Genomic DNA, 56,480 nt, shown 5'->3' on the forward strand with positions numbered 1-56,480 from the left:
CCCGAACGCTCGAGGCGCTGTGGCGCGCCATCGGTGACATCTGCAACTTGTTCGAGCCCGAGGCATGCCGCAACTACTTCACCGCTGCCGGATATGGATTCGTCTGAATGCCCGAGGCTCTAGCTAGGCCGGCGAGGCACCGAGCCACGCCGACAGCCGCTCGACGATCTTTCTCATCGCTATGAGCGATGCTGGTATGTCTCCAGGCTTCTCAAGTCCATGATCGAGGCCAGGCAGCAGCACGACCTCGGATCCCCTTGCACGGGCCGCCGCGATCTGATGTTCGTCATAGTGGGGATCGGCGGTTCCGATGACGATTATCGACCGTTGCGGGCAACGCCCCATGCCATCGGCCACACCGTAGGTTTTGAAGCCTGGCGTCAGCCAAACGAGATCGGCGGAGGAGAGCTTCGGCTCGTCGGGGGCAACAGCCGTCATCGCGGCGGTTCCCAGCGACTTACCGACGAGGGTGAAATGCTCGTAACGTCCGAGCGCGAACGCGGCATTTATCGCGGCACGGGCATCGGCTCCAATCCAGGCGATCTTGTCCTCCTCGGACAAGGCTGTGAAATCCGCAATCTGATCGTAGGTGTAGTCTATCGACAGCACGTCGTAACCGCGTGCCATAAGAAGCTGGCGCGGGTAATAGAGCGCCGGCATTGAGCTGCGGTAAGTGAACCCGGGAAAGAGCACGGCCAGACGCCGGCTCGTTTGATCCTGCGTGATCAAGGCGCTTGGAATTGCGAGGCCGTCCTGCCCCACAAATGTGAGCTTTTCCTGCTTCATGGTGCGAACCGGTGAATGGACTCCAGATCATGGTAACTGGATCACGTTCACCGGTCAGCAAGCCTAATCGATATCCTCGACCTCTGCACCACCGCCATAGACGCGCTGGGCGAGCGAGGCTTCCATGAAGGGGTCGAGGTCTCCGTCGAGCACGTCCTGCGGGCTGGTCGATTGGGTGCCTGTGCGCAGGTCCTTCACCATCTGATAGGGCTGCAGCACGTAGGAGCGGATCTGATGGCCCCAGCCGATATCCGTCTTGGCGGCGGCTTCGGCATTGGCCTTCTCTTCGCGCTTCTTCAGCTCCGCCTCATAGAGACGGGCACGCAGCATGTTCCAGGCGGTGGCCCGGTTCTTGTGCTGCGAACGCTCCTGCTGGCAGGCCACGACGATGCCGCTCGGAATATGCGTGATGCGCACCGCCGAGTCGGTGGTGTTCACGTGCTGACCACCCGCGCCCGAGGAGCGGAACGTGTCGATGCGGCAGTCGGATTCCTTGATCTCGATGTTGATGCGGTCGTCCACCACCGGATAGACCCAAACCGAGGCGAAGCTCGTATGGCGACGCGCATTCGAGTCGTAGGGCGAGATGCGCACGAGACGATGCACGCCCGACTCGGTCTTGAGCCAACCATAGGCGTTGAGGCCCTTGATCAGGAGCGTGGCGCTCTTGATGCCGGCTTCTTCACCGTCGGTGATTTCGAGAAGCTCGACCTTGTACTTCCGACGCTCGGCCCAGCGGGCATACATGCGCTGGAGCATGTTGGCCCAGTCCTGGCTTTCCGTGCCGCCAGCACCCGAATGCACTTCCACATAGGTGTCGTTGCCATCGGCCTCGCCCGAGAGCAGGGTCTCGACCTGACGGCGGGCAGCCTCGGCCTGAAGGTCGCGGATGGCCTCCTCGCCTTCCTTAATCGTCCCCTCGTCCTCCTCGGCCTCGCCGAGTTCGATCAGGGTGATGGCGTCTTCGAGCTCCTGCTCGAGCCGCTTCACGGCCGAGATCTGGTCCTCGAGTGAGGTGCGCTCGCGCATGACTTTCTGCGCGGCGTCCGCATCGTTCCAGAGGTTGGGATCCTCGGCTTGGGCGTTCAGTTCTGCGAGGCGTCGCTGGGCAGTATCCCAGTCAAAGATGCCTCCTCAGCAGCCCGACTGACTGCTTGGTCTCTTCTACGAGATGTTGGATTTCGGCGCGCATCGTTTCTTTGCTGTCCGTGCCTGTGATGACGGGGTCTTAAGGGGAGCCCTGCATCCTGTAAAGGAGCCCGCACATCAAAACTGACGGATTGCTCCCGACTGAAAATGCAGCCGAGGAACAATCCGTTTTCGTTGTGTGGTGAGCGTTTTCTATAGGGAGCGGGACCGCTCAATACAATCCGCCGGTGCCCACGCCTACGGCCTGGCGGGGCGAACCCGGCCCACCCTGATACTCGACCTGAGGCATTTCCTCAGGCTCCGGCGGCACGTATTGCGGAGGCGACTGGCCGGGCTTGAAGGCTTCGAGAATCGTGCCTCCGCCCTCACCGCCTACGCGGGTGCCGCTGGCGGCATTGACGCGGATCAGCTTGATGCCTGCCGGCACGCGGAACGGCGTCGCCGGCTTGTCCTTGAGCGCCAGTTGCATGAAGTCGCGGAAGACCGGCGCGGCATACTGGCCGGCCGTGGCCGCGCTGCCCAGCGACTTCGGCTGGTCATAGCCGAGGAATACGCCGACGGCGAGGTCAGGCGAGAAGCCGACGAACCACACGTCCTTGGCGTCGTTGGTGGTGCCGGTTTTGCCCGCGAGCGGCTTGCCGACGGCCTTGACGGACTGAGCCGTGCCACGCTGGACCACGCCTTCGAGGATCGAGGTCATCTGGTAGGCGGTCAGCGGGTCGAGCACCTGCTCCCGGGTCTCGGTCAGCTTGGGGGCAGCGCCGCCATCCCACTTTTCCGCATCGCAGGCGGTGCACTTGCGGTCGTCGTGGCGGTAGAGCGTCCGGCCGTTGCGGTCCTGGATCTGGTCGATCAAGGTCGGCTTGATGCGCCGACCACCATTGACGAACATCGAATAGGCGGCCGTCATGCGCATGACCGTGGTCTCGCCGGCGCCGAGCGACATGGAAAGCAGCGGCAGCAGGTCGTCATAGACGCCGAAGCGGCGGGCATATTCCGAGATGGCCGGCATGCCGACCTCGTTGGCGAGGCGCACCGTCATGAGGTTCTTGGAATGCTCGACGCCGTAGCGCAGCGTCCGCAGGCCGCCGGACTTGCCGTCGTAGTTCGACGGCGCCCAGGCTGCCTGACCGGGACCCATGTCGAGCACGAAGGGCGAATCCATGATCTGGTTCGAGGGCGTATAGCCGTTGTCGAGCGCGGTCGCATAGACAATGGGCTTGAACGAGGAGCCCGGCTGGCGCATGGCCTGGATCGCGCGGTTGAACTCGCTCTGGTCGTAGGAGAAGCCGCCCACCATGGCATGAACGCGGCCCGTGTTCGGATCCATGGCGACGATGGCGCCCGAGATCTCGGGGATCTGGCGCAGGCGGAACTGGCCCTGCTTGTCGGCCAGCGGCTCTACATAGACCACATCACCGACGGAGAGCGCGCGCTCGACCGGACGGCGGGTCCATTTCACACCGTCCGCGGTCACGGCACCCGTCTCGCGGTCCTTGACGATCTGACCGGAGGCCTCGCGCTTCGGCTGTAAACCCACCTTGGCCTGTCCGCGAGCGACTTCCAGCACGACCGCCAGACGCCAGGGCTGCACGTCGCCCATCGCCGGCACTTCTGCCAGGGCCAAGCCCCATTCACGGCCGGCGAGATCGATCTTCTGCTGGGCCCCGCGCCAGCCGCGCGCCTCGTCGAAGCGCACGAGACCGTCGACCAGGGACTTGCGGGCCATGGCCTGCATCTTCGGATCGAGGGTCGAGCGGATGAGCAGGCCACCCTCGTAGAGCGTTTCCTCGCCGTAGCGCTCGGCGATGTCGCGCCGCACGCCCTCGGCGAAATAGCCTGAAGCGATGCTGTTCGGGGAGACCACGCGCGGCTTGACGTTAAGCGGCTCCTTCTTCGCCGCTTCGGCCTCCTCATTCGAGATGTAGCCGTTGGCGGCCATGCGCTCGATCACCCAGTTCCGACGCTCGACGGCGGCCTTGCGCTGGCGGAACGGGTGGTAGTTATTCGGCCCCTTGGGCAGGGCGGCGATGTAGGCGGCCTCGGCAATGGTCAGTTCGTGGATGGACTTGCCGAAGTAGTCGAGCGCCGCGGAGGCGATGCCGTGCAGGTTGCGGCCCGGCGTCAGGGTGCCGAGAAAGATCTCGTTGAGATAGAGCTCGAGGATCTTGTCCTTAGAGAAGGTCGTTTCCATCCGCAGCGCGATCAGCGCCTCGCGGATCTTGCGCTCATAGCTGCGCTCGTTGCCGACGAGGAAGTTCTTGGCGACCTGCTGGGTGATGGTCGAGGCGCCCTGCTCCCGCGCCCCGCCGGAGCGGAGATTGACCACGATCGCGCGCATCAGACCCTCGGGATCGATGCCCGGATGCTTGTAGAAATTCTTGTCCTCGGCGGAGAGGAAGGCCTCGATCACGAGCTTGGGCACGGCCTGGATCGGCACGTAGAGCCGGCGCTCACGGGCATATTCGGCGATCAGACTGCCGTCCGAGGCATGGATGCGGGTCATCACCGGCGGCTCGTAATTGGCGAGCTGGGCGTGATCCGGCAGATCCTTCGAATAGAACCAGAATCCATAGGCCAGCCCGACAGCGCCGATCAGGAAGAAGATCGCCCCAATGCTGAAGAGGAAGCCGAAAAATCGTAGGACGAAGCGCATCCGAAGGAGTTCCATGACGGCGCCCATGGCGCCCGTTTATGCAGATCTTGAAACGCGGACCCTCGTTACCCGATGAATCGCGCCCCCGCTACGGGTATCCACACTCTATCTATGGTAAAACTGCGGCAGTGCCCCTGCGGGCTAACCGCGCGGCAAAGAATCGGTCCACGGCCACCGACATAGCCGAGACCATTTTGGCCCGCCATTCCTCGGACATCAACAGGTCCAGATCCTTCTGGCTCGACAGATAGCCGAGCTCGACCAGAACGGAAGGCACGTCATGCGCCCGCAGCACCTGGAAACGCGCCTGCCGGTGGGGATTCTTGTTGAGGCGGGCGACGGAATCGAACTCGCCCACGAGACGGCTTGCAAAATTGTGGGAAAAGCCCCGCGTTTCCCTGAGCGTCAGCTCCATCAGGATGTCGGACACATCGTCTGGCATGTCGCCCGATTCGACGCCTGCCACCGCGTCCGCCTTGTTTTCACGGTCGGCGAGGCGGGCGGAATCAGCGTCGGAGGCCCGCTCGGACCCGGTATAGACCGTCAGCCCCCTCACCTCCTGCCCGCCGGAAATCGAATCCGCATGGACGGAGATGAAGAGATCGGCCTGCGCCACACGCGCGGCGCGCACCCGGTCGCCGAGAGAGACGAATACGTCCTGGTCGCGTGTCATGACGATCTTGTAGCGACCACCTTCCTCGAGCTTCTTCTTCAGCCGCTGGGCGAAGGAGAGGACGAGCTCCTTCTCCATCACGTTACCTGAACCGGCTGCGGCACCCGGATCGATGCCGCCATGGCCGGGATCGATCATGATGACCGGCCGCGCATCCTTGGTTTCCGGGGTGATCGGCGCCGCCGACGCTTCTTTCATCGAAGCTGAATTTTCGAGAGCCGCCTTGCGGAATTCGTCGCGCTCGGCACGGGAGAGCTCGATGGTCAGGATCGTCGCCGCGCCTGTGGCGTCGGGCGTCGTGGTCATGCCTGAGACCAAAGCGGGCTGCGTCAGCTCCATGACCACCCGGGAGCGGCCCGGTGCGAAAAGACCGTAGCGGTAGGAGGCGATGAGGCCTTCCTTGCTGCGCCCTGCGTCGCCTGGAAGATGGAAGGCGACCTCCGGCAGGTCGATGATGACCCGGTCCGGGCGCTCCATCAGCGAGACCTGCGCCGTCACAGCCTTCGACAGGGTAACCTTAAAACGGGTTTTCGCCCCTTCCGACTCGACCGACACGGCCGCGGCAATGGCAGGCGTTCCGGCCTTCGCATTGTCTCCGGCCGCGAAAGCGCGACCGATCCCCATGGCAATGATGATCGCCACGAGGCACGCGCTGACAAGGCGGATGAAGGGGAAAAGGTGCATGATGATCGCTGAGAGGTCTCGCGTCCTTCCTATACTGATAAACGGCCTGTGGTTAACGGAACCTCACGTCGCACCGTGGTTTACCTGAACTCTGTTGCATTCATGGCACAGTGACACGGGATCTTGCCAAATGCCCCAATCGCTCTGTAATGATCTTGATCCCGTCCGGCATGGCCGAATCTGACGGCGGATCCGAAGGAGACGGTTGTGTTGACCGATCCTTCAGGAGACCCGTCACCCTCGACAGGCTCACGGACAGGACCATATGGCGACGCTTGTCGCCACTCGCCGATGGCCGGCTTCCGGCCCATCGATATCTACGAAAGGGCCGTGTCGGATGGTTGCGCACGCAAAGTCAGTTCTGACCTTCGTTTCTGCACCGTTCGAATCGCGCGTTTCATCCCGCGCACGCCCTGGCTTCAACCTTTCCGGCCGAGTGCCGGCCCAATTCAACCCAGAATGCGCCCGCATGCGGCGCATGATGGCGATCGACAGCACTCCGAACGCAAGTTCAAGCCGCCGCCCCTACCAGCGGCGCGCCCATCCGCCCACAATGCGGCCCCTGCCTCAGGTCCTGCCCTCGGTCGCCATGTCGAGAGTTCAACATGGCAAACAAGATGCTCATCGATGCCTCACACCCGGAAGAAACCCGGGTCGTGGTGGTACGTGGTCAGAAGGTCGAAGAATTCGACTTCGAATCCGCTAACAGAAAGCAGCTGCGCGGGAATATCTATCTCGCCAAGGTCACCCGGGTCGAACCGTCCCTCCAGGCGGCCTTTGTGGAATACGGCGGAAACCGCCACGGGTTCCTCGCGTTCAGCGAAATCCATCCCGATTATTATCAGATCCCCGTCGCCGATCGTCAGGCCCTGCTCGAGGCCGAGGCCGAAGCCCAGCGCGAGGAGGAACAGGAAGAAGAGCGCCGCAGCCGCGGCCGCCGTCGCCGTTCCTCTCAGCGCCGCACAGAGAACGACGAGACCGTTGTTTCTACCGAAGCTGAGGCAGGCTCTGACGAGAGCGTAGAAGCTGCTCCCGAGGCTGAAGCTTCCGATGACGCTGAGACTGTCAGCGAAGATCGCGATACGTCGGCTACGGAAGCGGCGGAAGCTGTCGCCCTGGTAATGGCCGAGCATGTGGCTCCAAGCGAGAACGCCGAAGAGGCTGCCGTCGAGGCGGTCGAGGCCTCGGCCCATGTCGAAGCGCCCGATGTCGAGGCTGCGCCGAGCGAAGAGACGGCACGGAGCGACGAGGCGGCGGAAGCCATCGAAGCCCGTGCGCCCGAGGGCGATACGGAAGCCGACGAGGAAGAAGACGAAGAGGACGAAGACGATCAGGACGTGGAAGAGCACGAGATCGTCGAGCAGCTCGGTGGCGACGACGCCATCGAGGATCTTCCCCAGCGCCGGCGCACCCCGCGCAAGCAGTACAAGATCCAGGAAGTCATCAAGCGCCGCCAGATCCTGCTGGTCCAGGTCGTTAAGGAAGAGCGCGGCAACAAGGGCGCGGCGCTCACCACCTATCTGTCGCTCGCCGGACGCTATTCGGTGCTCATGCCCAACACGGGCCGGGGCGGCGGCATCTCCCGCAAGATCACCAATGCGGCCGACCGCAAGCGCCTGAAGGAAATCGCCCAGGAGCTGGAGGTACCCGAGGGAATGGGCATCATCCTGCGCACGGCCGGCGCCTCGCGCACCAAGCCCGAGATCAAGCGCGACTACGAATACCTCATGCGCCTCTGGGAGAGCGTGCGCGAGCTGACCCTCAAGTCGGCAGCCCCGTCCCTGGTCTATGAGGAAGGCTCCCTCATCAAGCGCGCCATCCGCGACCTCTACAACAAGGACATCGACGACGTGATGGTCGCCGGTGAGGAGGGCTATCGCGAGGCCAAGGACTTCATGCGCATGCTCATGCCGAGCCATGCGAAGCTGGTTCAGCCCTACCGCGACCCGCAACCGCTCTTCGCGAAATTCGGCGTCGAAGCCCAGCTCGATGCCATGTTCTCGAACGTGGTCACCCTGAAATCGGGCGGCTACCTCGTGATCAACCCGACGGAAGCCCTCGTTTCCATCGACGTGAACTCCGGCCGTTCGACGCGCGAGCACAATATCGAGGACACGGCGCTCCGCACCAACCTCGAAGCGGCGGAAGAGATCGCCCGTCAGCTCCGCCTGCGCGACCTCGCCGGCCTCGTCGTGATCGACTTCATCGACATGGAGGAGAAGCGCAACAACCGCGCCGTCGAGAAGAAGCTCAACGAGTGCCTGAAGAACGACCGCGCCCGCATCCAGGTCGGCCGCATCTCGCCCTTCGGCCTTCTCGAAATGTCGCGCCAGCGCATCCGCACGGGCGTGCTGGAATCCTCCTCGATCCCCTGCCCGCACTGCGCCGGCACCGGCTTCGTGCGCTCGACGCCGTCGGTTGCCCTGCAGGTGCTGCGCTCGATCGAGGAAACCCTCATCAAGAATGCCAGCTACAACCTCATCGTCCGGACGCGGATGGAGGCGGCGTTCTACATCCTGAACCAGAAGCGCGTTCACCTGCGCGAGCTGGAGCACCGCTTCGGGGTCGCGATCTCCATTATCGCCGACGACAGCCTCCACGGCACCACGACCTATGCCATCGACCGGGGCGAACCCGCCCTGAAGCTCGAGCACAAGTCGGCTGCGACCGGCATCCAAATCGACGCCATCATCCCGGTCGACGAGCCGGAGGAGGAGGTCGAAGTCGAGGCCGAAGAGGAGACCGCCGAGGAAGCTCAGGCCGGCGAGGAGCGCGGCGAGGAAGGTGAAGGCGGTGGACGCCGCCGCCGCCGCCGTCGCCGCCGCCGTGGTCGCGACCGGGAGGCCTTCGCGGGCGAAGAGCGCAGCGAGGAAGGCGCCGAAGCCGGCGAGGCTGAGGGCGAAGCCGACGAGGAAGAGGCCGAGGTCGAGACGTCTGGAGATGAGGCTGCGCCCGTCGAGGCAGCTGAGTCGGACGACGAATCCCGCGGTGGACGCCGCCGCCGTCGCGGTCGTCGCGGCGGCCGTGGACGCGGCCGTGACGAGACGGCCGAGGAATTCGCCATCGAGGAAGGCTTCGTGGCTCCGGACGAGGTTCAGGCAGCACCGGCTCCGGTCGCGGCTGTTCAAGCCGAGACGGAGGAGTCCAGACCCGCAGCTGAGAGCGAGCCGATCGTCGCCGCTCCTCATCCCATCGCTGAAGCCCCTGTCCCGCCGCCGGCTCCCGTCGTTCCAGAGCCGGAACCGGTCGCCGTCGTCCTGACCCCGCCCGATCCGGAGCGCCCGAAGCGGGCTGGCTGGTGGTCCAAGGCCAAGTCGGTCCTGAGCGGATCGTAAAGTTCACAAAGAAATGCCCGGCTTCGAGCCGGGCATTTTCGTTTGAACACGCACTGTCATTCCGGGGCGCACCTTGGTGCGAACCCGGAATCCATAAGCACGACATATCAAGAAGGGGTGAGCAGGGTCGCGCCTCTTTCTGCACCGTTAGCGGTTATGGATCCCGGGCTCCGCTTCGCGGCCCCGGAATGACAGTGTGAGCGATTACCTCAACCACCCCTTCAACCGCGCCACCGTTTCGCGGCAATCGTTCTCCGAGCCGGCGAAAGAAAAGCGCAGGTAATGCGAGCCTTCGACAGGATCGAAGTCGAGGCCTGGCGTGGCGGCGACGCCCGCCTCCTCCAGCATGCGCTTGGAGAAGCCGATGGAATCGTTCGTGAAGCGGGCGATGTCGGCGTAGATGTAGAAGGCCCCATCCACCGGGTGCATCTCGGTGATGCCGACCTTGGGCAGCTCCTCCAGCAAATAGGCGCGATTGCGCGCATAGCCGGCCTTCACGGCCTCGAGCTCCTCCGCCGCATCGAAGGCGGCGAGCGCCGCTACCTGCGAGAGATAGGGCGGCGAGATGTAGAGGTTCTGCGCCAGCCGCTCGATGGGCCGCACGAGGCGGTCCGGCACCACGATCCAGCCGATGCGCCAGCCGGTCATGCAATAGTACTTCGAGAACGAGTTGATCACGACCGCATCGTCATCCGACGCCAAGGCAGTGGACGCAGCCTCGCCATAGGTCAGGCCGTGATAGATCTCGTCGGACACGAACCACAGCCCCAGGCGGCGGCATGTCTCGCCGAGTTCCGCCAATGCCTTGCGGCCGATCATGGTGCCGGAGGGATTAGCCGGACTCATGGCGAGGATGCCGTGCAGGGGCTTCTCCGCATGGGCCTTCTCGATGGCCTGAGCGGTCATGATCCATCCGTCGGCCTTGGCGAGCGGGATCGTCACAGGCTCGATGCCCAGCGCCTCCAGGATATTGCGATAGGCGGGATAGCCCGGTGCCGTGATCGCCACCCGCTGGCCCGGGTCGAAGAGGCTCAAGAAAGCCAGCACGAATCCGGCCGAGGAGCCGGTCGTCACCACCACCCGCTCCGGCGCAATGCTTACGCCGTAAGTATCGCGGTAGTGCCGTGCGATCCGCTCGCGCAGGGCGGAGATGCCGAGCGCCTCGGTGTAGCCGATGCGGCCGAGATCAAGGGCCGCTTTGGCCGCCTCCCGGGCAGCCCGTGGTGCCGGTGCGGAGGGCTGGCCCACCTCCATATGGATGACGCTGTCGCCCCGCCGTTCCTTAGCCGCAGCCGCGCTCAGCACGTCCATGGCGAGGAAGGACGCGACGCGGTCCATGCGGCGCGCGATGAGGGGCGATTGAAGATCGGCGGATGATTTGGTCATGAGAGGCTCGTATCCCGTCGCGGGGGCGGTCTCAAGTCGGTTCACAATGCACCACTGTCATTCCGGGGCCGCGCAGCGGAGCCCGGAATCCATAAACACAACGCCTCCAGAAAGGGCGAATAGCCTTTCACCTCGTTCTGCATCATCGCGGTTATGGATTCCGGGCTCGGCCTTTGGCCGCCCCGGAATGACAGTAAGAGCTCAAAACGAACCCGTGATTTGACGCCGCACTCCCTTAACCGCTAACTCGCAATAGAACAGACGAGTCTCAAGTCCGCCTTGAACCGCGTTTACAGGCCAGACTTGTCTCAAGGAATTCCCGTAAAAGGACCGGATATGCGCTCTTCGCTTCTCAAACTCGGCCAGGCCATCGCCCTCATCGGCACGCTGGCCATCGCTCCCGCCGCGATGGCGCAGAGTGCGGTCTTCAACGAACAGCAGAAGCAGGCCATCGGAGAGATTGTGAAGGATTATCTCCTGAAGAACCCGGAGGTCCTGACCGAGGTCATCGCCGAGCTTGAGAAGCGCCAGTCGGAAGCGCAGCAGGTCGCCCAGGCCAGCGCCGTGAAGGAAACGAAACAGTCGCTCCTGAACGCCTCCCATTCCTACGTGGTCGGCAACCCTTCGGGCGACGTCACCCTGGTGGAATTCTTCGATTACAATTGCGGCTACTGCAAGAAAGCGTTGGCCGACGTCCAGACGCTGATGAAGAGCGATCCGAAGCTGCGTGTCGTGCTGAAAGATTTCCCGGTTCTCGGACCCGATTCCGTCGAGGCGAGCCGCGTGGCCCTGGCGGTCAAGAACCAGCTCCAGGGTCAAAAACTCTTCGACTACCACGTGAAGGTCATGGACAGCCGCGGTCGGGTGAACGGCGAGCGCGCCATGGCGGTCGCCAAGGACATGGGCCTCGACATGGCTCGCCTGCAGAAGGACATGGAGGGCGCCGAGGTCCGGAACGCTCTCCAGGAGAACATGGCACTCGGCGACAAGCTGAGCCTGACCGGCACGCCCGCCTTCATCGTCGGTGAGACCGTGATCCCCGGCGCCGTCGGCCTCGACCCGTTGAAGCAGCTCGTGGACAACGTCCGCCAATGCGGCAAGGCGAGCTGCGGTTAAGGTTTCGCGCCCTGATCTGCTCCACTTCATCACCGGCCTTGTGCCGATGATCCCGATTGGATGAAGCGGAGTGCTTTTAAGAAGCGAGATGGCAGGGACAAGCCCGGCCATAACGTGAAAACGGTCCAATTACCCTTCGGAAACCACGCCTAGCTTGGGAAAGCCTTGGTTTTCCCCTTCCCCCCTGCCCGCCTTTTGGCTAAGAGGGCGTTTCAGCTCCGCCTTGCGGAGCACAGGAACGCTCCTTCTCACGATGACCACTGTCTTCGTCCTCAACGGACCCAACCTCAACCTGCTCGGCCGCAGAGAGCCCCAAGTCTATGGCAGCACGACGCTGCAGGACATCGAGAAGCTCGTGCGCGAAAAGGCGGAAGCCTTGGGGACAGCTGTCACGTTCCGCCAGTCGAACCACGAGGGACATCTGGTCGACTGGATCCAGGAAGCGGGCGCTCAGGGAGCCGGCATCGTCATCAATGCCGGCGCCTATACCCACACCTCGATCGCGCTGCGCGACGCCATTTCCGGCAGCGGCGCTCCGACGGTCGAGATCCATATTTCGAATGTTCATGCTCGCGAGGGCTTTCGCCATCGTTCGCTCATAGCGCCCGTCTCCGTCGGCGTGATCTGTGGTTTCGGGCCCATGAGCTACGTGCTCGGCCTGGAAGCGGTTCACCGGGTGATGGCCGAGCGGGTCCGCCAGGCAAAGTCGTCCCAGCACTAGTTCCTCAGGAAGTAGAGGTAAGCCCCATGGCCAAGGAAAACCCTTTCGATCCCGATCTCGTCCGTGAGCTGGCGAACCTGATCGCCGACACGGATCTCAGCGAGATCGAAGTGGAGAAGGGCGACCTTCGCATCCGCGTGGCGCGCACGATCACCGCCGCCGTCACGGTTCCGATGGCGGCCCCTGCCGCGCTTGCTCCCGCCCCGGTCATCGCGCCGCCTCCGGCTGCTGCCGAGGTGCCTGCAGGGGCAAAGCCCGGCGCACCGCACCCCGGCGCCGTGCTCTCCCCCATGGTCGGCACTGCCTACCGCAAGCCCTCGCCAGAGGCGAAGGCCTTCGTCGAGATCGGCTCCAAGGTCCAGGCCGGCGACAAGGTCCTGCTCGTCGAGGCCATGAAGACCTTCAACGAGATCGTGGCGCCCCGCGCCGGCACCGTGACCGCCATCTATGTCGAAGACGGAACTCCTGTTGAATACGGCGAACCCCTCCTCGTCATCGAGTAAGGCGCGACATGTTCGATAAGATCCTCATTGCCAATCGCGGCGAGATCGCCCTGCGGATTCTTCGCGCCGCGAAGGAGCTCGGCATCGCCACCGTTGCGGTGCATTCCACCGCCGACGCCGACGCCATGCATGTGCGGCTTGCCGACGAGAGCGTCTGCATCGGCCCGCCGGCCGCGCGCGACAGCTATCTCAACATCCCGGCGCTCATCGCCGCCTGCGAGATCACCGGCGCGGATGCGATCCATCCCGGCTACGGCTTCCTCTCTGAGAATGCGCGTTTCGCGGAGGTGCTGGAGCATCACCGCATCGCCTTCATCGGCCCCAAGGCGGAGCATATCCGCATCATGGGCGACAAGATCGAGGCCAAGCGCACCGCCAAACGCCTCGGCATCCCCTGCGTGCCCGGCTCCGAAGGCGGCATCAACGACGAGGCCGAAGCCAAGAAGGTTGCCAAGGACATCGGCTACCCGGTCATCATCAAAGCGGCCGCCGGCGGCGGCGGACGCGGCATGAAGGTGGCACGCAACGAGGACGACCTCGTCCATGCCTTTCAGACGGCCCGCACCGAGGCCAAGGCCGCTTTCGGCGACGATGCGGTCTATATCGAGAAATATCTCGAGAAGCCGCGCCACATCGAGATCCAGGTTCTCGGCGACGGCAAGGGCAACGCCATCCATCTCGGCGAGCGCGACTGCTCCCTGCAGCGCCGCCACCAGAAGGTGTGGGAAGAAGGCCCCTCGCCGGCTCTCAATGTCGAGATGCGCGAGCGCATCGGCGGCATCGTGGCGAAAGCCATGCAGGACCTGAAATATGCCGGCGCCGGAACCATCGAGTTCCTCTACGAGGACGGCGAGTTCTACTTCATCGAGATGAACACCCGCATCCAGGTGGAGCACCCCGTCACGGAGATGATCACCGGCATCGATCTGGTGAACGAGCAGATCCGCGTCGCGGCCGGCCATCCACTCTCGGTCACACAGGAAGACGTCAAGATCGAGGGCCATGCCATCGAGTGCCGCGTGAATGCCGAGCATCCCTCGACCTTCCGCCCCTCGCCCGGCACGATCAGCTATTTCCACCCACCGGGTGGCCTCGGCGTGCGCGTCGATTCGGCGGCCTATCAGGGCTACCGCATCCCGCCGCATTACGATTCCCTCGTGGGCAAGCTCATCGTTCATGGCCGCACTCGCAACGAGTGTCTCATGCGCCTGCGCCGGGCCCTCGACGAGTTCGTGGTCGACGGCATCGACACCACGCTGCCCCTCTTCCGCACCCTTGTGCGCAACCCGGAGATTCAGAACGGCCAGTACGACATCCACTGGCTCGAGAACTTCCTGAAGACCGGCGGCCTGGGCGACGAGCAGGCCTGAGTCCAGCTCAGCAGGGCAGTGCTTCGACGCAAGTGAGCACTGCCCGATGGGCAGTAGGCGCGTCCGGAAAGGATGCTCGATTTGCTGACCCAGGAAGGCGGGGACGTTCCCCGCATCGGCTCCGAGCGGAAAAGTTATTCGCGACGGAGGAACGAGATTGTCATCCGGAGCCTTGCGACGCCCGGGACCTGAACTCGTCCGGTCGCTTTGTCGCATCAGAAAGTGGACTGTCGTTGGACGGCTTCTTCGTTCCTTGGTACAAAATCAAGCATGAGCCATGCGTCTGACCACGCAATCGACATCACTCCTGACATTCTTCTGAAAGCCTATGCGGCTGGCATCTTTCCTATGGCGGAGGATGCGGACGATCCTTCGCTGTTCTGGGTCGAGCCGCGCGAGCGAGGGATCATACCTCTCGACGATTTTCACATCTCCAAGCGGCTGGCGCGCACCGTCCGCTCGGATCAGTTCCAGGTCTGGGTCGACCGGGATTTCGACGGGGTCGTGGCCGGCTGCGCCGCGCCTGGCGTCGATCGTGAAAAGACCTGGATCAGCCGGCGCATCCGCGAGCTCTATGGCGAGCTCTTTGATGCCGGCTATTGCCATACGGTAGAAGTCTATCGGGACGACCGCCTTGTCGGCGGCCTCTATGGCGTGCGCCTCAACGGCGCCTTCTTCGGCGAGAGCATGTTCCATACGGAACGGGACGCCTCCAAGGTCGCCCTCGTGCATCTGGTGGCGCGCCTGCGCCGGGGCGGGTTCTCGCTCCTCGACACCCAGTTCGTAACCTCGCACCTGGCGCAGTTCGGCGCGGTCGAAGTGCCCAGGCGCACCTACAAGCAGATGCTGCGCAATGCCATGGAGCATGGTGCCAATTGGGATTCCTGGCCCCGAGGCAAGATTGTCAGCGGCGAGGACGCCCTCACCGCCATCACGGCTTGAATTCAGCGATCCGTATTGATGAGCGGCGCGGGAGCCGGGCGCCGAACCGGCTGCCGCTGCTGAGGCGCGGGCTGACGCAGTGGCTCTGTCTCGACGGCAGGCGGGCGCGGTGCCGTGGTATCGGTCGGCGCCATGATATCGCCCGGCCGTCCTGTCTCGCTCGGAGCCCGTGCCGTATCCTGAATCGGCGGCAATTCCTCGGGCAGCTCCTTCGGCTCAGTGATGATCTCCGTGCCGCCTTTGCAGTCGACGAGCCAGATATCGTAAACCGGGTGCTCCAGGCCGTGCAGGCCGGGGCTCGCGGCAAACAGCCAGCCGGAGAAGACACGCTTGGTCTTTCCGTCGGTGCCGGGCTCGTCCACCTCGATAAAGGAGGTGGTGTTCGGCGTTTCCGTCGGCGGCTTGGTGAAGCAGACCCGCGGCGTCATCTGCAACGCGCCGAACTGGACGGTCTCGTCAATTCCGACCTCGAACGACACGATGCGCCCGGTGATCTTGTCGAGGCCCGAGAAGACGGCAGTCGGATTCTTGATCCGGTCCGCCTGAGCCGTACCAAGGCTGCCGATTACCGATGCGAGCACGAAAGCCGCCCGCGTCCATCCGAGTTTCATCATCTTACCTAAGCCAAGTTCGATTGGCGGTTCTTGTCCGGCCTGTCTGGCCGCAACCCCTTGTCCCGGCAACGCGATAACACGCGAACCATGATGGAAAAAGGGCAAGCCGGAAAGATGATACTTTGAGGTCAAGTTGCTAAGCTTGGCTTCATGATGCTCCGGCAGAGAAAGCAAGCAGCGACATGGACGACGCTCGCAACCATCTCGGGTTCCTCTCACGCGATGAAACGATTGCCCTCGCCCGACGTGGAATTCTGGTGCCGGATCCAGGCTCGGTGCTGGTCTCAGGCGATGTGCGGCTCGCGGAGGACGTCGTCCTCTGGCCCAATGTGATTCTCCAGATCTCGGCAGGCGGGAGCATCGCCATCGGTCGGGGAACGCATCTCTTTCCCGGAACCCGCATCGTCGCGGCAGGTGGATCGGTCGCGATCGGAGCCGAAGCAGAAGTTGGCGAGGAAGGCGGCTTCACCTTCAAGGCCAGTGCCGGCGAGACCATCGACATCGGCGATGGCGTCCGTCTCCTCGGGGGAGGCTCGCTCACCCTGTCGAACCGAATCGGCCGTGGCGCTCAGATCCTCGGTCCCATCCGCTGTCAGAACTGCACCTTGGCCGATGGCGAAACCTATCGCGATCCCGAGCCGGATGCGCGTGGCGGCGTTCTAAAGGGATCAGGCGTCGCACGCGGGATCGAGGTGCCGCAGGGCCATGTCATCCAGGCCTTCGGCCCGTTTGCCGACGCCGTCATGCAACGGCAGTCCTATTTCCACCTGAAGGGCTAAGCCTGTTCAGGACCAATCCTGCTCTAAGGGATTCGGGGCTGGTTCCTTCATCGGATCGCCCTCCCTCTCGCGTCGCTCGAAATGGGCCACGGAGCAGGCATGGGAGCACAGGATCCCACGATCCGACCAATAGGCGGGACCGTTCTCGATTCGGCCGTAATGGTAGCCGAAATCGGGATGGCCATAAGCGAGGCCGCATTCGATGCAGGTGCGGGGCTGGGTACGTTTCAGCATGGGCTCGCAGAAGAAAGGCCTTTAGAGGCCTTACTCCCCCGGCGTCCAAGGCACGTAATCGCCGGTAGCGGGCGGGCGCTTTCCGGTCGAGAGGCTGGAGCCCTGCGGACGATAGGCCTGGGCGGTGCCGGTCATGTTGGGCACAAAGGGCTTTTCCCAGGCATACGCCCTGTAGGTCTCCTCGCTCGGAGCGACATCGCCGTTATGGCACAGCCAGGCCCGCCAGCCGGGTGGGACCTTCGAGGCATCGGCGTAGCCGTTATAGATAACCCAGCGGCGCTCGGCGCCCACATTCGAATCGATCGGAATGGGCTGCGTATAGCGGTAGTATTTGTTGCCGAACTCGTCCTCACCCACGAACTGCCCCTTGCGCCAAGTGAAGAATCGCGTGCCGAGGGTCTGTCCATTCCACCAGGTAAAAAACTGGGCCAAAAACTCTTTCATCACTACCGCCGAAGGGGTTCCTGAAGTTGCGCGGAATATGGCCGGAGCAGGAGGCGAAGTCCAGCCTTCTGAGTCGCGAAAACCCGCAACTGATTCTCGGATTCGGTACCTCGCAATCGCCGCAAGGCAAAACTCCCGCATTCAGGCCGTTTTGGGGCTCGGGACGGACCTTTCAGAGGCCAGGTCACGGACGCCACCGATTGATGCGCCGGCACAACATCTATCGCCATTTCGAGGCGACCTTGAGCCGGCGAAGCGTGGCCGCAGAGAAACCTCTGAAAGGATTCTCAAAGGAGTCTCTGAGGCTTAGCTACTTTTCCACATTCTTAACAATCTTCCACTATATATAGTTGGAACCGTGAGCCACGACACAAGTTCTTGACGTAAGGCTCGCAACACGACTAGCTTGCCGGGGTACCGATCAGAGACCGGCGACCGACCCAAAAAGGCCGGTTGAACACTCCCCAGAGTAAGCGTCAGAGCTCCGTGGCAACATGATTGCCGCGCGACTTGTGGCGTCTGGAGGAGGCTGTAACTCGGGCGGTTACGTGTGGCGATCCGAAAGAACGGGTCGTTGGGGCGTCGAACAATAATTTGGGCTGATGAGCTGCGGGGCAAATCGCGGCCATGGGGACGCTTGTCCCCAATACTTGGGAATCTGACTATGCGGATCGAGCGGCGTTATACGAAAACTGGCCAATCGCCTTATTCCTCCCTCGCCTTCCGGCTCGCCACGAGCGAGATCCGCAATCCGGATGGCTCGGTCGTCTTCAAGCTTGAGAACATCGAGGTGCCGGAGACCTGGAGCCAGGTGGCCTCCGACGTGCTGGCCCAGAAATATTTCCGCAAGGCCGGGGTGCCTGCCCACCTCAAGAAGGTCGAGGAGAACGACGTTCCCTCCTGGCTGTGGCGCTCCGTTCCCGACGAGGCGGCGCTTGGCTCCCTCCCCGAGGATCAGCGCTTCGGCTCCGAGATTTCCTCCAAGCAGGTCTTCGACCGCCTCGCCGGCTGCTGGACCTATTGGGGCTGGAAGGGCGGCTATTTCTCCTCCGAGGAGGACGCCCAGGCCTTCTATGACGAGCTGCGCTACATGCTCGCCAACCAGATGGTGGCGCCGAACTCGCCGCAATGGTTCAACACCGGCCTGCACTGGGCCTACGGCATCGACGGCCCCGGCCAGGGTCACTTCTATGTGGACTACAAGACCGGCAAGCTGACGAAGTCGAAGTCGGCCTACGAGCATCCGCAGCCGCATGCCTGCTTCATCCAGGGCGTCGAGGACGACCTGGTGAACGAGGGCGGCATCATGGACCTGTGGGTCCGCGAGGCGCGCCTGTTCAAGTACGGCTCCGGCACCGGCTCCAACTTCTCCAAGCTGCGCGGCGAGGGCGAAAAACTCTCCGGCGGCGGCCGCTCCTCCGGCCTGATGTCCTTCCTCAAGATCGGTGACCGCGCGGCCGGCGCGATCAAGTCCGGCGGCACCACGCGACGCGCGGCGAAGATGGTCGTGGTCGATGTCGATCACCCGGATATCGAGAGCTACATCGACTGGAAGGTGAAGGAGGAGCAGAAGGTTGCGGCGCTCGTGACCGGCTCGAAGCTCGGCAACAAGCACCTCAAGGCCATCATGAAGGCCTGCGTGAACTGCGAGGCCGAAGGCGATGCCTGCTTCGATCCGGAGAAGAACCCGGCCCTGAAGAAGGAGATCAAGCTGGCGCGCCGGGTCATGATCCCGGACAACTATATCAAGCGCGTCATCCAGTTCGCCAAGCAGGGCTACACCGACATCGACTTCCCGATCTACGACACCGATTGGGATTCGGATGCCTACCTCACGGTCTCCGGCCAGAACTCCAACAACTCCGTCTCTCTGACGGACGACTTCCTCCGCGCCGTCGAGACCGATGCCGACTGGCACCTCAAGGCGCGCAAGGACGGCAAGGTCCTGAAGACCCTGAAGGCGCGCGACCTATGGGAGCAGATCGGCCACGCCGCCTGGGCTTCCGCCGATCCCGGCCTGCACTTCAACACCACCATGAACGACTGGCACACCAGCCCTGCCGGTGGCCGCATCCGGGCGTCGAATCCCTGCTCGGAATACATGTTCCTGGACGACACGGCGTGCAATCTTGCCTCCGCCAACCTGCTGCAGTTCTTCGACCGCCAGAACCACAAGTTCGACGCCGACTCGTTCGAGCATGCCTGCCGCCTATGGACGGTGGTGCTCGAAATCTCGGTGATGATGGCGCAGTTCCCGTCGAAGGAGATCGCGCAGCTCTCCTACGAGTACCGCACGCTCGGCCTCGGCTTCGCCAATATCGGCGGTCTGCTCATGACCATGGGCCTTCCTTACGACTCCGACGCGGGCCGCGCGCTCGGCGGCGCGCTCACCGCGATCATGACCGGCGTGTCCTATGCCACCTCCGCCGAGATGGCGGGCGAGCTCGGACCGTTCCCGAACTACAAGGCCAACGCGAAGCACATGCTGCGCGTGATCCGCAACCATCGCCGCGCGGCGCATGGCGAGGCCGCCGGCTACGAGGGCCTTGCCGTCAACCCGGTCCCGCTCGATCACGCCTCCTGCCCGGATGCGGACCTCGTCACCCATGCCAAGGCGGTCTGGGACCGCGCGCTCGAACTCGGCGAGAAGAACGGCTACCGCAACGCGCAGGCCACCGTGATCGCGCCCACCGGCACGATCGGCCTCGTGATGGATTGCGACACCACCGGCATCGAGCCCGACTTCGCGCTAGTGAAGTTCAAGAAGCTCGCCGGCGGCGGCTACTTCAAGATCATCAATCGGGCCGTGCCCGACGCGCTGCGCGCCTTAAAGTATCGCGAGCACGAGATCGCCGAGATCGAGGCCTATGCGGTCGGCCACGGCTCCATGAAGCAGGCGCCTGCCATCAACCCCGGCTCGCTTCGCGCGAAGGGCTTCACGGATGAGAAGATCGACGCAGTGGAGAAGGGCCTGAAATCGGCCTTCGACATCAAGTTCGTCTTCAACCGCTGGACCCTCGGTGAAGACTTCCTCACCGGCACGCTCAAAGTCCCGGCGGAGAAGCTCAACGATCCGTCCTTCGACCTGCTCGCCTTCCTCGGCTTCTCGAAGGCCGACGTTGAAGCCGCGAACATCCACATCTGCGGAGCGATGACGCTGGAAGGCGCGCCGTTCCTGAAGGTGGAGCATTACGCGGTGTTCGATTGCGCCAATCCGTGCGGCAAGATCGGCAAGCGCTATCTCTCGGTCGAGAGCCACATCCGCATGATGGCGGCGTCGCAGCCCTTCATCTCGGGCGCGATCTCCAAGACCATCAACATGCCGAACGACGCCACCGTCGAGGATTGCAAGAACGCCTACATGCTGTCCTGGAAGCTGGCGCTCAAAGCAAACGCCCTCTACCGCGACGGCTCCAAGCTCTCGCAGCCGCTCAACTCCGCCCTCATCGCCGATGAGGACGAGGATGCGGAGGACGCCGCAGAGCACGTCGCCGCCCTCCCCGCCGCCGCGAAAGCCGCGCATGTGTCGGAGAAGATCGTCGAGAAGATCGTCGAGCGCGTCGTGGCCCTGCGCGACCGCGAGAAGATGCCCGACCGCCGCAAGGGCTACACCCAGAAGGCCGTCGTCGGCGGACACAAGGTGTATCTGCGCACCGGCGAATACGACGATGGACGCCTCGGCGAGATCTTCATCGACATGCACAAGGAAGGCGCCGCCTTCCGGGCGATGATGAACAACTTCGCCATCGCGATCTCGCTCGGCCTGCAATACGGCGTGCCGCTGGAGGAATACGTGGAGGCCTTCACCTTCACGCGCTTCGAGCCGGCCGGCTTCGTCCAGGGCAACGAGCGCATCAAGTCCGCGACCTCGATCCTCGACTACGTGTTCCGCGAGCTCGCGGTCTCGTATCTCTCCCGCAACGACCTCGCCCACGTCGATCCGTCGGAAGCAGGCCCCACCACCATCGGCTCGGGCGAAGCCCAGTCGAAGGCGCCGGAGCCTGCGCCTGCCACCGCCGTCGTCTCCCGCGGCTTCACCCGCGGCACCGTCGACCGCCTCATGCTGATCCCCGGCGGCGGCGCCGGCAGCACCGGAGGCAGTATCCAGCGCACACCCGGTCTGACCGTCGGCGCGAACGCCCTCAAGGGTGAACTCGCTCCGGCCGGCGCGCCGGTGGAGGAGAAGGTCGGCGAAGCCGAAATGTCCAATCTCGCCTTCGCAGCCCCGGCCCCGTCGATTGCCGACAAGCGCGCTGAGGCCAAGATGAAGGGCTATGTCGGCGAAGCCTGCCCCGAATGCGCGAACTTCACGCTGGTGCGGAATGGGACGTGCCTGAAGTGCGATACCTGCGGCAGCACGACGGGGTGCTCGTAAGCACGTAACTTTTCTGATGCCGCCCCCAAAAGGGGCGACATCACCTGTTAATGTCCGTCACGACGCATCGCATAAGAGCGTCGTGACGGACAGAACCGGGTGCGGAACTTAGGGTTGCACAGGAACTGAACCCTTGATGGGCGGAAGCCTGCCCGACCGCTGGACCTGACCAGTTCGATGGCCCGCCGCCCTATGCAGCGGGCATCCTCCCCGAATTCCTTGAGCCTCATGGATCGGGCGGTCGTGTGCTGCCCGAAACCTCCCGCTCGGAACAAAAGGGGATCAACCAACACGATAAAAGGATTCGTGAATGGCTACCCGTGGCCAGAAGGCCCCACGCACGTCTGCAAAGGACTCCACCACGTCGCCCAAGACCTCCCGCAAGGCAGTCCCGGCCCACATCAAGGCGATCGTCTGGGGCCAGGCCGCCGGGCGGTGCCAGTTCACCGGGTGCAACGAGCGCCTCATCGGCGACCTCATCTCCGGGAAGACGCACCTGAACAAGGCCTACGTCGCCCACATCGTCGCCGACAGCGCGGACGGCCCTCGCGGTGATGCGGTCCTTTCCCCGAAGCTCGCCCATGACCCCGCCAACCTGATGCTGATGTGCGATCCCCACCACCGCCTCATCGATGGACCCGAGACGCGGCAGGGCTACCCGGTGGAACGCCTGCACGAGATGAAGGCCCGTCATGAGCGGCGCATCGAGATCGTGACGGACATCGATGAGGATCGCGCATGCCACGTGATCCGCTACACGGCAGGCATCGCCGCGAATGAAGCCCACGTCGCCGCCGAGCACGTGAGGTCCGCCATGCTCCCTGACCTTTACCCGGCGGATGGCGGCTGGATCGACCTCGACGTGGTGGGCCTGAACCTGCCTGACCACGACCCCGACTACTGGAGGACGCACCTCCGCAATCTGCGAGAGACGTTCTCCCAGAAGGTGCGAGGGCGCCTGGAACGACAGGAGATCAAGCGCCTTGCCGTGTTCGGCGTGGCCCCCATGCCGTTGCTCATGGAACTCGGGCGCCTGCTCTCGGATGTCCCCACCGCGGACGTCCGACAGCTTCTCCGGAACCCGAAGGGCTGGCGGTGGCAGGACTCGGAGCCTCCGATGTCCCTCACCGTCTCGCCGGCCGAAACGGCAGGCAGGACGGTGGCCCTCAAGCTCGAGATGAGCGCAGGGATCGCCGACGACAGGATCGCCCAAATCCTCGGTACCGATGCCCCAATCTGGTCGATCTCGGCCTCGGGTGCCCACAACGACATCATGCGGCGCCGCGATGACCTGGCCGAGTTCGCGAAGGCCTTCCGGGGAACCCTCGATGCCATCAAGGCGGCGCATGGCGAGGACGTAACCGTGCACCTCTTCCCGGCCATGCCCGTCTCCGCCGCCGTGGAAGTCGGCCGGGCGTGGCAACCGAAAGCTCATCCCCCGATCCGCATCTACGACCAGAACAAGGCGCTCGGCGGCTTCATCCCAGCGCACGAACTCACCCACGAGCAGCGGAGCGCGGCATGACATTCCATTTCACGCCCGGTGCCTCGCGCGAGTTCGAGGACTTCCTGGATGCCCTCGAGGCCGAACTCGAGATCCCGCCGAGCCGCTACGAGGCGGCGGAGCGCAGCTACCATTCCGTAGGGGACTGGCTCAACCGCCCGGATTCCAAGCTCCAGCGCTTTGGCCCGCAGGTCTACGTGCAGGGATCCTTCCGGCTCGGCACGGCCATCAAGCCTCTCAGCGAGAAAGACGAGTACGACGTCGACGCGATCTGCGAGATGCGCCGCATGACGAAGGAGCATTACAGCCAGTCGCAGCTCAAGGACATGCTGGGCAGCGAGCTTGCCGCCTACGTCGAAGATAAGGGTATGAACAAGCCCGCGAGCGAGCGCCGGAGGTGCTGGACGCTCCATTACGCGGACGGGAGCCAGTTCCACCTCGACGTCACCCCGGCCGTGCCTCAAGGGGACAACGGCCGAAGGCTGCTCAGGATGATCGGCGTTCCGCCGGAGCTGACCGGAGCGGCCATCGCCATCACCGACCGGGAGCACGCCAACTTCCGTCGGATCTCGAGCGATTGGCCGAGGAGCAACCCGAAAGGTTACTGCGAGTGGTTCAAGTCCCGCATGAGCGCGGTTCTTGCGCGGCGGAAGTCGGCGATGGCCGGAACCCGCGCCGAAGTGGAGAAGATCCCCGATTACAAGGTCAGGACTCCTCTCCAGTCAGCCATCAAGCTCCTCAAGCGCCACCGGGACATCATGTTCTCGGGCAGTCCCGACGAGGCGCCGATCTCGATCATCATCACCACCCTTTCGGCGCACGCCTACAGGGGCGAGGAGACGACGGCGGACGCCCTCACCCGGGTGCTCACGGACATGCGAGACTACGTCCTCGTCGGCAGGGACGGCGTCCACCGCATTCCGAACCCCACGGATCCCGAGGAGAACTTCGCCGACAAGTGGCAGGAGAAGCCGGAGCTCCGGATCGCCTTCGATGAGTGGCTGGAACGGGCACGCACCGACTTCCAGTCGGTTTCCCGCTCCCGTGACCGCAAGGAGATTGCCCGGGTGATGTCCCGTGCGATGGGAACGATTCCGGTCGACCGCATTCTCCAGAAGCACCCGATCACGGTCGCCGGCAACCTGCCGGTCAGGATCCGCGATTTCGGCCGGGATCTCGTCATGCGCGCGAACCATCGGCGCGCTCCCCATTGGCCGAACGCACCTGTCGGCCAGGCCCGCATCGAAGAGGCCACATTCACCCGTGACGGCTTCCGGCCGGAGCGTCTTCAGAGCGAAGGGCGGATACTCGAGAAAGGTGGCGACCTCCGGTTCGTCGCTCACACGACAGTGCCGGCACCCTACAGGGTTTACTGGCAGATCGTGAACACCGGGACGGACGCCGAGCGTGCCAACGGATTGCGAGGCAGCTTCGAATACTTCGAGAAGGGAGGTCTCACCAAGAAGGAGTCGACCAAGTATGGGGGCTCTCATTCCATCGAGTGCTTCATCGTGAAGAACGGCAGGCTGGCCGCCCGCAGCGGGGCGTTCGTCGTCAACATTCGTTGACGCTACGGGCGCCATCCAGGCGACGGCGCCCGTCTGGTTCCGCGCTTTAACAGGATCTCGGATCGAATTGCCGTTTTCCGCTTCCGCCGATCGGGCAACCATTGGTCTCCGGGCGAGCGAGGCACGCAGATGGCGGAAGCGGATTCCATAACGAAGAGGCATTTCCACACGGCATTCGGGGATGGTGAGGCACTGGGCCCGCCGACACCGTTGTCCGACCACGTGTGGTTCCTTCGCTCCGAACTCCGGCTCTGGGCCACGGCGCAATCCCTGAAGTCGACCGGCCCCGCATTCGATGCGGAGCTTGAGGAGGCCGTTGGAACCCTGTCTGCCTGCTTGGGACACCATGGGGCCGGTGCCGGGAAAGCGCCCGAAGACTGGCCCGACCTTGTCCCGGCTCGCCACGTCCACCGTCTGGGACGAAGCGGAGCCTTCCACATCTGGATGGCCTTCCTGTCGAAGGGCCGGTCCGAGTTCGTCGCCCCCCTCCTCGCCACGCTGAGAGCGGGAGCACCTTCGCTGCCCGGAGGTCACGGGACTTTCGTGGCGGTGGCGCAGTTCCTGCGCGCCCTTGCCCTGGAGGCCGACCGGCAGGCCGACGCCAATACAGGCCCCAGCCGCGCCGTGGAGTGAGGCCGATAACGGATTGACAAGGACTCGTGTGCGAGCCTCGGCCTTTTCCGAGGCAGCTCAAATTGGACGACCACGTTGACATCCCGGACTTGTCCGGTGCCGATGTTTCCGATCAGGAAGGAGCCAGGGCGCTGTATTTGCGCTACCGCACCGACGGCGAGACCCTTCTCGCAAGGGCGGTCGGGACCGAAGACGAGATCCACGGGCAGGTAGATGCCGCTCGTGAGAACCTCCGAGCCGCCGAGCAGATCCGGTATGAGTACGAAGCGTTCTACAGAGAACCCATTGCGGATGACGTGGAGCTTCTTGCCACGCCTGAATACAGGCCTGGCCTTGGGACGATAGGGTCGTTCGAGACGGAAGACGAGATTCTCCGCCGGCTCAACAAGCACATCCGGGAGAACTACCGGCACCTTTCCCCGTATGTCCGCGGAGAGGACATCGACTGACGCAACGGCGTTTCCCACCGAGGGCCGCCCGGATCAGCGGGCCCGCCGACATTTGCGTCACCTCGTCAGCGTCATGGCCGACCTGTCGGATTTGCCGCGGTTGTCGATTGCGCACAGGCCCCCGACCCTCCCTTGAGCGGCTCCCGCAGCCGCCCATCCCGCGAGGAGGCATGCCGATGAACGACGACATTCCGTGGCCGCGGCCCGGCCAGCCGCTCTCCCCGGCCTCCCTCCTGGCCGAGATCGACGACGTCGTGCACGACCTGCTCGAGCACGAGGAGGACTGGACGGTCCGCGACGTCATCGCGTCCGTGGAGCGCCGCATCGACGTCCTCGCGCTCCACAAGACCTCGCTGCGTCCCGACCCCGAGGTCGCCTCCCAGATGCTCGACCCCGCGTTCGTGCGCGGAAGGATTCGCGCCGCCTGGCAGGACATGGAATCCCGGGTCATCGGCAGGGGCGTCAGCGAGGACGGGGAACCGCTCGTCTACGTCCGCAGGAGGTCACCGTACACCGGGAACGAGCTGGACGCCCGGATCACCCGCGTGAGCCTGCCCGACGACGGCGAACCCGCCTTCGCGACATCAATGGCCTGGTTCATTCTGCCGGGGCAGCAGGGGCCACGCCCGTGACCTGCGCGGAAGGCTCTTCGCTGAGCCAGCGGTAGAGGATGCCGCCGAGTGCCCCGCCGATCAGCGGCGCGACCCAGAACAGCCAGAGCTGCGCCAGCGCCCAGCCGCCGACGAACAGGGCCGGACCCGTGCTGCGGGCCGGGTTCACGGAGGTGTTGGTGATCGGAATGCCGACGAGGTGGATCAGCGTGAGGGCCAGGCCGATGGCGATCGGCGCGAACCCAACGGGTGCCTTGCCGTGAGTAGCGCCCATGATGATGAACAGGAACATCATGGTCAGCACAACCTCGGCGATGAAGCCCGAGATCATGCTGTACTGGCCGGGTGAATGCGCGCCGTAGCCGTTGGCCGCGAAGCCCTTCGCGAGATCGAACGTGGGGGCGCCGACGGCGATGGCGTAGAGGGCGGCTGCGGCGATCACGGCGCCGATCACCTGCGAGACCACGTAGGGCAGGATGTCTTGCCTCGGGAAGCGGCCGCCCGCCGCCAGGCCGACGGTGACCGCCGGATTGAGGTGGCAGCCGGAGATGTGGCCGATGGCATAGGCCATGGTGAGCACGCTCAGGCCGAAGGCGAGCGAGACGCCGAGCAGGCCGATGCCGACGTCGGGAAAGGCAGCCGCGATGACGGCACTGCCGCAGCCGGCGAAGGTGAGCCAGAAGGTCCCGATCCCCTCGGCAACGCAGCGATGGATGTTCTGACTGTTGTGCAGGTCCATGGGCTCCTCCCTGGGTTGACGCAAACCACTTGGGTATTGGAGCGACGTCGACGAAACCGTCGATCAAAGTGGCCCGTCGGGAGCCGAGGTCGGACGCAGGACTTGATTTGGGCTAGAAACATACTCCTTGCAGCATCGGTGGCAAGCGACTGCGGCGGATGAAGCCTGGCTTCGACGACGGCCGGACAGCGGGGCATGGCTGCCCCGCCCGGACGACAGGAGGAGACCTGCATCGTGGGCCTCTTTTTTTGCTGCGCGCCAGGGATTTCCGGACGCCCTTTCGGGGCATGACCCGATAGTCCAAGCGGTTCCGTTGCGGGAGAATGGCGGACACGGACCGTTCGAAGGGGAGGAATCGCCATGCGATGGCCCGACTTCCACGGGAGCTTCGCGACCCTCGTCACCCCAGGCCTGCTCGCCGAGGCGGCGGCGGATCTCGACAGGGCCCGATCCCGCTGCACGCAAGCGCGGGAGGATCTCACGACCGTGCGGGAGAGGCTCGACCGGGTGCTCGACGAAGCCTTCCGCGCGGGATCGTTCCGTCCGATCGAGGATCTCTTCCGCGAGGAGGAGGCCGCGATGGCGCGGTACGAGGCGGCCGCGGCGCGGCTGGCCGCGGCCAGGGAACGCTGGGCCGGCCTGCGGATGGCGCTGGCCACCGAACGGGAGCTGATGCGGCAGCCAGGTCCGGGCCACGGCCTTCACTGACTCCAGCGGAACCCGGCGTGTCATCGTGATTTGACAATCCCTGAGAACCCCGCAATCGCCAGGAGGCTCAACACCCATCCCACGAGAGACTGGAAGTAGAAGTAATGCAGGGCCGCCTCCCCTGAGGGCTTCACGGGATCGGGCCGCCAGTATGTCTTCTGGTCCATCTCGAGCACGGGCAGCAGCACGTCCAGCGAGTAGATCCATGCGTTGAAGCGGGGATAGCTCGACGCCTCCCATTGCCGTCGGAAGCAGGCAAGCTGGGTCTCGCCGTCGTCGGCGAGTCCGCTTGCGACCTCCTGGCTCGCGGCGAGGAGGCGCTGCTCGGATCGATTCAACCCGCACAGCGTCCACTCGCGCGAGCGCAGGACGATCGGGCTGTTCGGCTTGAAGGCACCCAGCCCCTCCGCATAGCCGAACACGGCGACGCCGAGCCCCCAGAAGGCCGCGAGCCAGGCCAGGGCGAGCAGCGGTTGGCGCCCATAGGCGACCGTGACCGCAAGGATGCCGTCCTTGGCGGCGAGGGCCGCGCGCCAGAGGGGATTGCGCGCGCGCTTGCGGCGCGCACGGCGCTGTTGCCGCTCCTTCTCGATGAGGGCCACATTGGCATCCTCGTGATGCCCCATCTCGCGCAGGACCGCCGCGAGCTGCTCATAGGGCTGGGGCCAGAAGTCCTCGCCCCAGCGTTCCGGCACCTGCCGCGACAGCCAGTCGAGGCGACTTGCGGCATCCACCGGGGCACCGATGAAGGCCCCGTAGCGGCACCGGTTCAACCGGAGGTCGCCCTTCTGGGGCCAGCATGGCGCCTCGTCATGCATGGTGCCGACGGACGCTCCCGTCATGGCCAGCGCTCCGTCGACCCTGGCGTTCTCGCGCAGGAAGAACGCTCCCTCGATCACGGCACGGCTGAGTTGCAGGGCATCATCGCCGGGGTTGATGATCACGGTGGAGGTGCAGTTCAAGTCCCCCGCGATCCTCGCACCCAGCAAGCGCACCTCGCCATCCACGGTGGCGGAGCGCAGCAGGATGCTGCCGCCGACGTCGATCGCCTCGGCGGCGATGGCGACGTCGTCCGGATGGAAGACGGAGGCCCCGGTGCCATCGAAATCGGCTCCGAGCCGCGCGCCCCGCATATTGATGCCACCCCGGAAATCCGCCCCGCGGGCAAAGACGTTCCGCACCTCGATGCCTTCGGCGTTGAGGGCAAAGCCCCCGAGCGCCTTGATGGCGGCGCCATCGCACACGAGATTGCCGCCGAGATGTGCATCGGTCAGGCGGATCTCGCCGTCGACGCGGGCTCCGCGCAGGTACAGCCCGCCCCGGGCTTCGAGCCGCTCGGCCTGGAGGCCGGGAAGGGACGAACCGTCCAGGAACGCACGGTCGATGACGGACGACGTGAACACCGGAACGGCATCGAAGCGGCAGTCCTTCAGCCAGATGTCGCGGGACACCCGGCACGCCTCGAGGTCGAGAGTGCCCTGGATCCAGGCGCCGCTGACCCTGATGCCCTTTTCGTGCGGCCGGTGGCCCTCGTCGCCGCCGAGGATGAGAAAGCGCAGGAACGGAGCCCGGAGGGCCCGTGCCGGATCATCCGGGGCCGGCAGCGTGCCGTCTCCGAGGCGATCGAGGTTGCCACTGAGGAGCCGGGAGACGACCTCTTCCTCGGCCGGCAAGAGGGGGCGGAAGGCGTCAAGACGGACCCCGCCGGTCGCCCTGGGCACTCCTTCGGCGCTCCCTGGACCGATCCGCCCGTCCTTCATGGGGCTGACGCGCCCTCTGATCCTCGGCCGCTCATTCGTGATCGCGGAGCCTCCTGCGGGCCTCCTCGGAAAGTCGGCGCCCAGGCCCATGCCTGTCATCGCCGGTGATCTGGCTCTTCTGCGGAACCCGGGTGACCTTCGGCGGGTCGCTGGCCGGGAACGTGCCCTCGAGTTCCTCGTCCAGATCCCGATCCAGTTCCTCGCGCCGCTCCTCGCCCGTCGGCTCACGTGTCTTGCGTGCCATGCTCCCTCCTCATCAAGTCGCGTCAGCCGCCGTGCCCCGCATTTCCGGCAACCTGCCATCGGCAAAAGAGAGAAGCCGTCGCGAAACGGCTCAGTTGGCAGCCTCGCTGGAGGCATCATCGGGAGCGGGAACGGGCTGCGCATCGAAGCCTACGCATCGGTGGGCTTGGCGCAATCGGGCATAACCCTGATTTCGGGTCGGGCGAACCCCACCCGAACCTGGGACGCGGCGCCGGGCCGTGGCCAGTTCAAGAGCAAACGCCTGGACAGCATGTCGCTCAATCGTCCACTGTCTGAGCGGACCGCTTGGCTTGCCGCGTTCCGGGCGGCTGGAGTGGGTCGCGAGACTGGCTGACCGGCCCCCGGCACGCGGCCCCGCTACGGCCCAACGACGCTGCCCCTCGCCCGGCCGCCTGGAACGCGGCAGGAGCATCCCGTGCCAATGGGCGCTGGGTTGATCAACGCGCATGTCCGCAGAGGGGTCGCGCATGACCCACCGATCGCGGATTGGATGGGGGTCGCGAAGACGGGTGCCGGCTGGGCAGCCGCCGCACCGATGGCGACACCCGTCGCCAGCCCGGCCAGCCCCCAGCCCCATGTGTCGGAGCGCCGATAGTAGACCGGCGCACCCAATAGACGGGCCGACCCCAATAAACGGGCCTGCCCCAGTAGGCGGGTCGTCCCCACCGCCGGGAATAGACGCGTGCAGGTCTCCACCGCCGGCCATCCCATCGGCGGGAATAGACCCGCTGCCTCCGCCATGCCGGCCCCACCCAACGACGGTCGCTCTCCCAGCGGCCGGGACGCGCGCGGACCTGGCGGACCTGCCGCCCGGGGCGGACGGCCATGGGCCGATACACCCTGCCGGGCCGAACCGCCGCCGGCCTGAAGCCGCCGCCGTGGATGCCTGGGGAACCCGCCCGTCGCTGGGCAAACGCGTCCCCGGCCATGAGGGGGACGAGCAGGAGGGCTGACGCGAGCAGGACGATCCGACGGCGCATGGCGGGCTCCCTGTTTCCGGTTGCTCCCGAAACGTAACGCTGCCGCTGCGGGTGCCGTTGCTCAGGTCAAATACCGAGAAAGCGCGGAATGAATACCGAGCCGTGCCAGGGACGCCGGCCCTCCGACGACGGGTCTCTCGGGAGGAGCGGCCGGCGACCGGATCGCCGAGTTCCATCCCCGAGCACGCCGCTCCCACACGAAACGCCGCGACAGTCGCCTGCCAGAGGACTGTTTATTGGCATGCGGACTCAGGCCATTCCCGGCTTCGGTTCGGGGTTTGCCCCGATAACCCCCGTCGCCCCGATGCGGTACGCTTGCGGCTGGTCGCGGCCTGCCTGAATCGCCGCGCGAGGAGGACATGCCATGTCTGAACTGGTGGTCGTCGGGTTCGACAACCCTCAAGACGCGGACCGGGTCCTGACGGAACTGATCCGCCTGAAGAAGGAATACCTCATCGACCTCGAGGACGCCGTGGTCGCGATCCGGGACGCGGGCGGCGTGGTCCGGATCAAGCAGAGCGTCAACCTGGTGAGTCTCGGCGCTGCCGGGGGCGGCCTGCGCGGAGCCCTCTGGGGCAGCCTGATCGGCCTGCTGTTCCTCAACCCGCTCGCCGGCTTCGCCATCGGCGGTGCGGTCGGCGCCGGCTCGGGGGCCCTGTCCGGAAGCATGATGGACTTTGGCATCAACGACGACTTCATCAGGTCGATCGGCGACACGCTGAAGCCCGACACCTCGGCCCTGTTCCTGCTCGTCCGCAAGTCGCAGCCCGAGAAGGTTCTCGCCGAGCTCAAAGGGTTCAAGGGTCACGTGATCCGCTCCTCGCTCTCGCCCGAGCAGGAAGCCAAGCTCCAGGCCGCGCTCTCGAAGGCGCATGCCCCGAGTCCCAGCGAGGGCGTCGAAGCCGCGGGCGCCGTGGCGGCGCAACCCGGCACGTGATGACCTGGGCCGTTCGGCAAGGGAGAGCGACATGATCACACGACGGCGCCTCCTGAACTGGCTGGTCGCGGCGACGGTGGCCATCCCGCTCGGCTCGGTCGCATTGACCGACGCGGAAGCCCAGCCGCGGCCCGAACGTCGTCCGCCGCCACCCAATCGTCCAGGGGGCCGCCCCCCGCCGCGACGGCGGGAGCGGCGGCCACGGCCACGGCCCGGCTTCGTCTGGGTGCCGGGTCGCTGGGTCTGGAGCGCCCGGCGTGGACGCTGGGTCTGGGTATCCGGCCATTGGCGCCGCCGCAGGGGCCGTCGGTAGGCGTCCTCGCCCGCACATCGGCGCGGGCGAGGACCGTGAGACCTGAACGCTGAAGGAGCCTGCCATGCGTCTCCGTCGGAACGGCTTGCCACCGCTGGTGTTCGGCTTGCGCTGGATCCTGCTCGGTGTCGCGGTCCTGATGGTCGCGCTCGCGGTCGGCGCGACGTTTTGAGCGACGGGGTCGGCTTCCGGTAGGCCCCCAACGGCATTGGGTGCGCCGTCGGCTGTGTCCCGGCCGAGGGCAAGGCCAGGGAGGGTACGATGAGGAAAGCCGTCGCGGCCGTCACGGTCGCCGCCATTGCCGTCATCGCCATCGCTGCCCGGGCGGCTCCGTCGCAGCCGGACCGGGCCGCGGACTTCGAACGGGCGCTGCGATCGCTGTTCGACGGGATGGACAGGGATGGCGACGGCGTGATCGAGGGAGCCGAAACGAGGCGCTTCGCCGACCGGACCTTCGCGGCGTTGGATGCCGACGGCAACCTGAGGCTCACCTATGCCGAATTCCAGCATCTCGATTTCGGCCTAGGCGGATTGGCGGAGCGTCACGACCGGCTGAAGCTGTACGCCGAGGCCCGCGAACGCATCTGGCACCGCTGGCGCCATCCGCGGCCGCGAGAGGTGACCAGGGCCGCCTTTCGCCAGCACCTGCGCGGCGAACTCCTGCGGGTCTCCCGCGGCCACTTCGGCGTGAGCTACGCGGAGTTCCAGCAGGCGCGCTTCGTCCAGGATCTCGCGACGGCCTTCCGGTGATGCCGCATCTCCTGACGAAGCGCGACGACCCACCAGCCCATGGGAGGCACCGACGATGGCACGGTTGAAGGGGATGATCGCCTCCAGCCTGACCCTTGCCGCGATCGGCCTTGCACCGACGCCCGCCCAGGCCGCCGTGCCGGCCGGGGAGATCGACCGGGCGACGCGGGCGGTCTTCGGACTCATCGACCGCAACGGAAACGGCCGCATCGAAGCCGTCGAGGTCAACCGTTACGTCGCGAACGTCTTCGCCGCGATGGACACCAACAGGGACGGCCGGCTCACGCGAAAGGAGTTCGATGGGCTGAGCCTTGGACTCCTTCCGTTGGCGCAACGCCATGACCGAATGGTGCCGTACTCGGCGGCACGTGCGCGCATCTGGGACCGGTGGCGGAACAAGGGGAGCGCGACGATGAGCCGAGCCAAATTCAGGCTCGGCGCCAAGAACGAGCTGTCGAAAGCCGGAGCACGCGGGCAGTTCATGGCCCTGACCTTCGATGACTTCATGGAGGCCCGCTTCGTGCGGGAGCTCACGGCCTCGCTGCGATAGGCGTGACGGCGGGAGGGAACGATGCCGGCGTTTGGTGCGGGATCCTCATGGACGCCGGACCGGCACATGCCGATCCCATCGTTCAGGACAGCCACGCCCGAACCGTCCACGCCGATGAGCAGGCGGCCGAGGGCGATGCACAGGAGGCCCGGCACGGGTCTGCAATCCGTAATCCGGGAGGGATGGACCGATGAGGAAGATCACGACAGCGATCGCCCCGCAGGACCTCCACTCAACCCCGGCCGCATCCAGGTTCTGCCAAATGCCGGGAATGCCGCCAACGAACCTCCACGTTTGCATGGCTCGAACTCGGGGTTTCACCCGATACCCAAGCAGCTCTCGGAGGGTTAACTGTATCCCTGCCCGTGCGCTGTGGACCTCTGATCGGTGTCTCCATGGGGGAGTTCCGATGGGAAAGATCATCATGGCCGCCGCGGACGCCGCGTTCGCGCTCTCTGGGGCAGCAGGCGAAACATCCTGTGAGCGCGCTGCCGGCGGGCTGCCATGGGGCGGCATCGCGGGCACCGCGAGCAGGGTGACTGCAACGGCAATCCTCCATCAGTCCGAGGGTTAGCGACATGCTGAACGATACAACCAGCAGCACGGATGCCGCGCCGAGGACCGCAATGCAGCGGTTTCTCGACGGCGTCGAACGCGTGGGGAACATGGTTCCCCACCCCGTGGTCATTTTCCTGATCCTCATCGGCATCGTCATGGTGCTCTCGGCCGTGCTCAGCCTGTTCGGGGCGGCCGTCTCCTTCGAGCGCATCAATCCGGACACGCACCAGATCGAAACGGCCACCACGGAGATCCGCAGCCTGCTGACCGCGGACGGCATCCGCTTCATGTACGAGTCGCTGATCCCGAATTTCATGGGGTTTACGGCGGTCGGTCTCATGATCGTCGCGATGATCGGCGCCGGGGTGGCGGAAGAGTCGGGCCTGGTCACCGCGCTGATCCGCAAGCTCGTCATCGTCTCGCCGGCCTGGGCACTGACCTATATCCTGTCCTTCGTCGGCATCCTCTCCAGCATCGCGGCCGATGCCGGCTACCTGGTCCTGATCCCGCTCGCGGGCATCGCCTATCTGGCCGTGGGGCGGCATCCGCTCGCCGGACTCGCGCTCGGCTTCGCGGCCGTGGCCGGTGCCTTCACCGTCAACATGCTGATCAAGCCGCTCGACGCCGTGCTCGTCGAGTTCACGAACGACGCGGCCCATCTCGTCGATCCCAACCGCTCCATCGGCCTCGCCTCGAACATCTGGTTCTCGTTCGCCTCGGTGCTGTTCCTCACCGTCGTCGTCGCCTTCATCACCGACCGCATGATCGCGCCCCGCCTGGGAACCTACGACCCCGGACTGGCAGCGGAAGGAACCACGACGGAGCAGGGCGCCGTCCTGTCGGAGCAGGAATCGCGCGGCCTGCGGTTCGCCGGCCTCGGGCTGCTCGGGCTGATCGCGGTCTTCTGCCTCCTGACCCTTCCCTCGTTTGCACCGCTGCGCAATCCCGACACGCGGGAGCTCATCGGCGACTCGCCCTTCATGAACGGCCTGATCGCGCTGATCATGCTGATGTTCCTCGTCACGGGCTGGGCCTACGGCATCGGTGCCGGCACGCTCAAGACGCTGCCCGAGGTGATCGCAGCGATCGAGAAGTCCGTCAAGAGCCTCGGCGGCACGATCTTCCTGTTCTTCGTGCTGAGCCAGTTCGTCGCCTATTTCACCTTCACCAACATGGGCACCGTGATGGCGCTCAGCCTGTCGGGTGCCCTGCAAGCGGCCAATATCGGCGCGCTGCCGCTGCTGCTCGGCTTCATCGTCGTCGTGGCGATCATCGACCTGCTGCTGACCGGCGCCATCGCCAAATGGGCGATCTTCGCCCCGGTCTTCGTGCCCTTGCTGATGAAGCTCGGGGTCGAGCCGGAGGCGGTGCTCGCCGCCTACCGCGTCGGCGACTCGCCGATGAATGCGATCACGCCGCTGAACGCATACTTCGCCCTCGTCGTCGGGTTCGCACAGAGATACGACCGATCCGCGGGCGTCGGCACCATCGTGTCGCTGATGCTTCCCTACGTCGTGTGGATCTTCATTCTCTGGACCGCCCTCTTTGCCGTCTGGAAGATGCTCGGTCTTCCGTGGGGATTGTGATCCGAGATCGATACTTACCACGCAAACACCGGAGCGAAACGATGAGCAGTTCCGCGATTCCCCTCGATGTCGCCGCCGCGGAAGATCACCTGATGCGGTTCCTCTCGGTCGAGGGCGTGACCGGGCAGGAAGCCAGGATCGCCGAGGCCGTCTCCGCGGCGCTCCGGACGGCGGGCGTGCCGGCGTCCGCGATCCGCTTCGATGACGCGCACAAGCGCATCCCGGTCCCGACCGAAACGGGCAACCTGATCGTCGATCTGCCCGGCACGCGGCCCGGGCCGCGGCTGTTGTTTTCGACCCATCTCGACACGGTGCCGCTCTGCGCCGGAGCCAAGCCGAGGCGTGAGGGTGACCGCATCGTGTCGGACGGCACGACGGCCCTCGGCGGCGACAACCGCGCGGGCTGCGCCATCCTTGTCGTTCTTGCGGAGACATTGCTGAAGCACGCCCTGCCGCATCCGCCCATCACGCTGCTCTTCACCGTCCGCGAGGAAAGCGGCCTGCATGGAGCGCGCGAGCTCGACCCGGCGGATCTCGGCGGCGCCGTCATGTGCATCAACGTCGACGGCCAGGACCCGAACGACCTGATCATCGGCGCCGTCGGCCAGGAGAACTGGGAAGTCGAAATCATCGGCAAGGCCTCGCATGCGGGCGTCGCGCCCGAAAAGGGCATCTCGGCGACGCTGGTCGGTGCGGTCGCCCTTGCCGAGGCGCAGCGCGAAGGGTGGTTCGGCAAGGTGGTGAAGGCCGGTGACCGCGGCACGAGCAATGTCGGGATCTTCGGCGGCAAGGACGGCAAGGCGGCCGGCGACGCCACCAATGTCGTGACCGACTACGTCTACATCAAGGGCGAGGCGCGAAGCCCGACATCGGCGTTCGCGACAGCCATCGCGCAGGGCTTCGACCAGGCTTTCGGGACGGGGCGGGAGGCGGTGAAGGACGACGAAGGCGGCATGGCCACAGTGACCTTCACCCATACCCCATCCTACCCGCCCTTCAATCTGGACGAGACCTCGCCCGTGGTGCGGCGCGCGACCAGGGCCATGACCATGCTCGGCCTCAAGCCCAATTACGTGTTCTCGAACGGCGGCCTCGACGCCAACTGGCTCGACCAGCACGGCGTGCCTACCGTCACCATCGGCGCCGGCCAGGCGGAGATCCACACCATCAAGGAGTACGTGAACCTGCCGGAGTTCGCGACGGGGTGCCGCCTCGCGCTGCTGCTGGCCACGATCGAGGACTAGGGTGCGCACACCAAGCCATTCGACCCGGATGCGCCCCTCTGGACGGCCGCACGAGGAGATGAGCGATTGAGTCCGCTAACGTCCATTGCCGTCATCATCGCCGCTGCCGTCGTCCTCTTCATCTGGAACAGGCTGCCGGTCGTCATCGTCGCCATGGGAATCGCACTGGCGCTGTGGGCGACGCAGGTCCTCACGCTGGGACAGGCCTTGGGCGGTTTCGGCGATCCTGCCGTCATCTTCATTGCCTGCCTCTTCGTCGTGAGCACGGGCCTCGAGACGACGGGCGTCACCGCCTGGGCCGGACAGCTCCTGATCCGGTGGGCGGGGGAGAAGAGCCGGACGCGCCTCCTCCTTCTCACGATGGGCCTCGTGTCGGTTCTGACGGCGCTGATCAGCGTCAACGGCGCGGTGGCTGCCCTGCTGCCGGTCGTGGTCGTCATGGCGGTCCGCCTCAGACGCAAGTCCTCGCAGCTCCTGATGCCGCTCGTCTTCTCCGCCCATGCGGGGTCGATGCTCGCGCTGACCGGCACGCCCGTGAACGTCCTCGTCTCGGAGGCGGCGCTCGAGGCCGGGGTCGGGGAATTCAACTTCTTCGAATTCGCCCTCGTCGGCATTCCCCTGGTCGCCGGCACGATGGCCATCATCATCCTCTTCGGCGAACGGCTCCTGCCGCAGCGCAACGGGGCCAAGATGCCGGCCGATCTCAGCCGCCATGCCAGGACGCTGGTGGAGCAGTACGGCCTGGCCGACGGCCTCTTCCTGATGCGCGTGCGGGCGGACTCGCCCTATGTCGGCCTTTCCCCGTCCGACGTCGATCTCTCGGCCTTTCCCGGCTTGCACCTCGTTGCCGCCCAGGAAGGCGAGAGCGCCGCTCCGCTCCGCCGGGCCGTGGCGGAGGGCGACCATCTCCTCGTGCGCGGGAATGCCGAAGCGGCCGCCTCGCTCGCCAGGCGGATGCATCTCTCGTTCCGCGAGACCATGACTTCGGACCAAGGCGAGGAAACCCTGTTCAATCGCACCTCCGGCCTCGCCGAGGTGGTGATCCCGCCCCGCTCGGGCCTCATCGGGCAGACCATGTTTCCCGGCATGGTCACCGACAGCGGCGACCTCGTCGTTCTTGCGGTGCAACGGGCCGGAGCGGAGATCGCCGCCGACGAGCCGAAATCCGGCCGCGGGATCGCGCTGCGCCCCGGCGACACCCTGCTGCTCCAGGGAACCTGGAAGGCCCTCGATCTTCACCTCAGCGACCCGGACGTGCTGGTGGTCAACTCGCCCGAACTGGTGCGGCGCCAGGCGGTGCCCCTCGGGCCGGGCGCCTACCAGGCGATCGCCGTGCTGATCGGCATGGTCATCCTGCTCGCGACCGGCCTCGTGCCGCCCGCCGTCGCCGGCCTCCTCGCCGCCGGGGCCATCGTCCTGTCGCGGATCCTCACCGTCGAGCAATCCTATCGCGCCATCGAGTGGACGACGGTGATCCTCGTCGGCGCCCTGATGCCGCTGTCGACCGCCATGGTGGAGACGGGCGCGGCCCGGCTCATGGCCGAGGGCCTGGTCGGTCTCGTCGGCGATGCCGGCCCCTATGCGCTGCTCGCCGGCCTGTTCGTTCTCACGGCGCTTCTCGGCCAGTTGATCAGCAATACGGCAACCGCGCTGATCGTCATTCCCATCGGCGTGGCGGCCGCGGCGAGCATGGGGATCTCGCCGCGCCCGGTTCTGATGAGCACCGCCGTGGCCGCGGCCGGCGCTTTCCTGACCCCTATCGCGACGCCGACCAACCTGATGGTCATGGGGCCGGGAGGATATGCGTTCGGCGATTACTGGAAGCTGGGACTGCCCCTGCTCGTCTGGTTCTTCGCCGTATCGGTCTTCCTGGTGCCGCTGATCTGGCGCTTTTGATTGACCATGGAGGGGCCGCGCAGGATGTATTCCCAACTTCATGCCGGACAGGGACGGGATCATCGAGAGGCGATCCTCGACGACCGCGGGGGCCAGGCTGCCAGGGTGGTGGCCGAGAACGTACCGGGTGTGAAGGCGGTGGTCGATCGGATGGCATGGATCGAGCCGTGCTCGGGAATGGTGGTCCTTCCGGATGAGAGCGGGACACGGCAGCAAGCCCCGAAGTGAGGAAATCCCGGAATGACCGAACTCGCCGTCATCCTTGGCCTGCTTGCCGCCGCGATCGTGATGTTCGCCATCAACAAGCCTCGCCTCGATGCCGTGGCGCTGATCATGCTCACGGCGCTTCCCCTGACAGGCGTCCTCACGATGCAGGAGGCACTCGCAGGCTTCAGCGACCCCAACATCGTCCTGATTGCCGCCCTGTTCGTGATCGGAGAGGGACTGGTGCGGACGGGCGTGGCCCAGGGGCTCGGCGACTGGCTGACCACGAAGGCCGGGACTGACGAACTACGCCTGACGACGCTCCTGATGACGGTCGTCTGCGCGCTCGGAGCGACCATGAGCTCCACGGCCGTGACGGCGATCTTCATCCCGGTGGCGCTCAGGATCGCGCAAGGCACCGGCATCCCGCCCGGCCGATTGATGATGCCGATCAGCTTCGCGGCCCTGATCAGCGGGATGACGACCCTGGTCGCGACGGCGCCGAACCTCGTGGTCAACAGCGAACTCGAGCGTCACGGCATCGCGGGCTTTTCGTTCTTCAGCTTCACGCCGTTCGGCGCTCCCGTCCTGGTGCTGGGCATCGTCTACATGGCGTTCGCGCGGCGCTGGCTGCCGGCTGAGAAGCGGGCGCGGACCGTCAACCGCCCGACATTCGCAACGTGGGTCGACGAGTACGGCCTGGCGAACCGCGAATACCGTCTTCTCGTGACCGATCGCTCGCCGCTGGCCGGCAAGACCTTAGAGGAACTCGACCTGCGTGGCTCGTCCGGGGCCAACATCATCGCCGTCGAGAGAAGCCGCAACCTCTCGAGGGAGCTGCTGCGGCCGACCGCGAAAATGGAAATCAGGGCCGGCGATGTCCTGCTGATCGACTTGCGCTCGGATGGCAGCGGCATCCAGTCCATTCGCGACGATTTCCGCCTCGAGGAGTTGCCGCTGGAGGGGACCTATTTCAGCGATCGTTCGCAGGAAATCGGATTGGCGGAGGTCATCGTACCGCCATCGTCGGATCTCGTCGGACACTCGGTGATCGAAGCCCATTTCCGGAGCCGTTTCGGGCTTTCGGTCATCGGCCTCAGGCGGGGCCGCATCGTGCACGACGGAAGTCTCGTCAATGAGAGGCTCGAGGTCGGCGACATGCTGCTGCTCGTCGGGGCCTGGAGCGAAATCGAGCAGCTTCGGTCGGACGACGGGGACCTTGCGGTTATCCGGCTCCCAGCGGAACTCGACGAAGTCCTCCCGGTCCCCGGAAAGGCCGTTCAAGCCGTCGCCTGCCTGTTACTCGTCGTCGGCCTAATGGTCAGCGGGATCATCCCGAACGTGCATGCCGCGTTGATCGGGTGCCTGCTGATGGGGCTCCTGGGGTGCATCGATCTTCCCAGTGCCTATCGGTCCATCGACTGGAAGACCATCGTTCTCATCGTCGGCATGCTGCCGTTCTCGATCGCATTGCAGAGGACCGGAGGAGTGGATCTGGCTGCCGACTTCCTGATGGGCGTCATCAGCGGCGCGGGCCCGCGTGTCGTCCTCGGGACCCTCTTTCTCATCACCGCACTGCTGGGCATGTTCATTTCCAACACCGCGACCGCGGTCCTGATGGCACCGGTCGCCCTTGCGGTGGCCAAGGAGCTGAACGCCTCGCCATACCCCTTTGCCATGATCGTCGCCTTGGCCGCATCGACCGCTTTCATGACGCCGGTCTCGTCGCCGGTGAACACGCTCGTCGTCGGGCCGGGGAACTATTCGTTCGGGGACTTCATAAGGCTTGGCGTGCCCTTCTCCATCCTCGTGCTGATCGTTTGCGTGATCCTGGTGCCTTGGCTCCTGCCGATGTAGCAACGGTTGAGAGAGGGAGGTGAGGTATGGAACTGCTGAACCCGATCGTCGAACCCGGAACCTCCCACATCTCGACCGGACGGCTGCCGTCCGCGGGGGCGGTCAAGCGGCTGGTGATGGACGCCCACGAGCGTTTCCGGTCCGTCGACCAAGGGGAGGTCTCGCAGGTCTACCCGGCCCTCGCCCAAGTGCCGGCTTACCTGTTCGGTATCTGCATCGTGGGGACCGACGGCAGTGTCTTCCCGGTCGGCGACGCGGACCACGGGTTCGCCATCATGAGCGTCTCCAAGCCCTTCACGTTCGCCCTGATCTGCAACCTGATCGGCGCGACGGGTGCCCGCGAGAGGCTCGGCGTGAACGCGACGGGCCACGCATTCAACTCGCTTGCGGGCATCGAGCGCAATACCGATGGGCGCACCAACCCGATGGTGAACGCAGGCGCCATCGCCACCACGAGCCTCGTTCCAGGAAACAACACGGACGAGAAGTGGCGCTTCATCCACGAAGGATTGTCCCGCTTCGCCGGTCGCGTTCTGCCGCTGAACGAGGAGGTCTATGCCTCCGCCTCAGTGACGAACTTCCGCAACCGCAGCATCGCCTGGATGCTTGAGAGCGTCGGCCGCATCTACTGCGATCCCGCCGAGGCCGTCGATCTCTACACCCGACAATGTTCGTTGAACGTAAGCGCCAAGGATCTCGCGGTCATGGGCGCGACCCTCGCCGATGGCGGCTTCAACCCGGTCACGCGCGAGCAGGTGGTCAGTCCCGACACCTGCCACTATGCACTCGCCGTCATGCTGACCGCCGGAATGTATGAGACCTCCGGCGACTGGCTCTACGAGATCGGCCTTCCGGGCAAGAGCGGCATCGGCGGCGGCATCGTCACGGTCTCCCCCGGCAAGGGGGGCCTGGGCACCTTCGCCCCGCCGCTCGACGGGGCGGGCAACAGCGTCAAGGGCCAATTGGTGGCGCAATTCCTGTCGCAGCGCCTCGGCCTCGACCTGCTCGTCTCGACACCGGAGACATGACGATGTCCTGCCATGTCGTCGACACCTTCAGGCCGCCGCCCAGGGCCGCGCGGCCATATGGCTGAACGCGCCGTTGATGCCCGGTGGGCTGGGGCGGCGCTGGGCGGCCGCCTCTCCGGCCATGACGGAGCCGCGCAGGACGACGGTTGCGATCACGATGATCAGGCGGCACATGGGGCCTTCTCCTGTCGCAGGTTGCTACCGGAATGGAACGCCACGCTTCCGGTCCGATTACGGATCCGCCCGTTCGGGACAAAGAGAAGCCGTCGCGAGACGGCTGAGTTGGCAGCCTGGAGGAAGGGAGTCATCGGGTATGCGGGATCGGGCTGCATCCGGCAGTCTAGCCGCAGGGGTACGTCGCGCAATCGGGCATAATCCCAGGTTCGCGATCGGCAGACCCAGGGAACCGGCGATGCGAGACACGGGTCCGGTTGCGGCTGCCCGCCCAGGAGACCGATGCAGCGGCGGACCGGGCAGCCCTATCCGCAATCGGGCATGCACATCCGTCATCGAAGTCGGGTCTTTCGCCGCCGTTTCTCGGGGTGTCACCCGAGTGTCGCGGGTGATCGTTCACGTTATGGATGAGGCTCGCCGGGAACGGCACCTCCCCGCGGCGCAGCTTCGGGACGTTGGCATCGGCCCAAGGGCTTCCGGTCTGGAGCGACAAGAGGAGGCAAGCGCATGAACGTCAATCCAAGGATCCGCGGCGGCAAGGTGACCGATGCTGATCGGGCTTCCGGCAGGTGGACCATCGTCGAGATGATCGGCGGTGCGATGGCCGCGTTGCTGGTCGCGTCGCCGTGGATGTACCGCTATTCGGATCATGCCGTCGCGACGAGGACCTCTGTCGTGATCGGGGTGCTGCTCGGAGCCGCGATCCTCACGCGATCGGCCGGCGCAGGGGATCTGTCTCGCCTTGCGAGCCTGGCGCTCGGCCTCTGCGCCCTGCTCACCCCGTGGCTGCTCGGATTCAGCGACGTCAGGAACGCGGCCGGGCTCCTGGTCACTGCCGGCATCGTGGTGATCATGCTGAACGTCATCGGCCTTTTCGTTCATCGTGGGGAGGAGCATCCTTCCGCCCTTCGAGCCCAACGGGTGATCGGCCCTGCCCCTACGGCTTGGACGGAGCGGAGTTCATGATCCCCTTGCCCGCGGCAGGGAGGCGAAACCGAGCCATGCGGCACCGTGCACGATGAGATCGAGCCCGAGCAGGAGCCCGAAGATCCAGAATCCGGTCTTCGGGAACTCGGACAGGACGATGAGCCCAGCCATCACGCCGAACGTTCCAGCCAGCAGCATAACCCAGCCGCCCGCCCGCCAACGGCGTAATCCCAGGAGGATCCTGACGATGCCTGACACGGCGAGCAGCAGACCGAGCCCATAGGTGAGCAGCAAATCGCCCGACCGGGCGGACCGCGCGATCCCAGGGGCGGCGATCATCTCAGCCGAACCTGCCCCGCCGAGGAGAACGATGCCGACAGCCACGTACAGGAGGCCAAGGAGCATCTGCCAGGCCAAGCCGCCCCAGCCCCGCGTCCAGAGGGCGTGGACGATTTCGAAGGTGCCGACGATGATGGCCGCGACCCCGATGAAGGCCGGGCTGACGAGCGAGGCAAATGCGACGTCGGCCAGGACGGCAACTCCTGCCAGGATCATGACGATCCCCAATCCGAGGCGAACCCAACCGGGCGGTCTCATCGGGGTGCCTTTCGCGGAATCTGAAACTGTGTCAGGCGTCGTCATGGCTTCCTCCGTGTTCCGTTCCTCGGTCCGGGCGCTGGACCGACCCGGAGAACCGCTGGCGCCTGACCGTCCGGCGAGCGGGCCGGAAGGCCAGGATCGCCACCACGAAGGTCAGCAGCAGGAGCGCCGTCGCCAACTGGATCACGCCGAAGTTCGGTTCGTCCCGTGCCACGAACCAGCCGGTGACCGTGCCGGCCGCAATCAGCAGGAACCTGGCGAACCACCCGATCATCCGAACCTCACTTTGAGATCCGCTCCGCCCCGGTGGGTTTCCGGCCCGCCGAAGCTCATTCTTCCGACACCAGCTCCGGCTCCGGGGCCGGTGCATCGGCGCGGGAGCCGAACAGCCGGGCCTTGGTCCGTTCGCGCATGGTCTGGACCATCACGTAGAGGACCGGGATCAGCACCAGGCCGATCACGGTCCCGACGAGCAGTCCGCCGAACAGCGTCATGCCGATGGAGCGGCGGCTGCCCGCCCCGGCGCCCGTTGCGACGACGAGCGGGATCACGCCGAGGATCGACGCGAAGGCCGTCATGAGCACGGGGCGGTAGCGTTGGGCCGTGCCCTCCGTGGCGGCCTCGCGGATCCCCATCCCTTCCTCCCGCCGCGCTTTCGCGAACTCGACGATCAGGATCGCGTTCTTGGCCGCGAGGCCGATGAGCAGAACCAGTCCGATCTGGGCGTAGATGTCGATCGGGATGCCCACGAGGGCCAGGCTCGCGAGGGCCCCGAGAACCGCCACCGACACCGACAGCATGACGGCGACCGGGACGCTCCAGCTCTCGTACTGCGCGACCAGGAACAGGTAGGTGAAGACGATCCCCATCACGAGGACGATCGCCGTCTGGTTGCCGGCCTGGCGCTCCTGCAAGGCGAGGCCCGTCCACTCGAAGCCGAAGCCTGTTGGCAACGTCTCCCGCGCCACGGCCTCCATCGTGGCCAGCGCCTGTCCGGTGCTGGTGCCCGGGGCCGCCTGGCCGTTGATCGAAGCGGCGGGAAAGAGGTTGTAGCGGCTGATCGCGTTGGGGCCGAAGGAGGTCGACACCGTCACCAGCGTTTGCAGCGGCACGAGCTCGCCGCGCTGGCTGCGCACGTGCAGGCGCTGGATGTCCCCGACGCGACCGCGGAACTCCGGCTCGTCCTGGATGCGGACCTGGTAGACGCGCGAGAGGATGTTGAAGTCGTCGACATAGGCCGAGCCCAGATGGGCCTGCAACGTGGAGAAGATGGCGGCCGGCGAGACGCCGAGGAGCTCGGCCCGCTTGCGGTCGACGTCGAGGTAGACCTGGGGCACGTCCGCCGTGAAGGTGCTGAACACGCCGGCCAGCCCCGGCGTCTGGTTGGCCTTGAAGATCAAGCCCCGCATGGCCTCGGCGAGATCCTCCTGGCCCTGCCCGGCGCGGGCCTGGAGGCGCAGGTCGAAGCCGCCCGTCGTGCCGAGACCGGGGATCGCCGGCGGGTTGAACGGCACGATGGTGGCGGCGGGAAGTGCGGCGAACTGCGTGCGCAGGTGGGTGAGGATGCCGTTGACGCCCTCGGCCTGCCCGCTGCGCTCGCCCCAGGGTTTCAGGGCAGCGATCACCATGCCGGCCTCGGAGCCGCCGCCGCCGATCAGGCTGGTCCCTGCGATCCCGATGACGTTGGCGACGCCGGGCGTGTCGCGCACGATCCCGGAGACCTCCCCGAGCACCGCCTCCGTGCGTTCGAGGGACGCGGCGTTCGGCAGTTGCACGTTCACGAAGAGATAGCCGAGATCCTCGGACGGGATGAACCCGGTCGGCAGCAGACGGAACAGGCCGAAGATGCCGCCGAAGATCGTGACCACCAGCACCGCGGCGAGCACGAGCTGCCGTCCGAGGCGCGCCAGCAACCCGAGATACCAGGTGCGCGAGGTGTCGAGCGCCCGATTGAAGGCTCCGAACGCCCGGCCGCCGTTCTCGGTCGGCGGCCGCAGCAGCAGGGCGCACAGCGCCGGGCTCAACGTGAGGGCGTTGATCGTCGAGAAGGTGATCGTGACCAGGATGGTGACGGCGAACTGGCGGTAGAGCTGACCGGTGATCCCGGCCAGGAACCCGATCGGCACGAACAGGGCCGCGAGCACCAGCGTGGTCGCAACGATCGGACCGGTGACCTGCCGCATGGTGCGGCGGGTCGCCTCGACGACGTCGACGCCCTCCTCCTTCATCACGCGCTGCACGTTCTCGACCACGATGATGGCGTCGTCGACCACGAGGCTGATGGCGAGAACGATCGCAAACAGGGTGATGGTGTTGGCGGAGTAGCCCAGCAGGTAGAGCACCGCGAAGCCGCCGACAAGGGAGACCGGGATGGTGAGGGTCGGGATCAGGGTCGCCCGCCAGTCCTGGAGGAACAGGTAGGTGACCAGCACCACCAGCACGAAGGTGATCATGAGCGTGACGATGATCTCGCGGATCGTCTCGCTCACGAAGGCGGTGGTATCGAACACCACCGTGTAGGCGAGGTCCTCCGGGAACTGCGCCGAAAGGCGCTGGATCTCGTCCTGCACGGCCCGGGAGACCGCAAGCGCGTTGGCGTCGGGCGACTGGTACACGACCAGGGTCGCGCTCGGCTGCCCATTGAACCGGGAGGTGGAGTCGTAGGACTGCGCCCCGAGCTCGAGCCGGGCCACGTCGCGCAGGCGCACGATCGCTCCGTCGGGGTTCGTGCGCACCACGATGGCCCCGAACTCCTCGGGACTCGTCAGCCGCCCGCGGGCCATGACCGTCATCTGGAGCTGCTGGCCCGGCTGCGCGGGCGCGGAGCCGATCAGGCCGGCCGAGGCCTGGGCGTTCTGCGCCTGAATGGCGGCGGTTAGGTCCGCAGCCGTGATGCCGAGAGCCTGCATGCGGTCCGGATTCATCCACACCCGCATGCTGTAGACCGGACCGAAGATGCCGGCCTCGCCGACGCCAGCCACACGGGCGAGCGCATCGCGCACGTTGATGGAGGCGTAGTTGCTGAGGAAGATCTCGTCGCGCGTGCCCTTCGGGGAATAGATCGCGATGCCCATCAGCATGCTGGTCGAGCGGCTGCGCACCGAGACCCCGGTCTGCGTCACGGCCGGCGGCAGGCGTGGGGTCGCCAGCGCGACGCGGTTCTGCACGTTCACCTGGGCGATGGCCGGATCGGTGCCGACCGCGAACGTGACCGTGAGGGAATAGCCGCCGTTGTTGGTGCTCGAGGACGCCATGTACAGCATGTCCTCGACGCCGTTGACCTGATCCTCGATCGGCGCCCCGATGCTGTCCATGACCACTTCCGCATTGGCGCCCGGGTAGGCTGCCGTGACCTGGACCTCCGGCGGCGTGATCGGGGGAAACTGCGCCACCGGGATCTGCGTCAGGGCCAACAGTCCGGCGAGCGTCATCACGACGGCGATCACCATCGCGAAGCGCGGACGGTCGATGAACAGCGCGGACATCATCGCGCGGCGCTCCCTCCGGGTGACACCTGCGCCCCCGTGCCCTCGAGCGGCACGACCCGGACGGCGGCGCCCGGCCGGGCATTCTGGAAGCCCTGCACGATCAGTTTCTCTCCGCCTACCAGGCCCTCTTCCACGGTCCAGTTCTGGCCGATCTGCGGGCCAGTCCGGATGCGCCGCATGGCTACCTTGTTCTCGCCGTCCAGCACCAGGACGAAGCGGCCCTCACGGTCGAGCTGTACGGCGCCGACCGGCACGACGGGGCGGCGCTGCGAGGTGGAAGGTCGTATGGTGACCGTGACGAACTGACCCGGCACCAGCAGGGCATCCGGGTTCGGGAAGCGGGCCCTGACCGGAAGCGTTCCGGTCGCCGGATCGATCTCGTTGCCAGCGAACTCGATCTCACCCTTGGCCGGGTAGTCGCGACCGTTGGACAGCCGCAGGGTCGGGACGAAACCCCTGGCGAGTTCCTCCTTGCCGGCGTCGCCTGCCGCTCCCCGGAAGTCGAGGATGGCGCGGTCGCTGACCGAGAAGACCACCCGGATCGGATCGACCTGCACCACGCGCGCAAGCGCCCCGGATGAGGGGCCCACGAAGCTTCCCACGGCGAAGGCGGCAACACCGATCCGACCCGCGATCGGCGCCCTGATGGTGGTGTAGCTTAGATTCAAGTCGGCCAGGCGCACGCTTGCTTCCGCAGCCATGACATTGGCCTGGGCGGTGTCGCGGGCGGCCTGGATCTCCTCCAGGGCGGCCTGCGACACGGCTTGCGTCCGGCGCAGCTCCTGGTTGCGTTGCAGCCGTCCCTCGGCGTCCCGCAGCGCCGCCTGCGCCCCGGCGAGGCTCGCGCGGGCGGCCGACAGGGCTGCCTCGTAGGCGCCGTCCTCGAGGATGAAAAGTTCCTGCCACTCGCGGACCTCCTGCCCTTCGGCGAACGGACGTGCCTCGATGAAGCCCTCGACCCGGGCGCGGATGTCGACGGCGTTCACGGCCTCGACCCGCCCGACGAACTCCGACGCCGGCGAGACGTCCTCGACCGGCACGGGCATCACGCCGACCGCGGGCAGCGGTGCCTGCGCGAGCGCCGGGCCGCCGATTGCCAGCGCGGCCAGTCCTCCGATCAGGGGCCCTGGTCGAGCCTGCCGGCCAGGAAGCGGAACAGGAGCGCGAGCAGGGCACAGATCACGCTGCCGATCAGGTCCGCGGAGACCGTCATCGGGAAGCTCGCCAGACCCAGGGCCGTCGCGATCGCGAGGATCACCATCAGCACGGCAACGCCGAGCAGGATCCAGCTCAGGCCATACAACAGGAGAGACGTGATATTGAACCCTATGCGGATGCGCATGTTTCGCTCCCATCACGATCGACCTGCTCCCACTGCGGCGGATCCCTTGCCTGGCTGCGAACCAGGGCGACGCGGTCGCATGCGCGAGGGCGTCGCCCCTGCACGAGAGTACCGCTCGCGGGTCACGACACCATCGGGTGTAACCCCCATCGGGGGCGTCGCCCCTGCACGAGAGTACCGCTCGCGGGTCACGACACCATCGGGTGTAACCCCCATCGGGCGCGGGAATTGTCCTGAGGACGCGTTGAAAAAAGCAGCCGCGCCGAACCTCAACCGGCAGCCCGTCCGCCAACCACGGGCTTGCGCACCGGTCGCCGGAGGACGGTTGCAACCGCCCTGACTAGGGCCTCCCACCGGACGATCCCAGGGTTTTCCCCACTATCCGAACCCGCGGCAATGGCGGAACCTGTCGTGACCCGCGACCCGTCGCGGGTCTGCGATCCGTAATTTCGAAGGGAAAGTCCGATGAGGAAGATCACGACAGCCATCGCCGCCGGCGCGCTCATGCTCTCCGTCGCGGCGTGCGAAACCCCGGGCGAACGGGCCCTTGGCGGCGCTGCCATCGGCGGCCTCGCGGGTGCCGCGATCGGCGGAGCGGCCACGGGCCGGGCCGGCGGCGCCCTGGCCGGAGGGGCGATCGGTGCGGCCGGCGGCGCGATCGTCGGCAGCGCCACCGCCCCGCGCAGTCCGTGTCCTTACGGCACCTTCCGCGATCGGTGGGGCAATCTCCGCTGCCGCTGAGCACAGGACGGGCGGAAGCGGGAAAAATTCCCTATCCGTTCCCGCCCTCCCGAGAACCGGTCATCGCAAAAGCCACTCCGACGTCGACCTGGCGGGTCTTGCAAATGGCGTGCCATGGTTCGTCCTCGTGATCGTCCACGGTCCAGGCAGGATGCATTCCTTCCAGCGTTCCTTTCAGGTCGCGTGGGAACGCATGCGCCCCCTGCTTGTGCCCGCATTGTCATGGGTTTATTCTCCGAGCTCGATTGCCAGCCTCGCGGTTCCGGTCGGAAGGATGGAATCGCGAGGCTGGCAATCAGGGACTGGGGAGTGTTCCTTCCATCATGGAAGGCTTCCTGCGGGAAGCGCCGGCCCGGCTCCCGCGGCGATCTCCGGCCTCGTGCGTTTTGGTAAGCCCGTCAGCGTGCCCCGAAACACAACCTGAGCAGGAGGCGACATGTTCTCCTCGATGGATATCAGCCTCCCAACCCTCGGGGCGTCCGGCCGCGGCGGCACCCGCCGATCGATCCTTCTCATCGCCGCCTCCACGATCGGCCTCTCCCTCCTGACCGCGTGGACGGCCCTGTTCTGGCACGCCTACGGGGTCCGGCATGAGATCGCCCATCGTGGATTGTCCACAGCCATCGCGGCGACCAACGCGGTCGAGCGCGAGGTGCAGGCCATGGGCTACCTCCTCAAGGGGCTGTCGCGCTCGCCGCTGCTCCAGACCGGGGATTTCGAAGGGTTCCATCGCCAGCTCCAGGCAACGCCCCGGCCGGACGGGGCCTGGTTCACGCTTTGGGACCGCGACCGGGTGCTCCTCAGGACCGCGGCCCCCTTCGGGTCGGACCTGCCCCGCATCGATGAGCTCCCCGGCGTCCGTGAGCGCCTCGAGGTGGTCCGCACCGCGGGGCTCAGCATGTCGGACCGCATGTACTCCCCGACTGCCAAGCGCTGGATCGTCGCGTTCAGCCTTCGGCTGGACGACGCAAACGGCGAGATGAACCGGGTGCTGTCGCTTCTCGTGCCGGAAGAGCACCTCAACCATGCCGTCCGCAACGCCGTCCGCCCGACCGAGTGGGGGACGGTCCTGCTCGACCGCAAGTTCCAGCGGCTCGTCACCGGTGCGGCCGGATCGGGCGCGGCCCCGCCGCCCGGACCGGCCTCGTTGTTTTCCGGCCGCACCGGCCGGTTCGAAACCGTCGAAGGCCACCTCGCCACCTTCGAACGCTCGCCCGAGACCGGGTATACGGCCGCTTCCGTTCTCCCCACGCCCGTATTCAACGCCCCCATCCTCGGTGCGCTCTACCAGTCATCGCTCGCCAGCCTTGCCCTCCTCCTGATCGGTGGCATTGCCGTCCAGGCCCTGCTCCGGAACATGGGTCCGATCGAATCCCTCAGGCTCACGGCGTTGGCGGCCACGAGGAGCGAGCTCGTGGCCGCCAACGCGCGGATGGGCAGCATCCTCGAGAGCATCACCGACTGCTATTTCACGCTCGATCGATCCTACCGGATCACGGACACCAACTCGGCGACCCTGCGCTGGTGCGGCCGATCGCGCGGCGAGTTCATCGGGCTGTCCTATCTCGACCTGGTCGAGCGCCATACCGCCTGCGCCGAGGCGGTGATGCAGGCACTCGAGCAGCGCAAGGAGTTCCGGGGCGAAGTTCCCTCGGCCCTGCGCCCCGACCGCTTCATCGACCTGCGTGCAGTCCCCTCCCCCGAGGGGGCCAGCGTCTACTTCAGCGATGTGACCGACCGGGTCCTCGCGCACCGCGCTACGCTCGAGGAGCGGGAGTTCCTCCAATCGTCGCTCGACGCCCTCACCAAGCAGATCGCCATCCTCGACGGGCAGGGCCGCATCATCGCCGTGAACCAAGCCTGGCGCCGTTTCGTCGAGGCCACGGGACCGGCCGTCCACGCGCACGGTATCGGGTCCAGGTACCTCGATGTCGCCGTACCCGGCGAGCGGCGGTTCAGCGCGATGGAGGATGTGATCGCGGGCTCCCGCCCCGGGTTCCAGGCCCTCTACCAGACCACGTCCACCGAAGGCGACCGCTGGTTCACGATCCGGGCCCGCCGCTTCCGGATCGGGGACAAGGCCCGCATCATCGTGTCCCACGAGGACGTCACGGAGCTGATGACCGCCCGGGCCGCGGTCAGCGAGCTCTCGGAGCGCCTGCTGACGCTCCAGGAGGAGGAGCGCCAGCGCATTGCGTCGGAGCTCCACGACTCGACGACGCAATACCTCGTCGCCGTCGGGCTCAACCTGATGAAGGTCGAGCCGCTGCTGCCGCAGCGGGACGGGCAACGGCTGCTCGGCGAGATCGACCACCTGCTGGAGGAGGCGCTCAAGGAACTGCGCCTGTTCACCTACCTTCTGCACCCAGCCAGCCTCGAGGAGAGCAGCTTCCAGGAGGCGGTCCAGACCTTCGCCGACGGCTTCTCCGACCGCACCGGCCTGGCAGTGGCGTGCCGGATCGACGGGGGCGCCGAGGGCCTGCGGGTCGAGGTCCGCCGGGCCCTTTTCCGGATCGTCCAGGAGGCCTTGTCGAACGTGCACCGCCATGCCGGGGCGTCCCAGGTGGCCGTCGACCTGCGCAGCACGCCGGGCGAGGTCGTCCTGTGCGTCGCGGACGACGGGCATGGGATGCAGGCGAAGCCGACCGCGCCGGAGAACGGCAAGCCCACCCTGGGCGTGGGCATTCCGGGCATGCGCATCCGCCTGCACCAGTTCGGCGGCACCCTCCGGATCCGGACCGGGCGCACCGGGACCGTGGTCCGGGCCCGCGTTCCCCGCACCCGCGAGAACCTAGGCGGCCATGCTCACTAGGCAGAGGCCATCCCATATCGCATTCCATGCGCCACCGGACTCTTCCCGCCCGGTTTCGGGGTTTCACCCGAGTGTCCCGGCAGGCCATCGGGCGTATGAAAGGAAATTGCCGCGAATGGCACGATCCTCGACCATGCTCCGCCTCCTGATCGCCGATGACCATGACGTCGTCCGCTCCGGCCTTCACGCCATCCTGAGCAGCCAGCCCGGCTGGGAGGTGGTCGCCGAGGCCGAGGACGGCAGGCAGGCAGTGGAACTTGCCGCATCGACCCAACCGGGTGTCGCCATCCTCGACTACCAGCTCCCGCTCATGAACGGCGTCGATGTGACCCGTGAGATCCGGGCGTTCCAGCCCGGGACCGAGGTGCTCATCTTCACCATGCATGAGAGCGAGCTGCTGGTTCGCGAGCTTCTCGAGGCGGGCGCGCGGGGCTACCTGCTCAAATCGGACGCGCGGCGCTTCCTGATCGCGGCGGTCGAGACCCTGGCGCGACACCAGCCCTTCTTCACCGGGCGGGTGTCGGAGACGCTGCTCAAGGCCTATCTCGCCAACGGACACCCCACCGGCGATGTCCTCACGCATCGGGAGCGCGGCGTGGTGCAGCTCATCGCGGAAGGGCGCACCAACAAGGAGACGGCGCAGCTTCTCGCCATCAACCTGAAGACCGTCGAGTCCCACCGCGCCGCCGCCATGCGCAAGCTCAAGATCCATACGTCAGCCGGCCTGGTCCGCTACGCGATCCGCAACAAGCTGGTCGAGCCCTAGGCGGCTCCTGGCGCTGGCATGACGGAAGAAACCTCCCTGCCCGGCCGCATCCAGGAACCATCCTACCTCGACGCGATCACGCCGATCCTGGCCCTTGCCGGGCTGATCGGCGGGGCGATGGCCCTGTTCGGGCTCGAAGCGACCGAGGGGCCGTTGCAGGTGGCCTTGATCCTCGCCGCCATGGTCGCCGCCCTGATCGGGCTCCGGAACGGGCATCGCTGGGAGGACGTCGAGGCCGTGGGGCGCAGGGGCATGGCCTCGATGGTCGGCGTCACCTACATCCTCCTCGCGACGGGCGCCCTCATCGGCACCTGGAACCTGTCGGGCACGATCCCGACCCTGGTGTCCTACGGCCTCCGGCTCTTCCATCCCGACTGGTTCTACCTTGCCGCGGCCGTGGGTTGCGCCGTCCTCGCCTTCAGCATCGGCAGCACCTGGGCCACGGCCGGGACCATCGGGGTGGGGCTGATGGGCTTGGCCACCCTGGTCGGGGTCTCGCCCGTGATCACGGCGGGGGCCGTCATCTCGGGAACCTTCTTCGGGGCCAAGCTCTCCCCGCGCTCGCCCAGCACCGTCCTGGTCGCCACGCTCACCGGGAACACCGTGCACGGTCATCTCCGTTACCAGGCCAGGACATCGGCCCCCACGTTCATCCTCGCTGCCGCGCTCTTCGCTGCCATCGGCCTGACGGACGGTATGGATGGTGTGGGCGACGCCGTCATCGCCTCGGAGCTGGCGTCCCTCGACACGCTCTTCGAGATCACGCCGCTCAACCTGTTGCCCCTGGTGGTGCTGTTCACCCTGTCTGCCGTCGGGGTGCCGGCCTCGCTGGCGATCATGGCCGCGGCGTTGTTCGCGGGAGTGATGGCGCCGATCCTGCAACCCGACGCCGTCCTGCGCTTCGTCGGCGTGACCGATCTCGGCATGCCGGCCGCCTCCCTCAAGGGCGTCTGGCAGGCGATGGCGACCGGATACCAGGCCACCTCGGGTATTCCCGCCGTCGACGGCCTGCTGACCCGCGGCGGCATGGACAGCATGCTCATGACCATCTGGCTGATCCTGGGCGCGCTCACCTTCGGCAGCCTGCTCAAGGAGTTCGGCCTGCTGTCCAAGCTCGTGATGCCGATGATCCGGCGGTCCCGCACGCCGGGGCAGCTCACCGCCGCCGTCGCGGTCACCGCCTTCGGGCTCAACGTCGTCGTCGGCGACCGATATGTGGCCGTGATCCTGCCGGCACGGCTGTTCCGGGAGGAGTTCGAGCGGCGCGGGCTTTCGGCCACGAGCCTGTCGCACACCATTGCCGATGCCGGAACGGTCACGTCCCCGCTCGTGCCCTGGAATTCGTGCGGGGCCTACATGGCGGCCGTGCTCGGGGTTCCCACCCTGCTCTACCTGCCGTTCTGCTTCTTCAACATCGCAAGTCCCCTGCTGACGCTGGCCATCGCCTTCAGGGTTTCGCGGCGCCCCTAGCGCATCGTGTGAACCAGTGGACTCGGTGTTTCGAGTAAGACTGCGGCGTCGACGGCTTCTTCGGGGGCGAGCAGTGGTATGATCGGGTCCAGCAGCAGAACCCGAACCCCTATAGGAACAGCTCCGAGCCCTCCCATGGGCCTGCTGATGGAGTCCGCTGATGAGGGATACCGCTTACATCCTCGTCGGTCTTGGAGCAGCCATCCTCGTGCTCCTGGCCTTCTTGTTCCGTGCCGTCGGAATTAAGTTCGCGAAGTGGATCCGCAGGCAGTCTGGCGGTTAAAGCCTGATGTCTGGTACCCGATCCGCGACATCAAGAGGTGCAGATGCATGGGTAGAGGGCAATGGCATTCGATCTCTGCCTGCGGCGTTCTCCTCGGAACGTTATGTTTTGCTGCCTCCCTGACGCCATCGCTGCTGCCCCGGAGTTTCGTGACGCAGGGTGTGGTTTCGGGAGGTTCCCTGGCGGCCGGATACGGCATCGGCGTATTCGGCCGTTGGCTCTGGGCCTACATGGAGCTCCCGCAGCCCAAGGGCCGCCTCCTGCGCATCGTCAAGCTCGCTGGCGCGATCGGTTGCGCCGTGCTTGCGATCATCTTTCTTGCGCAAGCGGCGGGATGGCAGAATTCGATCCGACAGTTGATGGGACTCGGGTCGGTCGACACGGCGTATCCACTCGAGGTCGCCCTGATTGGACTCGCGGTTTTCGCGACCCTGCTGGCGCTCGCGCGGTTCTTCCAGCGGACCCTCCGTTTCGTGGCGGCCAGAGCGAACCGCCTTCTGCCAAGGCGGGTCTCCAACGTGATCGGCGCCGTCGCCGCGGTTGCGCTGTTCTGGTCGATCCTCAATGGAGTTCTCTTCCAGGGTGCCTTGCGCGTCGCGGATGCGTCTTTCCGGGAATACGACAAGCTGATCAGACCGGAGACGGCGGCCCCGACGGATTCTCAGAAGACTGGCAGCAGCGCTTCCCTGCTGGCTTGGGACGAGCTCGGACGGCAGGGACGGGAATTCATCTCCTCGGGTCCGACGCGCGAGGACATCAGCGCATTCTCCGGCAGGGAGGCGCTTGAGCCACTTCGCGTCTATGTCGGATTGCGGTCGGCCGATACGCTGGCAATGCGCGCCAAGCTCGCGCTGGAAGAATTGAAGCGGGTCGGCGCCTTCGAACGGCCAGTGCTTGTCGTGGTGACGCCAACCGGCACCGGCTGGGTTGATCCGGCGGCGATGGACAGCCTCGAATATCTGCACGACGGCGCCGTCGCCAGCGTCGCCCTGCAATATTCCTATCTCGCCAGTTGGCTGTACCGGGTCGCCGGGCTGGCGTACGGCGGCGATGCCGCGCGCGCCCTGTTCCGGGAGGTCTACGGATACTGGACCATGCTGCCCAAGGACAGGCGGCCAAAGCTCTATCTGCACGGCATCAGTCTCGGTGCCATGAACTCCGAGCAGTCGACGGACCTCATCGAGGTGCTTGGCGACCCGTTCTCGGGCGCGCTCTGGAGCGGCCCGCCCCATTCAAGCAGGCTCTGGCGTTTCCTCACCGAGAACCGCACTCCCGGATCGCCTGCCTGGCTCCCCCGGTTCCGCGACGGATCGTTCGTGCGGTTCATGAACCAGCACGGCGAGGCCGCCAGCCCTGCCACGGCTCCGAATGCCGCATGGGGGCCGATGCGGTTCGTCTATCTCCAGTATGCGAGCGACCCGGTGACCTTTTTCGAGTATCGCAGCCTCTATCGCGAACCGGACTGGATGCCGCCGCCGCGCGGACCCGACGTGTCGCCGCACTTGCGGTGGGTTCCCGTTGTCACCGCCCTTCAACTGGCGGTGGACAAGTTCATGGCGCTCTCAGCCCCGATCGGCTTCGGCCATGTCTACGCGCCGGCGCACTACATCGAGGCCTGGAGCGAGGTGACGGATGTTCGCGACCGGCCCCCGGAAGAGATCACGCGGTTGAAACGGCATCTTTCCAAGCCACGGTCTGCCTCGGCGACCTGAGCCTGTCGCCGCACGTTCGTTCGACGGTATGGGCCTCCACCACACCGCCCGAGTGACGATCGAACCCAGGGCTACGGAGGTGCCAGGTCCCTCGGCCCATCGGCGCGATCAGGCTCGAGGCCGTCAAGGCCGTCCGGCGGCCCGAACAGGATCGCCATCCATCGGGTGTCGGGATGCCGGGCGCAGAAGGTCAGGACCGCGACCGCGATCGGCACGCCGATGAAGGTTCCCGACAGGCCCCACAGGAACGTCCACAGGA

The 56,480-nt window shown here is 66.0% G+C and carries 51 protein-coding genes and 1 pseudogene (1 of these 52 running past the window's edge); 33 read left to right on the forward strand and 19 right to left on the reverse strand.

What is annotated here, in order from left to right:
• Nucleotides 1–107 (forward strand): annotated as a pseudogene (locus ACS5Q1_RS12570) (IS630 family transposase); the annotation flags it as partial.
• 16 nt (nucleotides 108–123) lie between these two features.
• Here ACS5Q1_RS12570 and ACS5Q1_RS12575 read toward each other — a convergent pair.
• The 4 genes from ACS5Q1_RS12575 to ACS5Q1_RS12590 form a co-directional block, all read right to left on the reverse strand.
• The gene (locus tag ACS5Q1_RS12575) at nucleotides 124–786 is read right to left on the reverse strand and encodes an alpha/beta fold hydrolase (RefSeq protein WP_473098528.1); all 663 of its coding nucleotides are present in this window, start codon (nucleotides 784–786) and stop codon (nucleotides 124–126) included.
• Nucleotides 787–849: 63 nt separating this feature from the next.
• Nucleotides 850–1,978, reverse strand: a protein-coding gene (prfB, locus tag ACS5Q1_RS12580) for a peptide chain release factor 2 (protein WP_203443661.1) whose coding sequence is annotated in 2 segments (ribosomal slippage) — nucleotides 850–1,908 and nucleotides 1,910–1,978 — 1,128 coding nt in all. Because the reading frame shifts where the segments join, the coding sequence is not laid out codon by codon here.
• Nucleotides 1,979–2,146: 168 nt separating this feature from the next.
• Complete coding sequence (locus tag ACS5Q1_RS12585) at nucleotides 2,147–4,591, reverse strand: penicillin-binding protein 1A (protein ID WP_473098590.1); 2,445 nt, start codon at nucleotides 4,589–4,591, stop codon at nucleotides 2,147–2,149.
• Between the two features lie 109 nt (nucleotides 4,592–4,700).
• Nucleotides 4,701–5,948 carry an N-acetylmuramoyl-L-alanine amidase gene (locus ACS5Q1_RS12590; RefSeq protein ID WP_473098529.1) on the reverse strand — a complete coding sequence of 416 codons (1,248 nt, stop codon included), beginning with the start codon at nucleotides 5,946–5,948 and terminating at the stop codon, nucleotides 4,701–4,703.
• Between the two features lie 605 nt (nucleotides 5,949–6,553).
• Between ACS5Q1_RS12590 and ACS5Q1_RS12595 the strand changes: the two genes are divergently transcribed.
• A complete protein-coding gene (locus ACS5Q1_RS12595) occupies nucleotides 6,554–9,283 on the forward strand; it encodes an Rne/Rng family ribonuclease (protein ID WP_473098530.1) in 2,730 nt (909 codons plus the stop codon).
• Nucleotides 9,284–9,487: 204 nt separating this feature from the next.
• On the opposite strand, the gene ACS5Q1_RS12600 is transcribed toward ACS5Q1_RS12595, so the two are convergent.
• Nucleotides 9,488–10,669, reverse strand: coding sequence for a pyridoxal phosphate-dependent aminotransferase (locus ACS5Q1_RS12600; RefSeq protein ID WP_473098531.1), 1,182 nt, complete (start codon nucleotides 10,667–10,669; stop codon nucleotides 9,488–9,490).
• Between the two features lie 336 nt (nucleotides 10,670–11,005).
• Here ACS5Q1_RS12600 and ACS5Q1_RS12605 point away from each other — a divergent pair, with 336 nt between their 5' ends.
• The 5 genes from ACS5Q1_RS12605 (at nucleotide 11,006) to aat (ending at nucleotide 15,321) form a co-directional block, all read left to right on the forward strand.
• Entirely contained in the window at nucleotides 11,006–11,785 is a 780-nt protein-coding gene (locus ACS5Q1_RS12605) for a DsbA family protein (protein ID WP_473098532.1), read from the forward strand.
• Nucleotides 11,786–12,038: 253 nt separating this feature from the next.
• Nucleotides 12,039–12,506 carry a type II 3-dehydroquinate dehydratase gene (gene aroQ / locus ACS5Q1_RS12610; RefSeq protein WP_473098533.1) on the forward strand — a complete coding sequence of 156 codons (468 nt, stop codon included), beginning with the start codon at nucleotides 12,039–12,041 and terminating at the stop codon, nucleotides 12,504–12,506.
• A 26-nt stretch (nucleotides 12,507–12,532) separates the two neighbouring features.
• Nucleotides 12,533–13,009, forward strand: a complete 477-nt coding sequence (accB, locus tag ACS5Q1_RS12615) for an acetyl-CoA carboxylase biotin carboxyl carrier protein (protein WP_203443655.1) — start codon at nucleotides 12,533–12,535, stop codon at nucleotides 13,007–13,009.
• A gap of 8 nt (nucleotides 13,010–13,017) precedes the next feature.
• The gene (gene accC / locus ACS5Q1_RS12620) at nucleotides 13,018–14,379 is read left to right on the forward strand and encodes an acetyl-CoA carboxylase biotin carboxylase subunit (RefSeq protein ID WP_203443654.1); all 1,362 of its coding nucleotides are present in this window, start codon (nucleotides 13,018–13,020) and stop codon (nucleotides 14,377–14,379) included.
• 270 nt (nucleotides 14,380–14,649) lie between these two features.
• Nucleotides 14,650–15,321 (forward strand): leucyl/phenylalanyl-tRNA--protein transferase, encoded by a 672-nt coding sequence (gene aat / locus ACS5Q1_RS12625; protein WP_203443652.1) that lies wholly within the window; start codon nucleotides 14,650–14,652, stop codon nucleotides 15,319–15,321.
• 2 nt (nucleotides 15,322–15,323) lie between these two features.
• Here the strand turns inward: aat and ACS5Q1_RS12630 are convergent, their stop codons facing one another.
• Nucleotides 15,324–15,935 (reverse strand): DUF2155 domain-containing protein, encoded by a 612-nt coding sequence (locus tag ACS5Q1_RS12630; protein WP_473098534.1) that lies wholly within the window; start codon nucleotides 15,933–15,935, stop codon nucleotides 15,324–15,326.
• A 182-nt stretch (nucleotides 15,936–16,117) separates the two neighbouring features.
• Between ACS5Q1_RS12630 and ACS5Q1_RS12635 the strand changes: the two genes are divergently transcribed.
• Nucleotides 16,118–16,714, forward strand: a complete 597-nt coding sequence (locus tag ACS5Q1_RS12635) for a hypothetical protein (protein WP_473098535.1) — start codon at nucleotides 16,118–16,120, stop codon at nucleotides 16,712–16,714.
• 6 nt (nucleotides 16,715–16,720) lie between these two features.
• Here ACS5Q1_RS12635 and ACS5Q1_RS12640 read toward each other — a convergent pair whose 3' ends face one another.
• A complete protein-coding gene (locus ACS5Q1_RS12640; protein ID WP_473098536.1) occupies nucleotides 16,721–16,948 on the reverse strand; it encodes a hypothetical protein in 228 nt (75 codons plus the stop codon).
• A gap of 30 nt (nucleotides 16,949–16,978) precedes the next feature.
• Entirely contained in the window at nucleotides 16,979–17,392 is a 414-nt protein-coding gene (locus tag ACS5Q1_RS12645; protein ID WP_473098537.1) for an NADH:ubiquinone oxidoreductase subunit NDUFA12, read from the reverse strand.
• A gap of 664 nt (nucleotides 17,393–18,056) precedes the next feature.
• On the opposite strand from ACS5Q1_RS12645, the gene ACS5Q1_RS12650 reads away from it, so the two are divergent.
• The 6 genes from ACS5Q1_RS12650 (at nucleotide 18,057) to ACS5Q1_RS12675 (ending at nucleotide 26,553) form a co-directional block, all read left to right on the forward strand.
• On the forward strand, nucleotides 18,057–21,767 hold the full coding sequence (locus tag ACS5Q1_RS12650; protein ID WP_473098538.1) for a vitamin B12-dependent ribonucleotide reductase: 3,711 nt from the start codon (nucleotides 18,057–18,059) through the stop codon (nucleotides 21,765–21,767).
• Nucleotides 21,768–22,077: 310 nt separating this feature from the next.
• Nucleotides 22,078–23,292 (forward strand): SAVED domain-containing protein, encoded by a 1,215-nt coding sequence (locus tag ACS5Q1_RS12655; RefSeq protein ID WP_473098539.1) that lies wholly within the window; start codon nucleotides 22,078–22,080, stop codon nucleotides 23,290–23,292.
• Nucleotides 23,289–24,839, forward strand: a complete 1,551-nt coding sequence (locus ACS5Q1_RS12660) for a nucleotide-binding domain-containing protein (RefSeq protein ID WP_473098540.1) — start codon at nucleotides 23,289–23,291, stop codon at nucleotides 24,837–24,839. Before ACS5Q1_RS12655 ends, ACS5Q1_RS12660 begins: the two co-directional genes overlap by 4 nt.
• 129 nt (nucleotides 24,840–24,968) lie before the next feature.
• The gene (locus tag ACS5Q1_RS12665) at nucleotides 24,969–25,472 is read left to right on the forward strand and encodes a hypothetical protein (protein WP_473098541.1); all 504 of its coding nucleotides are present in this window, start codon (nucleotides 24,969–24,971) and stop codon (nucleotides 25,470–25,472) included.
• Between the two features lie 62 nt (nucleotides 25,473–25,534).
• A complete protein-coding gene (locus tag ACS5Q1_RS12670) occupies nucleotides 25,535–25,921 on the forward strand; it encodes a hypothetical protein (RefSeq protein WP_473098542.1) in 387 nt (128 codons plus the stop codon).
• Between the two features lie 176 nt (nucleotides 25,922–26,097).
• Nucleotides 26,098–26,553: a hypothetical protein gene (locus ACS5Q1_RS12675; protein WP_473098543.1), complete on the forward strand. Its 456-nt coding sequence runs from the start codon at nucleotides 26,098–26,100 to the stop codon at nucleotides 26,551–26,553.
• Here the strand turns inward: ACS5Q1_RS12675 and aqpZ are convergent.
• Nucleotides 26,519–27,271 carry an aquaporin Z gene (gene aqpZ, locus ACS5Q1_RS12680; RefSeq protein ID WP_473098544.1) on the reverse strand — a complete coding sequence of 251 codons (753 nt, stop codon included), beginning with the start codon at nucleotides 27,269–27,271 and terminating at the stop codon, nucleotides 26,519–26,521. The two genes, ACS5Q1_RS12675 and aqpZ, sit on opposite strands and share 35 nt — an antisense overlap.
• Before the next feature lie 360 nt (nucleotides 27,272–27,631).
• On the opposite strand from aqpZ, the gene ACS5Q1_RS12685 reads away from it, so the two are divergent.
• Complete coding sequence (locus ACS5Q1_RS12685; protein ID WP_473098545.1) at nucleotides 27,632–27,979, forward strand: hypothetical protein; 348 nt, start codon at nucleotides 27,632–27,634, stop codon at nucleotides 27,977–27,979.
• A 20-nt stretch (nucleotides 27,980–27,999) separates the two neighbouring features.
• Here ACS5Q1_RS12685 and ACS5Q1_RS12690 read toward each other — a convergent pair whose 3' ends face one another.
• From ACS5Q1_RS12690 to ACS5Q1_RS12700, 3 genes are all read right to left on the reverse strand, one after another.
• Complete coding sequence (locus ACS5Q1_RS12690; protein WP_473098546.1) at nucleotides 28,000–29,700, reverse strand: bactofilin family protein; 1,701 nt, start codon at nucleotides 29,698–29,700, stop codon at nucleotides 28,000–28,002.
• Nucleotides 29,701–29,770: 70 nt separating this feature from the next.
• Nucleotides 29,771–29,983 (reverse strand): hypothetical protein, encoded by a 213-nt coding sequence (locus tag ACS5Q1_RS12695; protein ID WP_473098547.1) that lies wholly within the window; start codon nucleotides 29,981–29,983, stop codon nucleotides 29,771–29,773.
• 377 nt (nucleotides 29,984–30,360) lie between these two features.
• Entirely contained in the window at nucleotides 30,361–30,744 is a 384-nt protein-coding gene (locus ACS5Q1_RS12700) for a hypothetical protein (RefSeq protein ID WP_473098548.1), read from the reverse strand.
• Nucleotides 30,745–31,347: 603 nt separating this feature from the next.
• Between ACS5Q1_RS12700 and ACS5Q1_RS12705 the strand changes: the two genes are divergently transcribed.
• The 11 genes from ACS5Q1_RS12705 (at nucleotide 31,348) to glsA (ending at nucleotide 41,906) form a co-directional block, all read left to right on the forward strand.
• Nucleotides 31,348–31,920, forward strand: a complete 573-nt coding sequence (locus ACS5Q1_RS12705; RefSeq protein WP_473098549.1) for a DUF1269 domain-containing protein — start codon at nucleotides 31,348–31,350, stop codon at nucleotides 31,918–31,920.
• Between the two features lie 31 nt (nucleotides 31,921–31,951).
• Entirely contained in the window at nucleotides 31,952–32,233 is a 282-nt protein-coding gene (locus tag ACS5Q1_RS12710; RefSeq protein WP_473098550.1) for a hypothetical protein, read from the forward strand.
• 261 nt (nucleotides 32,234–32,494) lie between these two features.
• Nucleotides 32,495–32,983, forward strand: coding sequence for an EF-hand domain-containing protein (locus ACS5Q1_RS12715; protein ID WP_473098551.1), 489 nt, complete (start codon nucleotides 32,495–32,497; stop codon nucleotides 32,981–32,983).
• A gap of 55 nt (nucleotides 32,984–33,038) precedes the next feature.
• Entirely contained in the window at nucleotides 33,039–33,533 is a 495-nt protein-coding gene (locus ACS5Q1_RS12720) for an EF-hand domain-containing protein (RefSeq protein ID WP_473098552.1), read from the forward strand.
• A gap of 409 nt (nucleotides 33,534–33,942) precedes the next feature.
• The gene (locus tag ACS5Q1_RS12725; RefSeq protein WP_473098553.1) at nucleotides 33,943–34,107 is read left to right on the forward strand and encodes a hypothetical protein; all 165 of its coding nucleotides are present in this window, start codon (nucleotides 33,943–33,945) and stop codon (nucleotides 34,105–34,107) included.
• A gap of 4 nt (nucleotides 34,108–34,111) precedes the next feature.
• Nucleotides 34,112–35,677 (forward strand): AbgT family transporter, encoded by a 1,566-nt coding sequence (locus ACS5Q1_RS12730; RefSeq protein ID WP_473098554.1) that lies wholly within the window; start codon nucleotides 34,112–34,114, stop codon nucleotides 35,675–35,677.
• Nucleotides 35,678–35,718: 41 nt separating this feature from the next.
• Nucleotides 35,719–36,921: a M20/M25/M40 family metallo-hydrolase gene (locus ACS5Q1_RS12735; RefSeq protein WP_473098555.1), complete on the forward strand. Its 1,203-nt coding sequence runs from the start codon at nucleotides 35,719–35,721 to the stop codon at nucleotides 36,919–36,921.
• 66 nt (nucleotides 36,922–36,987) lie between these two features.
• Nucleotides 36,988–38,817, forward strand: a complete 1,830-nt coding sequence (locus ACS5Q1_RS12740) for an SLC13 family permease (RefSeq protein WP_473098556.1) — start codon at nucleotides 36,988–36,990, stop codon at nucleotides 38,815–38,817.
• A 24-nt stretch (nucleotides 38,818–38,841) separates the two neighbouring features.
• On the forward strand, nucleotides 38,842–39,045 hold the full coding sequence (locus ACS5Q1_RS12745; protein ID WP_473098557.1) for a hypothetical protein: 204 nt from the start codon (nucleotides 38,842–38,844) through the stop codon (nucleotides 39,043–39,045).
• 12 nt (nucleotides 39,046–39,057) lie between these two features.
• On the forward strand, nucleotides 39,058–40,878 hold the full coding sequence (locus tag ACS5Q1_RS12750; protein WP_473098558.1) for an SLC13 family permease: 1,821 nt from the start codon (nucleotides 39,058–39,060) through the stop codon (nucleotides 40,876–40,878).
• Nucleotides 40,879–40,904: 26 nt separating this feature from the next.
• Nucleotides 40,905–41,906, forward strand: a complete 1,002-nt coding sequence (glsA, locus tag ACS5Q1_RS12755) for a glutaminase A (protein ID WP_473098559.1) — start codon at nucleotides 40,905–40,907, stop codon at nucleotides 41,904–41,906.
• A gap of 27 nt (nucleotides 41,907–41,933) precedes the next feature.
• Here glsA and ACS5Q1_RS12760 read toward each other — a convergent pair whose 3' ends face one another.
• The gene (locus ACS5Q1_RS12760; protein ID WP_473098560.1) at nucleotides 41,934–42,080 is read right to left on the reverse strand and encodes a hypothetical protein; all 147 of its coding nucleotides are present in this window, start codon (nucleotides 42,078–42,080) and stop codon (nucleotides 41,934–41,936) included.
• Between the two features lie 507 nt (nucleotides 42,081–42,587).
• Here ACS5Q1_RS12760 and ACS5Q1_RS12765 point away from each other — a divergent pair.
• Nucleotides 42,588–43,046: an SPW repeat domain-containing protein gene (locus ACS5Q1_RS12765; RefSeq protein WP_473098561.1), complete on the forward strand. Its 459-nt coding sequence runs from the start codon at nucleotides 42,588–42,590 to the stop codon at nucleotides 43,044–43,046.
• Here the strand turns inward: ACS5Q1_RS12765 and ACS5Q1_RS12770 are convergent.
• The 5 genes from ACS5Q1_RS12770 to ACS5Q1_RS12790 are packed head-to-tail and all read right to left on the reverse strand — an operon-like array spanning nucleotide 43,041 to nucleotide 48,437.
• Nucleotides 43,041–43,649: an HdeD family acid-resistance protein gene (locus tag ACS5Q1_RS12770; protein WP_473098562.1), complete on the reverse strand. Its 609-nt coding sequence runs from the start codon at nucleotides 43,647–43,649 to the stop codon at nucleotides 43,041–43,043. The genes ACS5Q1_RS12765 and ACS5Q1_RS12770 overlap by 6 nt on opposite strands.
• Nucleotides 43,636–43,881: a hypothetical protein gene (locus ACS5Q1_RS12775; protein WP_473098563.1), complete on the reverse strand. Its 246-nt coding sequence runs from the start codon at nucleotides 43,879–43,881 to the stop codon at nucleotides 43,636–43,638. Before ACS5Q1_RS12775 ends, ACS5Q1_RS12770 begins: the two co-directional genes overlap by 14 nt.
• A 55-nt stretch (nucleotides 43,882–43,936) precedes the next feature.
• Entirely contained in the window at nucleotides 43,937–47,095 is a 3,159-nt protein-coding gene (locus ACS5Q1_RS12780) for an efflux RND transporter permease subunit (protein WP_473098564.1), read from the reverse strand.
• Entirely contained in the window at nucleotides 47,092–48,216 is a 1,125-nt protein-coding gene (locus tag ACS5Q1_RS12785) for an efflux RND transporter periplasmic adaptor subunit (protein ID WP_473098591.1), read from the reverse strand. The genes ACS5Q1_RS12780 and ACS5Q1_RS12785 overlap by 4 nt, the downstream gene beginning before the upstream one ends.
• Entirely contained in the window at nucleotides 48,213–48,437 is a 225-nt protein-coding gene (locus tag ACS5Q1_RS12790; protein ID WP_473098596.1) for a hypothetical protein, read from the reverse strand. The genes ACS5Q1_RS12785 and ACS5Q1_RS12790 overlap by 4 nt, the downstream gene beginning before the upstream one ends.
• A gap of 465 nt (nucleotides 48,438–48,902) precedes the next feature.
• Here ACS5Q1_RS12790 and ACS5Q1_RS12795 point away from each other — a divergent pair, with 465 nt between their 5' ends.
• From ACS5Q1_RS12795 to ACS5Q1_RS12820, 6 genes are all read left to right on the forward strand, one after another.
• A complete protein-coding gene (locus ACS5Q1_RS12795; RefSeq protein WP_473098565.1) occupies nucleotides 48,903–49,178 on the forward strand; it encodes a hypothetical protein in 276 nt (91 codons plus the stop codon).
• A 436-nt stretch (nucleotides 49,179–49,614) separates the two neighbouring features.
• Complete coding sequence (locus tag ACS5Q1_RS12800; protein WP_473098566.1) at nucleotides 49,615–51,990, forward strand: sensor histidine kinase; 2,376 nt, start codon at nucleotides 49,615–49,617, stop codon at nucleotides 51,988–51,990.
• Nucleotides 51,991–52,123: 133 nt separating this feature from the next.
• On the forward strand, nucleotides 52,124–52,756 hold the full coding sequence (locus ACS5Q1_RS12805) for a response regulator (protein WP_473098592.1): 633 nt from the start codon (nucleotides 52,124–52,126) through the stop codon (nucleotides 52,754–52,756).
• An 18-nt stretch (nucleotides 52,757–52,774) separates the two neighbouring features.
• Entirely contained in the window at nucleotides 52,775–54,226 is a 1,452-nt protein-coding gene (locus ACS5Q1_RS12810) for a Na+/H+ antiporter NhaC family protein (RefSeq protein WP_473098567.1), read from the forward strand.
• A 160-nt stretch (nucleotides 54,227–54,386) separates the two neighbouring features.
• The gene (locus ACS5Q1_RS12815) at nucleotides 54,387–54,509 is read left to right on the forward strand and encodes a hypothetical protein (RefSeq protein ID WP_473098568.1); all 123 of its coding nucleotides are present in this window, start codon (nucleotides 54,387–54,389) and stop codon (nucleotides 54,507–54,509) included.
• 47 nt (nucleotides 54,510–54,556) lie between these two features.
• Nucleotides 54,557–56,221, forward strand: coding sequence for an alpha/beta hydrolase (locus tag ACS5Q1_RS12820; RefSeq protein ID WP_473098569.1), 1,665 nt, complete (start codon nucleotides 54,557–54,559; stop codon nucleotides 56,219–56,221).
• Nucleotides 56,222–56,292: 71 nt separating this feature from the next.
• Here ACS5Q1_RS12820 and ACS5Q1_RS12825 read toward each other — a convergent pair whose 3' ends face one another.
• Nucleotides 56,293–56,480 carry the 3' portion of an AI-2E family transporter gene (locus ACS5Q1_RS12825; RefSeq protein ID WP_473098593.1) on the reverse strand. The gene runs 853 nt beyond the window's last position, so the window shows 188 of its 1,041 coding nt (coding positions 854–1,041); the start codon falls outside the window, past its right edge; the stop codon is at nucleotides 56,293–56,295.

Source organism: Microvirga sp. GN3 (assembly GCF_055792825.1).

Bases quoted from the DNA above. Each gene is read 5' to 3' on its own strand.
- ACS5Q1_RS12575 (WP_473098528.1), bottom strand. From the start codon at position 786: ATGAAGCAGGAAAAGCTCACATTTGTGGGGCAGGACGGCCTCGCAATT.
- ACS5Q1_RS12585 (WP_473098590.1), bottom strand. From the start codon at position 4,591: ATGCGCTTCGTCCTACGATTTTTCGGCTTCCTCTTCAGCATTGGGGCG.
- ACS5Q1_RS12590 (WP_473098529.1), bottom strand. From the start codon at position 5,948: ATGCACCTTTTCCCCTTCATCCGCCTTGTCAGCGCGTGCCTCGTGGCG.
- ACS5Q1_RS12595 (WP_473098530.1), top strand. From the start codon at position 6,554: ATGGCAAACAAGATGCTCATCGATGCCTCACACCCGGAAGAAACCCGG.
- ACS5Q1_RS12600 (WP_473098531.1), bottom strand. From the start codon at position 10,669: ATGACCAAATCATCCGCCGATCTTCAATCGCCCCTCATCGCGCGCCGC.
- ACS5Q1_RS12605 (WP_473098532.1), top strand. From the start codon at position 11,006: ATGCGCTCTTCGCTTCTCAAACTCGGCCAGGCCATCGCCCTCATCGGC.
- aroQ (WP_473098533.1), top strand. From the start codon at position 12,039: ATGACCACTGTCTTCGTCCTCAACGGACCCAACCTCAACCTGCTCGGC.
- accB (WP_203443655.1), top strand. From the start codon at position 12,533: ATGGCCAAGGAAAACCCTTTCGATCCCGATCTCGTCCGTGAGCTGGCG.
- accC (WP_203443654.1), top strand. From the start codon at position 13,018: ATGTTCGATAAGATCCTCATTGCCAATCGCGGCGAGATCGCCCTGCGG.
- aat (WP_203443652.1), top strand. From the start codon at position 14,650: ATGAGCCATGCGTCTGACCACGCAATCGACATCACTCCTGACATTCTT.
- ACS5Q1_RS12630 (WP_473098534.1), bottom strand. From the start codon at position 15,935: ATGATGAAACTCGGATGGACGCGGGCGGCTTTCGTGCTCGCATCGGTA.
- ACS5Q1_RS12635 (WP_473098535.1), top strand. From the start codon at position 16,118: ATGGACGACGCTCGCAACCATCTCGGGTTCCTCTCACGCGATGAAACG.
- ACS5Q1_RS12640 (WP_473098536.1), bottom strand. From the start codon at position 16,948: ATGCTGAAACGTACCCAGCCCCGCACCTGCATCGAATGCGGCCTCGCT.
- ACS5Q1_RS12645 (WP_473098537.1), bottom strand. From the start codon at position 17,392: ATGAAAGAGTTTTTGGCCCAGTTTTTTACCTGGTGGAATGGACAGACC.
- ACS5Q1_RS12650 (WP_473098538.1), top strand. From the start codon at position 18,057: ATGCGGATCGAGCGGCGTTATACGAAAACTGGCCAATCGCCTTATTCC.
- ACS5Q1_RS12655 (WP_473098539.1), top strand. From the start codon at position 22,078: ATGGCTACCCGTGGCCAGAAGGCCCCACGCACGTCTGCAAAGGACTCC.
- ACS5Q1_RS12660 (WP_473098540.1), top strand. From the start codon at position 23,289: ATGACATTCCATTTCACGCCCGGTGCCTCGCGCGAGTTCGAGGACTTC.
- ACS5Q1_RS12665 (WP_473098541.1), top strand. From the start codon at position 24,969: ATGGCGGAAGCGGATTCCATAACGAAGAGGCATTTCCACACGGCATTC.
- ACS5Q1_RS12675 (WP_473098543.1), top strand. From the start codon at position 26,098: ATGAACGACGACATTCCGTGGCCGCGGCCCGGCCAGCCGCTCTCCCCG.
- aqpZ (WP_473098544.1), bottom strand. From the start codon at position 27,271: ATGGACCTGCACAACAGTCAGAACATCCATCGCTGCGTTGCCGAGGGG.
- ACS5Q1_RS12685 (WP_473098545.1), top strand. From the start codon at position 27,632: ATGCGATGGCCCGACTTCCACGGGAGCTTCGCGACCCTCGTCACCCCA.
- ACS5Q1_RS12695 (WP_473098547.1), bottom strand. From the start codon at position 29,983: ATGGCACGCAAGACACGTGAGCCGACGGGCGAGGAGCGGCGCGAGGAA.
- ACS5Q1_RS12700 (WP_473098548.1), bottom strand. From the start codon at position 30,744: ATGGCGGAGGCAGCGGGTCTATTCCCGCCGATGGGATGGCCGGCGGTG.
- ACS5Q1_RS12705 (WP_473098549.1), top strand. From the start codon at position 31,348: ATGTCTGAACTGGTGGTCGTCGGGTTCGACAACCCTCAAGACGCGGAC.
- ACS5Q1_RS12710 (WP_473098550.1), top strand. From the start codon at position 31,952: ATGATCACACGACGGCGCCTCCTGAACTGGCTGGTCGCGGCGACGGTG.
- ACS5Q1_RS12715 (WP_473098551.1), top strand. From the start codon at position 32,495: ATGAGGAAAGCCGTCGCGGCCGTCACGGTCGCCGCCATTGCCGTCATC.
- ACS5Q1_RS12720 (WP_473098552.1), top strand. From the start codon at position 33,039: ATGGCACGGTTGAAGGGGATGATCGCCTCCAGCCTGACCCTTGCCGCG.
- ACS5Q1_RS12725 (WP_473098553.1), top strand. From the start codon at position 33,943: ATGGGAAAGATCATCATGGCCGCCGCGGACGCCGCGTTCGCGCTCTCT.
- ACS5Q1_RS12730 (WP_473098554.1), top strand. From the start codon at position 34,112: ATGCTGAACGATACAACCAGCAGCACGGATGCCGCGCCGAGGACCGCA.
- ACS5Q1_RS12735 (WP_473098555.1), top strand. From the start codon at position 35,719: ATGAGCAGTTCCGCGATTCCCCTCGATGTCGCCGCCGCGGAAGATCAC.
- ACS5Q1_RS12745 (WP_473098557.1), top strand. From the start codon at position 38,842: ATGTATTCCCAACTTCATGCCGGACAGGGACGGGATCATCGAGAGGCG.
- ACS5Q1_RS12750 (WP_473098558.1), top strand. From the start codon at position 39,058: ATGACCGAACTCGCCGTCATCCTTGGCCTGCTTGCCGCCGCGATCGTG.
- glsA (WP_473098559.1), top strand. From the start codon at position 40,905: ATGGAACTGCTGAACCCGATCGTCGAACCCGGAACCTCCCACATCTCG.
- ACS5Q1_RS12760 (WP_473098560.1), bottom strand. From the start codon at position 42,080: ATGTGCCGCCTGATCATCGTGATCGCAACCGTCGTCCTGCGCGGCTCC.
- ACS5Q1_RS12765 (WP_473098561.1), top strand. From the start codon at position 42,588: ATGAACGTCAATCCAAGGATCCGCGGCGGCAAGGTGACCGATGCTGAT.
- ACS5Q1_RS12770 (WP_473098562.1), bottom strand. From the start codon at position 43,649: ATGACGACGCCTGACACAGTTTCAGATTCCGCGAAAGGCACCCCGATG.
- ACS5Q1_RS12775 (WP_473098563.1), bottom strand. From the start codon at position 43,881: ATGATCGGGTGGTTCGCCAGGTTCCTGCTGATTGCGGCCGGCACGGTC.
- ACS5Q1_RS12780 (WP_473098564.1), bottom strand. From the start codon at position 47,095: ATGATGTCCGCGCTGTTCATCGACCGTCCGCGCTTCGCGATGGTGATC.
- ACS5Q1_RS12790 (WP_473098596.1), bottom strand. From the start codon at position 48,437: ATGCGCATCCGCATAGGGTTCAATATCACGTCTCTCCTGTTGTATGGC.
- ACS5Q1_RS12795 (WP_473098565.1), top strand. From the start codon at position 48,903: ATGAGGAAGATCACGACAGCCATCGCCGCCGGCGCGCTCATGCTCTCC.
- ACS5Q1_RS12800 (WP_473098566.1), top strand. From the start codon at position 49,615: ATGTTCTCCTCGATGGATATCAGCCTCCCAACCCTCGGGGCGTCCGGC.
- ACS5Q1_RS12805 (WP_473098592.1), top strand. From the start codon at position 52,124: ATGCTCCGCCTCCTGATCGCCGATGACCATGACGTCGTCCGCTCCGGC.
- ACS5Q1_RS12810 (WP_473098567.1), top strand. From the start codon at position 52,775: ATGACGGAAGAAACCTCCCTGCCCGGCCGCATCCAGGAACCATCCTAC.
- ACS5Q1_RS12815 (WP_473098568.1), top strand. From the start codon at position 54,387: ATGAGGGATACCGCTTACATCCTCGTCGGTCTTGGAGCAGCCATCCTC.
- ACS5Q1_RS12820 (WP_473098569.1), top strand. From the start codon at position 54,557: ATGGGTAGAGGGCAATGGCATTCGATCTCTGCCTGCGGCGTTCTCCTC.